Raw genomic sequence first — 56,230 nt, 5'->3', positions numbered from 1 at the left:
TATCCTCGTACAAGGTCTGGCCGAGCGCGATCTGCTCGACGCGCTCCTTCTGACGCAGGTGCCGGCGGATCGCGGCCAGCGCCTTGCCGGTGGTCGCGACATTCAGCCATTGCGGCTGCGGTGATTGGCCCTTCGAGCGCAGGATCTGAACCTGGTCGCCATTCTCGATCACCGTCGACAGCGGCACGACACGGCCATTCACCTTCGCACCGACCGCCTGGTCGCCGAGATCGGTGTGCACCGCATACGCGAAGTCGATCGAGGTCGCGCCCTTGGGCAGCTGGATCAGCTCGCCCTTCGGCGTGAACGCGAAGATGCGATCGGTGTACATCGCCATCCGCGTGTGTTCGAGCAGCTCTTCCGGGCTCTCGGCGGTATCGAGAATCTCGACGAGATCGCGGATCCAGCTGACCTGCCGGTCGCTGCCGTTGATCTGCTGCTTGTACGCCCAGTGCGCCGCCAGCCCGAACTCGGCCTGTGCGTGCATGTCGGCGGTACGGATCTGGATCTCGATCCGGGCGCTGTCGGCGTGGATCACCGACGTGTGCAGCGAGCGATAGCCGTTGCGCTTGGGCGTCGAAATGTAATCCTTGAACCGGCCCGGCACCATCGGCCAGCGCTGGTGGATGATCCCGAGCACGCGGTAGCAATCCTCCTCGGTCGGCACGATCGCGCGGAACGCCATGACGTCGGACAGCTGTTCGAAGCTGATGTGGCGCTCCGACATCTTTCGGAAGATCGAATAGGGGTGCTTCTCACGCCCCGAGATCTCCGCCTCGACCCCGGCGCGCGACAGCACCAGCTTCAGGCCCGACGCGATCTTGGCGATCCGGTCGCCGTCGCCCTGCTTGAGCTGTTCGAGGCGGCGGTTGATCGATTCGGAGGCTTCGGGCTCGAGCTGTTCGAACGCGAGCGACTGCATCTCGCGCATGAACTCGTACATGCCGATCCGCTCGGCGAGCGGCGCGTAGATGTCCATCGTCTCCTTGGCGATGCGACGGCGCTTCTCGGGCTTCGAGATGTGATGCAGCGTCCGCATGTTGTGAAGGCGGTCGGCGAGCTTCACCAGCAGCACGCGGATGTCGTCGGACATCGCGAGCAGGAATTTGCGCAGATTTTCGGCGGCGCGTTCGTTCTCGGTCTGCGCTTCGATCTTGCTGAGCTTGGTGACGCCGTCGACCAGCCGCGCGACCGAAGCGCCGAACAGCCGCTCGATCTCCTCGGGCGTGGCGACGGTATCCTCGATCGTGTCGTGGAGGATCGCGGTGGCGATCGTCTCGGCATCGAGATGGAGGTCGGTGAGGATCCCGGCCACCTCGATCGGGTGGCTGAAATACGGGTCGCCGGACGCGCGCTTCTGGCTCCCATGCGCCTGCATGGAGAAGACATAGGCGCGGTTCAGCATCGCCTCGTCGGCGTCGGGATCGTAGTCGAGGACGCGATCGACCAGTTCATATTGGCGCAGCACGGACCGTAGATGGGGCCGGGCGGGGACTTTTGGCAACAAAAAGCGTCGCATCACTGTGATCTAGTGGCTGCGTCAGTCGTTCGCGGGCGGGGGACATAACGCAGGATAAGCGGGGCGTTTCGCTTCGGCGGGTTATGCGGTACGCTCGCGGCGGATGAGGATGACGTGATGGGCAAGTTGCGCGAACCATTGCTGGAATGCAGCCTGCCTGCCGCGCTAGAGGCGATGGGCGAGCGCTGGTCGTTCCTGATCCTGCGCGCGTCGTTCAATGGCCTGCATCATTTCGAGGAGTTCCAGTCGGAACTGGGGATCGCGCGCAATATCCTCGCGAACCGGCTGGCGAGGCTGGTCGAGCATTGGATCCTCGAGCGGCAGCCCATCCCGGAGGATCGGCGGAAGATCGCCTATGGTCTGACCGACAAGGGTTTCGCGCTTTTGCCGACGATGATCGCGCTGCGGCAATGGGGCGAGCGGTGGGAGACGTGCGTGCCGGCGTTCCCGATCCTGGTCGACGCGCGCGATCGGCGGCCGTTGCAGCCTGTGTCGGTGCGGTCGCACGACGGGCGCGTGCTGGGGAAGGGCGACCTGATCTGGGCGCTTCCGGGCGAGGTTGCCGGGGACGGGGTAGAGGCCGAGGCGGCGGAGTAAGAGACGGCTAACTTGCCGACAGGGACCTCCCCGGCGGAGGCCGGGGGCCAGTTGGGGAACGGCGCTGATAAGCGTTGCGCGTCGTTACCGCGACCTTTCCAACTGGGCCCCGGCCTACGCCGGGGAGGTGCCATGTGGTTCAGGAGTTGGGCAACTCCGCCAGCACCGTGCGGATCACGTCCGGCAGCGAGACTGGGCGGCCGGTCTCAAGATCGACGTGCACGCTGACCATGGTGATGACGGTGTGCAATTCCCCCGTCTCCGCATGCGCGAGCTCGAACCGCTTCGTCAGGCTGGTCGTCCCAAGCTTCTCGATCCGCACGAACGCCTCCACCGTGTCCCCGAGACGGAAAGGCTTGAGATAATCTATCTCCGTCCGCCGCACGTTGAACTCGGTGGTCGGCCAGACGTCCGGCAGAGCCTCCGCGATCCCGGTCCATTCCCAGAACTCGGTCACCGCGACGTCGGCATATTCGAGATAGCGCGAGTTGAAGACGATGCGCTGGCCGTCGATCTCGGCATAGCGCACGCGGAACCTGGTCGAGAAGGCGAAGCCCGGCCGCATGTCAGAAGATCAGCTTCACGCCGACCAGCGCCAGCACGGTCGCGAGGACCGGGACCAGCACGCGGTCCGAGACACGCGTCGCGATCAGGCTGCCGACGATGATGCCGGGGATCGAGCCGATCAGCAGCGACACGAGCAGGTCGACGTCGACCGAGCCGAGGATCCAGTGGCCGATCCCGCCAAGCAAGGTCAGCGGCACGGCGTGGGCGATGTCGGAGCCGACCAGCCGGTTGATCGGCAGCGTCGGGTACAGGATCAGCAGTGCGGTCATACCCAGCGCGCCGGCGCCGACCGAGGTGAGGGATACGAGCACGCCGAGGACCGCGCCGAGCAGGATCGTCAGCATCGCCTGGCGTTCGCCGCCAACCGTGCCGATGCGAGGCGTCAGCCACGTCACGATCTTGCCGCGGAAGAAGGTCGCGACCGCCGACAGGATCAGCGTGACGCCGAGCACGGCGGTAATCGCGTGACCGGTGTCGGACGATTTCTCGCCGAGATGGTTGAGCACGAGCAGCGTCGCGATCGCCGCGGGGACGCTGCCGGTCGCGAGCCTGCGCACGACCTGCCAGTCGACCGTGCCGCGCCAGCCATGCACCGTCGTCCCGACCGTCTTGGTCGCCGAGGCGTAGAGCAGGTCGGTGCCGACCGCGGTGGCGGGGTGGAAGCCGAAGACGAGCACCAGAAGCGGTGTCATCAGCGACCCGCCACCGACACCCGTCAGCCCGACGATGAGGCCGACGAGCACGCCGGCCACCGAATATAACGGATTGATATCCACGCTGGCGAAGGTCAGCCAGCGCCACGCGCGGGCGTGTTGACGCCCATCGACTGGAGATATTTCTTCACGTTGCGCGCCGCCTGGCGGAGCCGCTGTTCGTTCTCGACCATCGCGATTCTCACATAGCCCTCGCCGTTTTCGCCGTAGCCCACCCCTGGAGCCACCGCGACGTGCGCGTGAGTCAGCAATTGTTTGGTGAACTCAAGGCTACCTAAGTGCGCGAGCGCGGGTGGCAATGGGGCCCAGGCGAACATGCTCGCGCGGGGGCTCGGTATGTCCCAGCCGGCGCGGCCGAAGCTCTCGACCAGCACGTCGCGACGCTTGTGGTAGAGTTGCCGGTTGCGCTCGACGATGTCCTGCGGGCCGTTGAGCGCGGCGCAGGCGGCGGCCTGGATCGGCGTGAACGCACCGTAATCGAGGTACGACTTCACGCGCGTCATCGCCGCGATCAGCGTCTTGTTGCCGACCCCGAAGCCCATCCGCCAACCGGCCATCGAATAGGTCTTGCTGAGCGAGGTGAATTCGATCGCGACGTCCTTCGCGCCCGGCACCTGAAGGATCGAGGGGGTCGGCTTGCCGTCGAAATACAGTTCCGAATAGGCGAGGTCGGAGATCACCCACAGCTTGTGCTTCTTCGCGAATTCGACGACGCGCTCGTAGAAGGCGAGATCGACGACTTCGGCGGTCGGGTTCGACGGATAGCCCATCACCAGCACCGACGGCGCGGGGACGGTGAACGCCATCGCGCGCTCGAGGCTCTCGAAATACGCCTCGTCGGGCGTCGTCGGCACCGCGCGGATCGTCGCGCCGGCGATGATGAAGCCGAAGGTGTGGATCGGATAGGACGGGTTGGGCGCGAGCACGACGTCGCCGGGCGCGGTGATCGCGGTGGCCAGACTCGCAAGGCCTTCCTTCGAGCCCATCGTGACGACGACCTCGGTCTCGGGATCGACGTCGACGCCGAACCGGCGGCCGTAATAATTCGCCTGGGCTTTCCGCAGGCCTGGGATGCCCTTCGACTGCGAATAGCCGTGCGCGCTGGGTTTGCGCGCGACTTCGACGAGTTTCTCGATGACGTGCTCGGGGGGCGGCAGGTCGGGATTGCCCATGCCGAGATCGATGATGTCCTCCCCGCCCGCGCGCGCCGCCGCCCGCATCGCGTTCACTTCGGCGATGACATAGGGGGGTAAGCGTTTGATGCGGTAGAAGTCTTCGGACATGATCAGCCTCTAGCTGGAGGAGCGGGTGCTGTACCGCAGGTGAGAGGGGGCGTCATCCGCCTCATTCGTCGAGGGGGCGAAAGCTGGGGTATTCTGATTTGGACGGAATGCACCTCCCCGGCGGAGGCCAGGGCCCAGGTGGAGAGGTTGCAGTAACGTGGCGCACCGTTCACCAGCAACGTCTCCCAACTGGACCCCGGCCTTCGCCGGGGAGGTGGTTGGACGTTGGGTGGTGATTGACGGGGCGGTATGGCGACGGGACCTTGCGCCAGCAACCACCCCGCTTCCGCTGAACCATTGCCTCGGCTAAGCTCCCGAAAAACCAGAGGATGCCATGGCCGATACTCCTCCCGACGCCTCCACGCCGACCCTGCCCGATCTCCAGCATTGGACGTGGGTGATGGGGCGTGCGCAGCAGATGATGATGGAGCAGGGGCTCGCCGCGATACAGGCCAAGCCCGAGGGAATCCCGGCGATCCCCGGCTTCAGCGACCCCGCGACACTGGAGCGCGCGCGAGATTTCTGGACCGAGAGCCTGACGCTGTGGCAGCGGTTTCTCGATCCGGCCAAGGCGCCCGAACCCGCGCCGGTGACCGACAATCGCTTCAAGGCGCCGCAGTGGCGCGAGCCGGTGTTCGACCTGATCCGGCAGAGTTATCAGCTGATCGGCGATCACATGCTGCGCGGCGTCGAGGCGGTCGACGGGCTCGACCCCAAGCAGAAGGAGCAGCTGCGATTCGCGACCAAGGGGTTCGTCGATGCGATGAGCCCGACCAATTTCGCGCTGACCAACCCGCAGGTGATCGAGAAGACGATCGAGACGCGCGGCGAGAATCTGCTGAAGGGCCTGCAGAACATGATGGCGGATCTTGCCCGAGGGCAGGTGACGCATACGCCCGACGGTGCGTTCGAACTCGGGCGCAACCTGGCGATGACGCCGGGAAAGGTGGTGAAACGCACGCCGCTCTACGAGCTGATCCAGTACAGTCCGACCACCGACAAGGTGCTGGCGACGCCGCTGGTGATTTTCCCGCCCTGGATCAACCGGTTCTACATCCTCGACCTGACGCCCGAGAAGAGCTTCATCCGCTGGGCGGTGGAGCAGGGCATCACCGTGTTCATGGTGTCGTGGAAATCGGCCGATGCGAGCATGAAGGACGTGGTCTGGGACGACTATGTCGGTGCGCAGGTCGAGGCGATCGACACGGTTCGTGCCGCGCTCGAGGTGCCGGCGATGCATACGATCGGATATTGCGTGGCGGGAACGACGCTGGCCGCGACGCTGGCGCTGCTGGCGGCGCGGGATGAGGCGACAAAGGTGGCTAGCGCAACGTTCTTCACCGCGCAGGTCGATTTCGCGCAGGCGGGCGAACTGCAGCATTTCATCGACGACGAGCAGTTGAAGATGGTCGCGTCGTTGTCGCCCGAGGGGTTCCTCGACGGGCGGTACATGGCGACGACGTTCAACCTGTTGCGCGGGCGCGACCTGATTTGGAACTACGTCACGCAGAATTACCTGCTGGGGCAGGATTACGTGCCGTTCGACCTGCTCCACTGGAACGGCGACACGACCAACCTGCCCGCGAAATGGCATCTGAGCTATTTGACCGACCTGTACCGCGACAACCTGTTGGTGACGGGCACGATGACGGTGGACGGTACGCCGATCGACCTTACCAAGGTCGCGACGCCGAGCTATGTCCAGGCGGGGCGCGAGGATCATATCGCGCCAGCTGAAAGTGTGTGGAAGCTGACCCAGCTGTTCGCGGGCCCCATGAAGTTCGTGCTGGCGGGGTCGGGGCACATCGCCGGAGTCGTGAACCCGCCCGCAGCAGGCAAGTATCAGTTTTGGACCAATCCCTCGGCGCATACGACGCTCGAGGACTTTGTTGCGGGGGCAACCGAGACCAAGGGAAGCTGGTGGCCGGACTGGGTCGAATGGGTCCGCGCGATCGATCCGAAAACTGTGTCTGCGAAAGGTGTTAGGCAACCGGGAGCGGGGATGCTCAAGGCGCTTGGCGATGCGCCCGGCGACTACGTCAAAACCCGATAGCGATGCCTTACGTTTACGTCATGGTGCAGTGCACAAATTCATTGTGCGCCGCCGCGAATCGTGTAGAAGGGCCGCGACATAACTCCGAAGAGAGGTGCGTGGATGGTGGATATCGTGAAACGGACGGCTAAGGCCGGTTCGAAGCCTGTCGCCACCGCGAAGGCTCCTCGGACCGTCGCCAAGCCGGCACAACCGGCACCCAGGCCGGTCGCCAAGACGCCGGCGATCGACACACCTCCCGCGGCTGCTTTTGTATCGCCGCAACCGGACTCTCCCGCCCCGATTATGGCCACCGCGCCAACGGGGATCCCAGCTAGCGACACAAAGGACGCCACGATGGACACGATCCAGAGCATCACCGAGAAGACCAAGGCCCTGTTCACCAATGGGTTCAGCGGCACCACTACCAGCGAATTCAGTGAGCAGGCCAAGGGCGCGATGGAAAAGTCGGCGAAGATGGTTGAGGACATGACCGCATTCGGCAAGGGCAACATCGAGGCGCTGGTCGAATCGTCGAAGATCGCCGCGAAGAACGTCGAGGCGCTCGGCAACGAAGCTGCCAAGTACGCCAAGACCTCGTTCGAGAGCGCGACCGAAGCCGCCAAGACGCTCGCCGCCGCCAAGTCGCCGACCGAGTTCATGAAGCTCCAAGGCGACTACGCGCGTACCGCGTTCGACACGATGATCGCCGAGGGCTCGCGCTCGACCGAGCGTCTGCTGAAGATGTTTGGCGAGTTCGCCCAGCCGATCTCGAACCGCGTTGCGGTCGCGACGGACAAGATGAAGATCTCGGCATAAGCCGATAGCGCGCCGCCCTCGGGCGATGCGATACGAAAGGGGCGGCCGTCACGCGACGGTCGCCCTTTTTGCGTTGCGGATTTCGCGCAAGGTTTGCGGGTGCCCCCCCTTGCTCTTGCCCCCCGGCATGCCATATTTCGACGGCATGCTTTTGACCCCTGAAATGACGACTCCCCGGCGGACGGGCGAGCAGATGGCCGACCGCCGCGACGATGGTGGCGAGGATGGCAATGGCGGCACCGGCGCCGGCATCGCGACCAAGACGCGCGCGAAGACCAAACAACCGACGCCGTACCGCGTGCTGATGCTCAACGACGACTACACGCCGATGGAGTTCGTCGTGCTCTGTCTCCAGCGTTTCTTCCGGATGGACATGGAAGCGGCGACGCGCGTGATGCTCCACGTTCATCAGAAGGGCGTCGGGGTCTGCGGCACGTTCAGCTATGAGGTGGCGGAGACGAAGGTGTCGCAGGTAATGGATTTCGCCAAGCAGAACCAGCATCCGTTGCAGTGCACGCTCGAGAAGGCGTGAGCTGACACTTTAAGCTAAACTTCGTGTTGATCCTCACCCGCAAGGGGGAGGTGGTACCGAAGATGACGGAGGGGGAAGCGAAAACCCCTGCTCCGTGTCCCCTTCCTCCATCTGGCAGGGCCAGCCACCTCCCTCTGACGGGCGGGGATTTCAGCAGAAGTTACCGCGCCGGTGGCAACCAGCGCAGGTCCAGCCCGTCGAACCGGTCGATGTAATTCGCCGCCTGCGCGAGTTGCACCTCGTTGAGCAGCGTAACTCGGCCCGTCTCGCGACGGATCAGCCCGTCTTCTTCCAACTGCCGCAGCATCCGGTTGACGTGGACCGCGGTGAGGCCGGTGGCGTCGCCGATCTCCTCCTGCGTCAGACCGAGCGTGAAGCTGTCGCCCATCGCGCGGTCGCGCATCCGCATCCGGTTGCGCATCTCGAGCAGCAACGCCGCGATCCGCGCCTTGGCCGAGGTGCGACCGAGTGCGGCGAGACGGTCGGTCAGCGCGACCTTCTCCATCTGGTTCATCACCATGATCAGCGCCGACAGCCGCGGGTGATCGGTGACGAGCCCGGTCATCGCCGAACGATCGAACGAACACACCGTGCAGTCGGTCAGCGCGACCACCGTCTCGGGGGAGTCGCGGTACACCAGCGCCGAGACCGCCAGCATGTCACCGGCATAGAGGAAGCGCAGAATCTGGCGGCTGCCGTCATCGAGCAGCACATAGCTCATCGCCATGCCGCGCTGCAGGATGAAGAGTTCGGCCTGCGGATCATTTTCGCGCACGAGGACGGCACCGCGACGCAAGTCTCGCGGGCGCTCCTCCAACCGCGCTAACGCAGCCTTCTCGTTCATCGACAGGTCGATGAGATCGCCGACGCGGTCGGCGAAGCAGCTGTCCGGCACTCTGTAATGGTCCCCAATGTTCGAGAACCACAGAGCAAAGCTAGGATTTCCGCGCATTAAAGTCGATCAAGCGGGGGTGTTAGCGCTACGGAAGCAGGGGGCGGTCCCAACGCGGGACTTGACCCCTGGGCAGCATCCGCCCGTCGCCCGATCGATGCGCGGCCCTTGCGCAGAACGCCAGCCGCGATAGACACCCGGGATGGACCGTATTCTCATTCGCGGCGGCAATCGCCTGTCCGGGCGCCTGCCCATCTCCGGCGCGAAGAACGCCGCGCTCACGCTGATGCCGTGCGCGCTGCTGACAGAAGAGCCGCTGACGCTCCGCAATCTGCCGCGGCTGGCGGATGTCGACGGGTTCGGACATCTTCTCAACCAGTTAGGCGCGTCGACCGCGATCCAGGGGACGCGGCCGGAGGACTTCGGCCGGGTGATGACGATCCGCGCGGGCAATCTGACCTCGACCGAAGCGCCATACGATATCGTGCGAAAGATGCGTGCGTCGATTCTGGTGCTCGGGCCGTTGCTCGGGCGGGGCGGCGAGGCGACGGTGTCGCTGCCGGGTGGCTGCGCGATCGGTAATCGGCCGATCGATCTTCATCTGCGCGCACTTGAGGCAATCGGTGCCGAACTTGAGATGGCCGCGGGCTATGTGAAGGCGATCGCGCCGGGGGGGCGCCTGCCGGGCGGACGCTTCCGCTTCCCGATCGTCTCGGTCGGCGCGACCGAGAACGTCGTGATGGCGGCGGTGCTCGCCAAGGGGACCTCGGTGATCGAGAACGCCGCGCGTGAGCCGGAGATCGTCGACCTCTGCAACTGCCTGGTCGCGATGGGCGCGTCGATCGACGGGATCGGCACCGAGACGCTGACGATCGAAGGCCGCGACCGGCTGCACGGCGCGACCTATGCGGTGATGCCCGACCGGATCGAGGCGGGCAGTTACGCGTGCGCGGCGGCGATTACCGGCGGCGAACTGGAACTGGTCAGCGTGTCGATCCCGGACATGGGCGCGACGATCGATGCGCTGGTCGAGGCGGGCGTGTCGGTGACGCCGACCAAGGACGGCGTGCGCGTCGCGTCGGACGGCAAACTGCAACCCCTGACCCTCTCGACCGCGCCGTACCCCGGTTTCGCCACCGACATGCAGGCCCAATTTATGGCAATGCTTTGCATGGCCGACGGCGCCAGCATGCTGACCGAAACGATCTTCGAAAATCGCTACATGCACGTGCCCGAACTGGCACGGATGGGTGCGGACATTCAGGTCCACGGCCGCACCGCGATGGTCCGCGGCGTCGACAAGCTGGTCGGCGCGCAGGTTATGGCGACCGACCTGCGGGCTTCGATGAGCTTGATCTTGGCGGGGTTGGCGGCGGACGGTGAGACGTCTGTGGGCCGGGTGTATCACCTCGACCGTGGGTATGAGCGGTTGGAGGAGAAGCTGAGCGCGGTTGGTGCGGATATCGAGCGCGCTAGCGACGGGTGAGGGCTTGGTGTCCTAGTTTGAGCCGGGGTAGCCCTCTCCCCTCTGGGGAGAGGGTTGGGTGAGGGGCAGCCAAGCAATGCTGCGCCTGGAACTCCCCTCACCCCCACCCTCTCCCCGGAGGGGAGAGGGAGTAGGTTGCCGAGCGCTTCGTTGGCTTCCTTGCTCGCCGCGGACGCTGTGGCGTTCGGTGTAAGCAGCGCTACTCGTTCCCCCGCGAAGGCGGGGGCCCAGGATCAAGCAAGACCGTCCTCGGTAATCCGGTAGACATCTAATCAGCGCCGCCGGCAAAGCCGCCGTCGGACGGGTTCGGCCTAGCCGACCCGCCGGCCGTGCCGGGCGCTTCCCGCTCGCTCCGCTTGCTGGCATCGGCGCGGACGTTGCCGCGCCTGCGCCCGTCAGTACATGTGCTGCCCGCCATTGATGCTCAGCGTAGACCCGGTAACGAACCCGCCCTCCTCCGAGCACAGAAACGCTACGCCGCGCGCGATCTCGGTAGCCTGGCCAAGGCGCCCGACCGGGATTTTCGCAACGATCTTCTCCAGCACGTCGGCCGGCACCGCCGCGACCATGTCCGTATCGATATACCCCGGCGCGATCGCATTGACCGTCACGCCCGCACGCGCGCCTTCCTGGGCCAAGGCTTTCGTGAACCCGTGAATGCCCGACTTGGCCGCAGCATAGTTCACCTGGCCGTACTGCCCGGCCTGCCCATTGATCGAGCCGATGTTGACGATCCGCCCCCATTTGCGCGTCCGCATGCCGGGGAAGACGGCCTTGGCCATGTTGAAACAACCGCCAAGATTGGTGTCCATCACCTCTTTCCAATCCTGGTAGGTCATCTTCAGGATGGTGCCGTCGCGGGTGATGCCGGCATTGTTCACGACGATATCGACATCGCCCAGATCGGCGGCGACCTGCGCACAGCCCGCTTGGCACGCGTCATAATCGGCGACGTCCCACTTGTAGGCCGCAATACCCGTGCGCTCGGTGAACTCCTTCGCGCGCGTGTCGTTGCCGGCATAGGTGGCCGCGACGGTCAGGCCCATGTCCTGCAATGCGAGACTGATCGCTTCGCCGATTCCGCGCGTACCACCGGTTACAATTGCGACGCGTGCCATCAGTCTCTCTCCTCAGTGTTTTGCCGAAGGCTAGCCAGCCCGCACCCATCCTTCAAGCTCGCGCGCCAAAATGCTGCGCAACATTTCCACGCCGACCGGGCTGTCGTTGAGGCATGGCAGATACGCGAAGTGCGTCCCGCCAGCCTCTTCGAAGCTCTCGCGCCCGCGGATCGACAGCTCCTCCAGCGTCTCCAGGCAATCGGCGGAGAAGCCCGGCGCGAAGATCGCCACCTTGGTCTTGCCTGCCTTGGCGAGCGCGACGAGCGTCTCGTCGGTCGCCGGCCCCAGCCACTTCTGCGGCCCGAACCGCGACTGGAACGCGATCGTCAGCTCGCGCCCCATCCGCTCGCCGAGCAACCGCGCGGTCTTCTGGCAGTGGCAGTGATACGGATCGCCCTGCTGCAACGTCCGCTTCGGCATGCCGTGGAAGCTGGCCACGATTGCGTCCGGCGTGAAGTCGAGCGCGGAGAGTCCCTCTTCGAGCGAGTCCTTCAGCGCGTCGATATAGAGCGTGTCGTCATAGTAAGGCGGCAGCGTGCGGATTGCCGGCTGCCAGCGCAGACCGGCGAGATGCTTGAACGCCTTGTCGTTCGCGGTCGCGGTCGTTGCTGCGCAATATTGCGGGTAGAGCGGCGCGAGCAGGATGCGTTCGCAGCCCGCCGCCTTCATCGCGGTCAGCCGGTCCGAGATCGACGGATTGCCGTAGCGCATCGCCCAGTCGACCAGCACGTCCGGCCCGAACGCATCCTTCAGCGCGGCGGCCTGCAACCGCGTGATCGCGGCGAGCGGCGAGCCATCCTCGCGCCAGACCTGCGAATAGGCGTGCGCGGACTTTTTCGGGCGGGTGTTGAGGATGATGCCGCGCAGGATCGGCTGCCACGCGATCTGCGGGATCTCGACGACGCGCGAATCGGACAGGAACTCGCCGAGATAGCGCTTCACCGATTTCGCATCGGGGCCATCGGGCGTGCCGAGGTTCATCAGCAACACGCCGATCTTTGGTTTCGGAATCGGGGGGTGATCGGGGGGCAGGGTCATGGCGCTGGTCTTAAAGGCAAATTGCGGATGCGGAAGCCCGTTGACGCATAGAGCGCGTTGGCGATCGCCGGTGCGACCGCGGGGACGCCGAGTTCGCCGACGCCGCCGGGGGCTTCCTCGCTGCGGATGACCTCGACGGTGATATCGGGCGTGTCGGCGAGGCGGGGCAGGGCGATCGTGTCGAACCCGCGCGCGTCGGCCAGGCCGCGGGTGAAACCGGTCGATGCGCCGAGCGCGGCGGCCATGCCGAAGATCAGCCCGCCCTCGATCTGCTGGCGGACGATATCGGGGTTGATCTGCGCGCCGCAATCGACTGCGGCGACGAGCCGGTCGACGACCGGACGTTGGTCCGCGCCGATATGCGCCTCTGCCATGACGGCGATGTAGCTGCCGCGGAACGCGTGGCACGCGATTCCCTGGCCGCTACCGGCGACGCCGCCGTCCCATCCGCCGAGCGCCGCCGCAGTCGACAGGCAGCGCGCGAGTCGCGGTTCGCCGCCGAGCATGGCGATCCGGAACGACATTGGTTCGGACTGAGCGGTGCGGGCAAGCTCGTCGAGAAAGCATTCGGTGAAGAACGCGGTGTAGCCATGGGCGCCGCCGCGGAGGTGGCCGGTGGGTATGCCGATCTCCGCCGGGTGATGCTCGATCGCGTAGGCAGGGATGCGATAGACGGGCGCCGCGCCCGCGACGGCGTAGCGATCGCCTTTGACGCCGATCAGCGCGGCTTCCGTCGCGAGCCCCGGCATCATCCGGCGTGCCATTGCGGCACCCGTGGAGGGCGCGGCTATGTTGGCGGACCAGCCCATGATCGCGCCGTTGGGGGCGAGCCGTGCGGCCATCTTCGCGATTGCGGGTGGGCGATAGCGATTGTGGAGAGACTCCTCGCCGCGCGACCAGACGAGGCTGACCGGGCGGCGGAGCTTTACCGCCAGCACCGCGGCCTGTTCGACGACGTCGTGTTCGAGCGCGCCGCCGAACGATCCGCCGACCAGCATCGGATGGACGACGACGGCATCCTCGCTGAGATCCGCCGCGCGCGCCGCTGCCGACCGCGCAAGTCCCGGCGCTTGGGTCGCCAGCCACAGTTCGAGCCGGCCGTTGGAGAAGGACGCGGTCGCGCTGCGTGTCTCGATCGCTGCGTGCAGGCCGAGACCCGCGCGATAGGTCGCGGTGACGAGCTTGGCGCCTTGGAACGTCGCGGCGACGTCGCCTGTCGATGCCATCTGCGTGCCGGAATGGGCGAACGCGGCGTCGAGGGCCGCGTCGATCGAGCTGGTATCGGGGAGCGGGGCGTCGTTCTCGAACCGCGGCGCGAGCGCGTCGAGCGCCTTTTGTGCGGCCCACCCTGTCGTCGCGATGGCCGCCACCCAGCGCGGGTTCTCGACCACCGACAGCACGCCGCGGATGCGGTCGGCGGCGGCGCGGTCGATCCTAGTCAGGCGACCGCCGACGGGGCCTTGGCGGATTGCGGCATGGACCATGTCGGCGAGGCGGACGTCGCCTGCGAAATTGGCCGAGCCGTCGACTTTCGAGGGGGTGTCGAGGCGGGGGACGGATTTGCCGACCAGCTTGCCTGCACCCTGGATGCCGAGCGGGAGGGGATCGGGTAGGGTGAACTTGGCGGCCTCTTCGGCGAGTTCAGCGAAGCGGATGCGCTTGGTTTGGTAGGTGCAGAAGCCGGCGTCGACGTTGACCTGGGTCCAGTCGGCGTCCCAGCGTTTGGCGGCCGCCATGCAGAGCAGCGCGCGGGCGCCTGCGCCGGCCTCGCGACAGGCTTGCTCGAACATCCGGATCGAGCTCGATCCTCCGGTCAACATCGGTAGTTGTGGGGTGCCGGCTGGGAGGCGGTCGAACAGGCCTTCGAGCAAGTCGTGCATGCCGATCGGGTTGGCATAGAGCGGGTTGAGCGGGGCGGGCTCGACGCCGATCGTGCGCCAGTCCGCGCCTAGTTCGTCTGCGACGATCTGGGGGAGGGACGTGTAGACGCCCTGGCCGTGCTCGACTTGCGGGACGGCGACGGTGACGTGCCCGTCGGTGCCGATCTTGAGCCACGCACCGAACGGGGTTTCGCCGGGGTTGGCGACGAGGTTTGGGGCGTATGTTCGTGGCCAGAGGCTCCAGGCGACGACGAGCCCGATCCCCGCGCCGCCGCCGACGAGTATGCTGCGCCTGTTGATCATGAGGTGGCTCTAATCCTTCTCCCCCACGGGGAGAAGGTGGCGCGAAGCGGCGGATGAGGGGGAGTGGGTCTCCGGGACTTTGCCGGGAGTCTCACTGCCCCTCTCCCTTCCGTCGCCAAGTGGCTCCTCCCTCCCTCTCCCCGTAGGGGCGAGGGAATTTAGGCTAGCGCTCGGTAAGTGGCTTTCAGCGAGACCTTGTCGATCTTCTCCGTTCCGAGCCTCGGCAGCGGCTCTTCCGAAATCCAGATCCGCTGCGGTATCTTGAACGCGGCGATGTGCTGGTGGAGGAACGCGGTTAGGTCGTCGGAGGTCAGCGTTTCGCCGTCCTGCGGCACTACCACTGCGCCGGGGACCTCGCCGAAGCGCTCGTCCGCCAGCCCGAACACGGCGGCCTCGGCGACGGCTGGATGCTCGTACAATGCGGCCTCGACCTCCTGGCACGAGATGTTCTCGCCGCCGCGGATGATGATGTCTTTCTTGCGATCGACGATGAACAGATAGCCGTCCTCGTCGAGGTAACCGATGTCGCCGGTGCGGAAATAGCCGTCCGACGTGAACGCGGCGGCGGTCGCGTCGGGGCGGTTCCAATATTCCTTGAAGTTGCAGATCGTGCGGATGCAGACCTCGCCGCGCTGGCCCTGGTCGACCGGGTGGCCAGCGTCGTCGAGGATCGCGAGATCGACCAAGGGCGCGCCGGGGCGGCCGGCGGAGTTGGGCTTGGCGAGATAGTTGCCGCGCCAGTTGCCAGTGCCGACCGCGTTGGTCTCGGTCAGACCGTAGCCGATCAGCGGTGCGCTACCGCCCATTTCCTCGTCGATGCGGCGGACGTGATCGACCGGGCGGGGTGCGCCCCCCGCGGCGAAATCGGTGACGGTCGACAGGTCGTACTTCGCGCGATCGGGGTGGTTGAGGATCTCGAAGCTCATCAAGGGCACACCGACGAAATAGGTGACGCCCTCCACCTCGATCAACCGCATCGCCTCGCCTGCATCCCATTTGGGCATCAGAACGAGTTTGCGCCCCATCGCGAAGCTCTGAAGGAAGACCGGCACTTCCCCGGTGATGTGGAACAGCGGGATCGTCAGCAGCGCGACCGGCTGGCCGACCGGCGGATTGCCTTGCGCGGTGGCGATCCCGACCATCATCATGACCTGGCCGAGATAGTTGAAGATGCCCTGGACGACCGCACGGTGTTCAGAGAGCGCGCCCTTCGACTGGCCGGTCGAGCCGCTCGTGAACAGGATCGTCGCATGATCCTCTGGCCCGAGCAGCGGGAGGTCGGCGGTGTGATCGTCTTTCGCGAACACGGCTCCGAGCGCAGCGTCGAGCGGTCGCGAATCGTCGATCTCGACGACTGGCGCGCGCAAAGCCGCAATCTGCGCGAGGCGCTTCACGCGGGGCGGATCGGCGAACACGAGTGCGCAATCGACTTCGCCGATCGCGGTCTCCAGTTCCTCCGACTGCCACCAGCCGTTGAGCAACGTCGCGACGCCGCCGGCCATGATGATGCCCATGTAGAGGACGATCCAAGACGGCGAGTTGCGCATCGCGATGCCGACTCGGTCGCCCTTGGCGAGACCGTAACCGCCGATGAGGGCGCGGGCGGTGCGCTCGGCGGCGGCGTAGACCTCGCCGAAGGTCAGCCGTTCGGCGCCGGATACGAGGAAGACGGCGTCGCGGTGCTCGTTGGCATAATGCGCGAAATAGTAGCTGAGCGCGGGCGGGGCGGCGGCGATCATCGGCAGCGTGACGCCGAACCGCTCGACCGATCCGAGCGCGAGCATCCCGTCGGGCGCGGTCAGCGCGGCCATCGTCGAATCCATAGCTGCATCGAGCTCGGTCCGCATATCGCTCTCCTACTTGGTCTTATCGTTATCGGTCTTTATGCAGGGGCGAACGCGTGGGGAAAAGCCTTTGATCCTGTCGACCATCACCGCCGCTGCGGGCGCCGTAGCGCCTGCCGTCGGCAGTCACATCCGCTTCGAGGACCTCGGGCTGCATCCCGACGTCTTCTCGATCGGATTCTTCACGCTGCGCTGGTACAGCCTTGCTTATATCGGCGGGATTTTGCTCGGCTGGTGGTATCTGCTGAAGCTGCTCGCGCAGCCCGGCGCACCGATGGCGCGGCGGCATGCCGACGACCTGGTGTTCTACGCGACGCTCGGGATCATCCTCGGCGGGCGGCTCGGCTATGTGATCTTCTACGCGCCCGAGATGTTCCTGCATCCGCTGCGGATCTTCCGGCTCTGGGATGGCGGGATGTCGTTCCACGGCGGCGTCATCGGCACGTCGATCGGGTTGATCCTGTTCGCGCGGAAGCACCAGCTTAACTGGCTGCGCGTGCACGATTATATCGCGTGCTGCGTGCCGTTCGGGCTGTTTTTCGGGCGGCTGGCGAACTTCGTCAACGGCGAGCTCTGGGGCAAGCCGACCGATGTCGCGTGGGGGATCATCTTCGAGCGCACCGTGCCGTTCGGGATGGTCGAGCCGGCGCGGCATCCGAGCCAGCTTTACGAGGCGGGGCTGGAGGGCGTGGTCCTGTTCGCGCTGCTGTGGTTCGCGTTCTGGAAGACCAAGGCGCGGTATGACCCGGGCAAGCTCGTCGGGTTGTTCGTGCTGGGGTACGGGATCGCGCGGTTTACCGTCGAATTCTTCCGCGAGCCGGATTCGCAGCTGCGGGCGTTTGCCGAGCATACCGGGCTGCACATGGGGCAGTGGCTGTGCGTGCCGATGATCGTCGGGGGCGCGTATCTGGTGGCGACGTCGGCCAAGCGGCGGGTGCGGGTCGAGTCGATCTCGGGGACGGCGAGCGTCGCTTAACTCCCCTCCCGCTTGCGGGAGGGGTTGGGGGAGGGCATGGCCGCAAATGTCATGGCCAACGATAATCCAGCCCCTCCCCTAACCCTTCCCGCAAGCGGAAGGGGAATAGACACCGCCCTCCCGGAACGCCTCGCCCGCGCGATTGCGCTCGCGGGTCCGATCCCCGTTGCGCAGTATATGGCGGCGGCGAACGCGCACTATTATGCGACGCGCGATCCGCTGGGGGCGGGCGGCGACTTCACCACCGCGCCCGAGATCAGCCAGATGTTCGGCGAGCTTATCGGGCTGTGGTGTGCCGATCTTTGGGACCGCGCGGGGCGGCCGGATGTGGCTTGGGTCGAACTCGGGCCGGGTCGCGGGACGCTGGCCGCCGATGCCGCGCGGGCGATGGCGAAGGCTGGGCTCCAACCGCCGGTGCATTTCGTTGAGACCAGCCCCGCGCTGCGTGCCGCGCAGGCCGAGCGCGTGCCTGCTGCCACTTGGCACGACGCGATCGATACGTTGCCGACCGATCGCCCGCTGATCGTCGTCGCCAACGAGTTTTTCGACGCGTTGCCGATCCGGCAGTTGGTGAAGCGCGAGCAGTGGCACGAACGCCTCGTTGCGGCACAGGACCTGCTGTTCCTGCCGATCGCCGGCAAGCCGCTCCCGGATGCCGTCATCCCCGAGCCATTCCGCGACGCGCCCGCAGGCTCGATCCTGGAAACCTCGCCCGCCGCCGTGACGATCATCCGCGGTCTCGCCAAGCGGATCGCCGCGCAGGGCGGTGCGCTGATCGCGGTCGACTATGGCTATGAGGGGCCGGCGCTCGGCGACACGTTGCAGGCGGTGCGCGGGCATGCGTTCGCCAATCCGTTCGAGGCGCCCGGCGAGCATGACCTGACCGCGCATGTCGACTTCACCACGCTCGCCGCCGCGGCACAGACCGAGGGCGCGGTGGCATGGGGGCCGGTGACGCAGCGCGACTTGCTCGGCGCGCTCGGGATCGATTCGCGGACGTCGGCGCTCGCCAAGGCGTCGCCAGCGCGGGCTGAGGCACTGGCGGCGGATCGGAGGCGGTTGATGGACGATATGGGTACGCTCTTCAAAGCGCTCGCGATCACCGCGCCGACTTGGCCGACACCGGCGGCGTTCGCATGATCGCCTATCGCGATGCCGTGCCCGCTGATGGCGCAGAACTCGCCGCGATGGCGAAGCGGTCGTTTACGGACACGTTCGGTACGCTGTATCGCCCTGAAGATCTTGCCGCCTTCCTCGACCAGACGTTCGGTGAGACGGGGTTGCCGGCGCAACTGTCCGATCCTGCCTTCACGGTGCGTGTCGCGGTGAACGAGGCGGGTGAGATCGTAGGGTTTGCGAAGATCGGACCGGTGGCGTTTCCAGGCGATTGGCCGGCGACGGCGATCGAGCTTCACCAGCTTTACGTGCGGGGCGACCAGCATGGTGCGGGGGTTGGCCCTGCGTTGATGGACTGGGCGATCGACGTCGCGCGTGCCGAGGGGCGGACGGAGATGATTCTGAGCGTGTATGTGGATAACCACCGGGCGCACCGGTTCTATCAGCGCTACGGCTTCGTCGAGATCGGGCGGTATGTGTTCATGGTCGGCGAGCAGCCTGATGATGACCGGATCATGCGGCTTGTGCTGTGAGGGTCGTTACCTTTGAGGAGCGCCACCCCGGCGGAGGCCGGGGCCCAGTTGGCAAGGTCTTGGTAACGGCGCGATGCCTGCTGTTAGCAACGTCACCCAACTGGGCCCCGGCCTCCGCCGGGGTGGGGATGTGTTTGATGTTAGGTGACCTAAAATGACCATCGACCTCATCCGTGCGAAGGCGCTTGGTGACATCCCGCACGGCTTTTTCGGCCGGCGTGGCGGCGTCTCGACCGGGGCGTATGCGAGCCTCAACGTCGGCATCGGGTCCGACGACGACCCCGCCAATATCGCTGAGAACCGCCGCCGCGCGACCGAAGCTGTCCTCCCCGGTGCGAAACTCGTCGGTCTGTATCAGGTCCATTCCGCCGACGCGGTCACCGTGATCGAGCCGTTCGACGACGCGATCCGTCCGCACGCCGACGCGCTGGTCACCAACCGCCCCGGCCTTGCGCTCGGCATCCTCACCGCGGACTGCGCGCCCGTATTATTAGCCGACGCGCACGCCGGCGTCGTTGCCGCAGCCCACGCTGGCTGGAAAGGTGCGCTCGGCGGCGTCACCGACTCCACGATCCTCGCGATGGAGGCGATCGGTGCGCACCGCGACCGGATCGTCGCCGCGGTCGGGCCGTGCATCGCGCGCGCCAGTTATGAGGTCGACGACGGCTTCATCCGCCGGTTCTGCGAGGCGGATCTGGAGAACGAGCGCTTCTTTGCGGATGGCCGTGTGGACCATTACCAGTTCGACCTGGAGGCTTATGTCGTCAGCCGGTTGGCGGTCGCTGGGATCGGTCGGATCGAGGCGCTTGGGCTCGACACTTACACCGATGACGATCGCTTTTTCAGCTATCGGCGCGCGACCCATCGCGGCGAGCCCTCCTATGGGCGTCAGATCAGCATCATTGGCCTATAGCGGGTCCCAAATCCCGCATCGCTCGTTTAGGCTTCGCACATCGGCTCGCAGCAGACGGGCCACGCAGGAGCATATTGATGTCCGATACCCCCGAAAACGCCGGCGCCGTCCCCGCCGAAACCGAAGCTGACCTGACCGGCGTAGCCGCACGCGTCGCACCGAAGCCGTCGATTGGCGAAATTGGTGGGCGGAAACTGAAGCCGTCGACCCTTATGATGGGCCACGGCTATGACCCGTCGCTATCGGAAGGCTCGCTGAAGCCGCCGATCTTCCTCACTTCGACCTTCGTGTTCCCCAATGCGGCGGCGGGCAAGCGTCACTTCGAAGGCGTTACCGGCAAGCGTCCGGGTGGTGCTGAGGGGCTTGTCTATTCGCGCTTCAATGGGCCGAACCAGGAAATCCTCGAGGATCGTCTCGGCGTCTGGGAAGAGGCGGAGGACGCGCTCGCCTTCTCGTCGGGCATGTCGGCGATCGCCACCCTGTTTCTCGCGATGGTCAAGCCGGGCGACACGATCGTCCATTCGGGGCCATTGTACGCGGCGACCGAGACGCTGATCGGCCGCGTGCTCGGCAAGTTCGGGGTGAAGTGGCTCGACTTCCCGGCGGGTGCGACGCGCGAGGAAATCGACGCGGTGATGACCGAGGCGGCGACCGGCAACGTCGCTTTGATCTATCTGGAAAGCCCGGCGAACCCGACCAACGCGCTGGTCGACGTCGAGGCGGTCGCGGCCAGCCGTGACGCGATCTTCAAGGGCGAGAAGCCACCGATCGCGATCGACAACACGTTCCTCGGGCCGCTGTGGTTCCAGCCGCTCAAGCATGGTGCGGATATCGTCGTCTATTCGCTGACCAAATATGTCGGCGGGCATTCGGATCTCGTCGCGGGCGGCGTGCTGGGGTCGAAGGAGCACATCAACACGATCCGGACGATGCGGAACACGATCGGGACGATCACCGATCCGAATACCGCGTGGATGTTGTTGCGATCGCTGGAGACCCTGGAACTGCGAATGAGCCGTGCGGGCGAGAATGCGGCCAAGGTCTGCGGTTTCCTGCGGCATCATCCGAAGGTGGAGCGGGTCGCGTATCTGGGCTTCCTCGAGGACGAGCCGGGTATGGAGCGGCAGGCGGACATCTATCGTCGCCATTGCACCGGCGGCGGTTCGACCTTCTCGCTGTATCTCAAGGGTGGCGAGCGCGAGAGCTTCGCGTTCCTCGATGCACTCAAGATCGCCAAGCTGGCGGTGTCGCTGGGGGGGACCGAGACGTTGGCTAGCCATCCTGCGGGCATGACGCATCTTTCGGTGCCGGATGCGCGGAAGCAGGCTCTGGGGATCACGGATAATCTCGTGCGAATCTCGATCGGTGTGGAGGATCCGGACGATCTGATCGCCGATTTCGAGCAGGCGCTGGATACGATCTAAGCCCAACCCTCCGTCATGCTGGGCTTGTTCCGGCATCCACCGTGCCGCACATCGATCGAGAATAGTTCGCGGCACGGTGGACCCCGGAACAAGTCCGGGGTGACGTTTCGATGCACACTGGCTAGCGTCCTGCCGATGCCAATCTTCACCCCGATCCCGCAGCACGAGTTCGTCGCTGCGATCCACATCCTCGCCGCCAAGCTGGTCGAGGATACTTGGAAGCCCGATTTTATCATCGGCATCGGCCGCGGCGGCCTCGTGCCGGCGGTGTTCCTCAGTCACGCGATCGGCTTGCCTACGCTGTCGGTCGACTATTCGAGTCAGGTGAAGGACTTCGCCGACGAACCGTTGGTCAAGCTCGCCAAGCGGACGCGCGACGGCGAGCGGCTGCTGTTCCTCGACGACATCAACGATTCGGGGCGGACGATCACGCATTTGCGGCACGCGCTGGCGGCGGCGGGTGCTGTCGCGGGATCGGTGCGGTTTGCGATGTTGATCGACAACGTCAGTTCGGCCGAGCGGATCGAATATAGCGCGCGGAGGATCGACCGCGCGGTGACGAAGGACTGGTTCGTGTTTCCGTGGGAAGCGGTCGCGCCGGCGGCGGCGATTGCCGAGGACGCGGCGGAAGTGCCTGAGCGGATTGCCTGACTAGCCACCCACCGTCCTGACGACCCACCGTCATCCTGACGAAAGTCAGGACCCAGAGTCGAGATCGACGGTGGTCAGTTAACCTGGGTCCTGACTTTCGTCAGGATGACGGAGCGGGGCAGTTGAATTACCGATGCGGAGAATGCTCGAGTGCAGACGAACAAAGGGCCGGCTCCCGTACGGGAAGCCGGCCCTCGCCCTCGATACGCTACGCGAGGGAACTGGGAAACTGGTGTGGCTCGAACGAGCGGGACGTCGGCAAAGCCGTCGTCGGTCGGGTCAGGCTAAGCGCCTGCCCGCCGTCCGTGCCGGCGATTGCTCGCTTTCGCTCGCACCGGCCCGGGCGTTGCCGGCCCTATCGGCGGCAGTACCCGGGGTTATCCGACTTATCGATCGCGTTGCCTGCCAGACCACCGCCGGCCGCGCCGAGCAGGGTCCCGATCGTCCGGTCACCGCGACCGGCGATGGTGTGGCCGAGCAGGCCGCCGGCGAGCGCGCCGATGATGGTGCCGCCTGTGTTGTCGCAACCGCGACGGCTCCGCGCGTTGTAATTGTAGCGGCGGTCGTTGCCGCGGTACTCCCGATAGTCGCTCCGGTCGTAACCGCGATCGTATCCGCGATAGCCGTCCTGATACCCATCGTAGCCACGCTCGTAGCGCGAGCCCCAGCGCTGCGCATCGGCGGCGGCGGGAACGAGGGCGGTCGCACCCAATGCGAGGGCACTGGCGGCGAGTGTAAAAGTCTTGAACATCGTGCGTCTCCCGTTGGGGATTTCGGCGGCGGCGGGGGCCGTGCTTCCATCCTCGATGAGACGCTTATGGGTGATTCGCATTGAGCTAAGCCTGAATGCCTCCGTTATCCGCTGTTCATGCTTCCGCGGATCGCCGGACACCCTATTAGGACGCGATGCGGCGCCTGATCACTATCCTGTTCGTATGCGCGAGCGTCTATACGATCGTCCCGACCTGGTCGGGTGAAGCGCGGCTCGACCTGCTCGGCAAGAGCGCGCAATTGACCGCGACGCGGGTCATGCTCGATCGCACCGACCCGCGACATGTGCGCGTTGGCGGGCTGACGTATCTTGGTGGCGTGGCCCTCGACAGCCGCGATCCGGCGTTCGGCGGCTTCTCGTCGCTCGATGTCGCGCACTCTGGCACGGACGACCGATTCACGCTGCTCAGCGACGGCGGCAATATCGTCCAGTTTCACATGGGGCAGGATTGGCGGCCGCATGCGATCGCCTTCGCCAACTTGCCCGCCGGGCCCGGCATCGGCTGGGAGAAGGGCGACCGTGACAGCGAATCGATGGCGATCGACCCGCGGACGGGGCAGGTCTGGGTCGGCTTCGAATACCGCAACGCGATCTGGCGATATTCGTCCGGGTTCGCGCGCTACGAGTCCCGCGTGAATCCTGAGGCGATGCGAAAATGGCCCGCCAATGGCGGTGCCGAGTCGATGGCCCGCATGCCGGATGGCCGGTTCGTGGTCATCAGCGAGGTGGCGCATGCTCGTCCCTCGGATTGGAGTCGGTCGGAAGACGAGCGGCTGCACACGCGCCAGGCGATGATCTTCGCGGGGGATCCGACTCAGATCGGGCCGCCGCAACGTTTCGCCTACGAACCCTATGGCCGCTACGATCCATCCGACGTCACCGCATTGCCGAACGGAGACCTGCTGGTGCTCGATCGCGGCTTCAGGCTGCCGTTCCGCTGGTCCAACCGGATATCGCGAGTCGTCTCACGGGAGGTGTCAGCAGGGCGAATCGCGCGCGGCCGTCTGATCGCGACGATCGACGCGCCGCTGATCCACGATAATTTCGAAGGGATCGACACGACGGTCGAGAACGGCGCGACGATCGTGTGGATCGTGTCGGACGACAACCAGATGTTTCTCCAGCGCACGCTGCTGCTGAAGTTCCGGCTGGATCGCTAGCCTTACAAACGCCGACGGCCCGCCCTGCTAGGTGCAGGGCGGGCCGCGGTGATCGCAGTACCACGTCGCTATTAGGCGACAACCGCCAGCCGTCGCTGTTAGGCGGCGACGGCCGATGCTGCGATCTTCTTGACGACTTCGCGCTTCAGGCGACGAACGCGGAGCGACAGCTTGTCGTCCGAGACCTTCACCAGCCAGTTGTCGAGGCCACCGTTGTGCTCGACGGTACGCAGGCCGTGCGTCGAGACGCGCAGCTTGACGCCCTTCTCGAGCGAATCGGAAAGCAGCGTGACGTTCTGCAGGTTCGGCAGGAACGTGCGCTTGGTCTTGTTGTTGGCGTGGGAGACGTTGTTCCCGACCATCCGGCCCTTGCCGGTCAGTTCGCAGATGCGCGACATGTGATTACCTATTCAAGTGTCGGGAGGAACCCCGGAAAGGCGCGCGGATAGCTGGCACGCCGGCTTTCGTCAACCGATTCACGTCGAACGTGCCTGCGGCTGTTCGCGATGGGCATTGTGCAACCCGCAGCGATCGACGACGTTGTTACGCTATCGAACTGTTCAATAAAAGGGGATGTCTTATGCGTACGCTCTTGTCACTGGTCGCGATTGTGGTGCTCGTCGTGGTCGGCCTGATGTATTTCGGGATCATCAATATCGACCAGACCCGCCAGGGCGTCGTCCAGGCACCGAAGTTCCAGGCGGACGTCGCCAAGGTCACGCTCGGCACCGAGAACAAGACGGTCGCCGTCCCAACGATCAACGTCGAGAAGCCGGGCAACAGCCAGGCACCGAACTGATCTTTACGGAACGCGGGCGGCGGGGCAGGGCCTGAGGCCATGTTCCCCGTTCCCGTCCCTATGCGCCGCGCGCTCGACGCGGCACGCGATGCGGCGCTGGCTGGGGAAGTCCCGGTCGGTGCCGTTGTCGTTAAGGACGGCGTGATTATCGGGACGGCGGCCAATGCGCCGCGAGCGTTGTGCGATCCGACTGCGCATGCCGAGATCCAGGCGATTCGCGCTGCGGCTCTGGTTTTGGGGAGTGACCGGCTCGAGGGGTGCGATCTCTGGGTGACGCTGGAGCCGTGCGCGATGTGTGCCGGGGCGATCGCGCATGCCCGGATCTCGCGGCTCTATTATGGGGCGGCGGATGCGAAGGGCGGCGCGGTCGAGCATGGACCGCGGTTTTTCGGGCAGCCGACGTGTCATCATCGGCCCGAGATTTATGCGGGGATTGCGGAAACAGAGGCGGCAATGATCCTGCGGGAGTTCTTTGCGAGCCGTCGGTAGGGGCAGCGCATTTCCGTGATCCTCCCCCTGGCGGGGGAGGATCAAATCGGTTCAGCCTTCGAGACTCTTGGACGCCTGCTCGAACACATCCTTCGACAGCCCCGGCGTCCGCACGATCCGCTCCAGTTCCGCGCGCATCAGCCCGGCGCGCGCCGAATCGAACCGGCGCCAGCGCCCCAGCGGCGGGAGAAGCTTCGCCGCGGTCTGTGGGTTTAGGCGGTCGAGCGCGATTAGCTGGTCGGCGAGGAACCGGTAGCCACTGCCGTCGGCATTGTTGAACGCCCGCTGGTTCGCGCCGAACGCGCCGATCAGCGAGCGGGCGCGGTTGGGGTTGGTCAGCGTGAAGTCGGCATGCTCGGCCAGCCCCGCGACGATCGCGCCGGTATCGTCGCGCGACGACTGCGCTTGCGCCTGGAACCACTTGTCGAGCACCAGCGGGTTGTCGCAATATTGGCTGTAGAAGATGTCGAGCGCGGTGGTGCGGATCTCGGACTCGCTGCTGACCAGCGTCGTCAGCGCGCCCATCCGGTCGGTCATGTTGTCTGCCGAATCGAACTGCGCGAAGGCAAGGTCCGCTGCATCATCCGCGCCGCTCGTTGCTATATAGCCTAGCGCGACCGACCGCAGGCGACGCAGCCCCTTGCCCTCCGGCGTATAGGCGTAGGACTGGCCCTCGCCACGTGCGTAAGCCTGTCGCCATTGCGCTTCCAGCCGCGTGCCGAGATCGCGGCGCAGCGCCTCGCGGGCGCGGAAGATCGCGTCGGGATCGACGACGGCCATCTGGTCGCCGATGAAGCTCTCCGACGGCAGTAATACGGCCTCCGCGACGAACGCCAGATCGAGATTGGTGTTGGCGAGCGTGTTCGCGACCGCGGCGATCACGGCCTCGTGATCCGCATGCCCGCCCGCCGAGGCGACCAGCGTGTCGAGCATCAACTGCTGCATCGCCTCGTAGCGCGCGAACGGATCGTCGTCGTGCGCGCTGAGGAAGGCGAGATCGGCGGCGGTGCGGTCGCTTTCGACCACCACCGGGGCGGAGAAGCCGCGGTTGATCGATAGCACCGGGCGCTCGGCGAGGCCTTCGAATTCGATCGTGTCGAGCGTGTCGTCGAACAGGACGAGGCGTTCGTCCGTCAGCGCTGCACCGGACTCGGCACCGAACAGCTTCACCCGCAGCGGCAGCACCATCGGCGACTTCACCGGCTGGCCGGGCGTCGCGGGCACCTGTTGCGCGAGCCGCAAGGTCGCGCGGTCGCCGTCATGCGACAGGCTCGCTGAGACACGCGGCGTGCCCGCCTGCGAATACCAGAGGCGGAACTGGGTAAGGTCGACCTTGCCGCCTTCCTCCATCGAGGTCACGAAATCCTCGCAGGTCGCCGCCGTGCCGTCGTAGCGATCGAAATACAGGTCTGTGCCTGCGCGGAACCCCTGCGGTCCAAGGATCGCGGCCATCATCCGGATCAGTTCGGCGCCCTTGTTGTAGATCGTCGCGGTGTAGAAGTTGGAGATCTCCTGGTAGGATTCGGGGCGCACGGGGTGCGCGAGCGGGCCGGAATCCTCGGGAAATTGCGACGCGCGCAGGCCGCGGACGTCCTCGATCCGCTTGACCGCGCGCGAACCCTGGTCGGCGGAGAAGCCCTGGTCGCGATAGACCGTGAAGCCTTCCTTGAGCGAAAGCTGGAACCAGTCGCGGCAGGTGATCCGGTTGCCCGACCAGTTGTGGAAATATTCGTGCGCGACGACCGCGGCGATCGCGTCGTAATCGTAATCGGTCGCGGTATCCGGGTCGGCCAAGATGTAGCGCGAATTGAAGATGTTGAGCCCCTTGTTCTCCATCGCCCCAAAATTGAAGTCGTCGACCGCGACGATGTTGAACATTTCGAGATCATACTCGCGGCCATAGGTCGTCTCGTCCCACGCCATCGCGAGTTCGAGCGCCTTCAACGCGTGGTCGGTCTTGGGCAGGTCGGCCTCGCGCACCCAGATGCCGAGCGAAACCTCGCGGCCCGACATCGTCGTGAAGCTGCTGCGGTTCACCGCGAGATCGCCGGCGACCAGTGCGAACAGGTACGACGGCTTGGGGAACGGATCGTGCCAGGTCGCCCAGTGGCGGTCGTCGTCGAGATCACGCTGCGCGACCGGATCGCCGTTCGCGAGCAGCACGGGGAAGTGCTTCCTGTCCGCGGTCATCCGCACTGAATAGACGCTGAGCACGTCGGGGCGGTCGGGGAAATAGGTGATGCGGCGGAAGCCTTCCGCCTCGCACTGGGTACAGAGATTGCCGCCCGAGGCATAGAGCCCCATCAACTGCGTGTTGCGATCGGGGGCGATCTCGACCTGAGTCTCGACGACATGCGAGGCGCCGGTGAGCGGGATGACGAGCTGTTCGCCGTCGATCCGCCAGTCGTTGATCGCGACGCCATCGACCGTGACCGAAAGCGGCTTCTGGCCCGCGCCGTCGAGCCGCAGCGGTGCGGCGTGATCGCCGTTGCGCGTCACCGACAATGTTGCCGTTACGCGGGTGGTGGCGGGATCGAGGTCGAAATCCAGTTTCGTCTCGGGGACCAGCCACTCGGGCGGGGTATAGTCCTCGCGGCGAATGACGAGCGGGTGGGCGAGACTGTTCTGGATATCGAGCATATGTTTGCGAATATAGGGCCGCGCCCGCCTATCGCCAGCCAAAGCTTGCGCGGGTGACGGTGGATGCTACGCCGCTGCAACACGTTCCCTTTGCAAGGATTTCCGGATGTATCGTCCTATCGACGCGCTCGCGGTGCTCGCGCTTTCTACCTCCGCCCTTGCTCAGACTGCGCCCCAAGCTGCCCCCGCGCCGGCTCCGGTGACCGCGCCGAATACGGCCGAGGTGAACGCGAAGCTCGCCGCGCCGCTGCCGGCGGACCAGGCGGCGATGAAGGCGCATGTGCTGTTCCTCGCGTCGGATGCGATGAAGGGTCGCGAGGCTGGCAGTCCCGAGTTCGATATCGCTGCGCAGTATGTCGCCGCGCAATTCTATGCCGCTGGCCTCCGTCCCGGTGGCGATCAGGGCGGGTATCTCCAGACCGTGCCGCTCGTGTCGTACAAGGCGGCGAGCAAGGGCGATTTCGTCTGGACCGGTCGCGGGCCTGCGCAGCCGCTCGTGTTCGGTGAGGATTACGTGCCCGCCGCGAATGGCGCGAAGGCGGAGACCAGCGTCTCGGCGCCCGTCGTGTTCGTCGGTTACGGTATCGACGCGCCGCAATATGGGCAGGACGACTACAAGGGCGTCGACGTGCGCGGCAAGATCGTCGCGTATTTCGGCGGCTCGCCGGCGCGGTTCGGCGGCGAGGAGCGCGCGTTCTTCGGGTCGGGCGGGACCAAGGCTGCGATCGCGCAGGCCAAGGGCGCAGTCGGCGTGATCACGCTGGAGAGCCCGCGCTCGGCCAAGGTGCGGACCTTCGCCAAACTGGCCGACTCCTATGCCACGCCGCGGATGACGTGGGCGAACCCCGACGGCACCGGCAAGGTCGAAGCGCCCGGCGCGCCGTCGCTCGGGACGGTCAGCATGGCCGGCGCGGCCAAGCTGTTCGTGGGTGCGAAGACGCCGTGGAGCGGGATCGTGAAGCAGGCGGACCGCGACAACGCCAAGTTCAAGGCGGTGCCGCTGGTCGGCACGCTGACCGTCGCCACCAAGACGAGCTTCGTGCCCGGAGCGAGCAGCAACGTGATCGGCGTGATCCCCGGCAGCGATCCGGTGGTCGGTAAGGAGGTCGTCGTGCTCTCCGCGCATCTCGATCACATCGGCATCACGAAACCGATCAAGGGCGACGCGCTCAACAACGGCGCGCTCGACAACGCGATCGGCATCGCCAGCCTGATCGAGGAGGCCAGGCGCTTCACCGTCAGCGGTCAGGCGCCCAAGCGCACCATCATGTTCCTGGCGGTCACGGGCGAGGAGAAGGGGTTGGTCGGCAGCGATTATTTCACCAACCACCCGACCGTGCCGCTGACCTCGATCGTCGCGGACGTGAACCTCGACATGCCGATTCTGACGTACAAGTTCGAGGACATGGTGGTGTTCGGTGCCGAGCGTTCGACGATCGGCCCGATCGTGCAGAAGGCGGTGGCGGCGATCGGTGTCGGCCTGTCGCCCGATCCGATGCCGGAGGAGGGCATCTTCGTCCGCTCGGATCACTTCCGCTTCGTCCAGAAGGGGATCCCGTCGGTCTTCCTGTGGCCGGGGCAGAAAGGGCCGGGCAAGGCTGCGGTCGCGTATTTCATGGCGAACAATTACCACAAGCCGTCGGACGATCTGACGCAGCCGATCCTGTGGGACCAGGGCGTGCGGTTCGTCGATGCGAACTACCGGATCGCGCGCGAGATCGCCGACGGCGCGCAGCGGCCGGTGTGGAATGCGGGCGACTATTTCGGGACGTTGTACAAGGGGCCGACGGCCGGCGCGGCGGTGGCGCCATGAGCCGGCTGCTGGTCTTTGGTCTCGGCTACACCGCGTCGCGGCTTGCCGAGCGGCTCGCGGCCGATGGCTGGCATGTCGTCGGTACTACGCGGGATGGGCGGGGTGGTACGCTCCGGTTCGACGACACGGACGCGGTGACGGCGGAGATCGCGGCGGCGACGCATATCCTGTCGTCGGTGCCGCCCGAGCATGAGGCGGACCCCGTGCTCGGGCGCTACGGTTCGCTGTTGCTGCGGACGCGCGCGTGGCTCGGCTATCTGTCGTCGACGGGGGTGTACGGCGATGCGCAGGGCGCGTGGGTGGACGAGACGGCACCGATCGGTGGCGGTCGTCGGAGCGCGCGGGCGGCGGCGGATGCGGACTGGCTGGCCATTGGTACGCGGACGTTCCGGTTGCCGGGGATCTATGGGCCCGGTCGCTCGCCGCTCGACCGGGTGCGGCAGGGCAAGGCGCACAGGATCGAGCAACCCGGCCAGGTGTTCAGCCGCGCGCATGTCGACGATATCGTCTCGGGCGTGATCGCCGGGTTCGATGCGCCGGCGGGGGCGTATAACCTGGCGGACGACGTGCCCGCGTCGCAGAACGATGTCGTGGCGTTCGCGGCGATGCTGCTCGGGATGCCCGCGCCGCCGTTCGTGACGCTCGAGGAGCTCTCGGCGATGGGGCGTGGCTTTTATAACGAAAACCGGCGGGTGGCGAACGGCAAAGCTAAGCGGGTACTCGGCTGGACGCCTGCCTGGCCCGATTACCGTGCCGGCCTGCGTGCGCTGAGCGCGATGACGAGGCCGATGCCCGACAGCACTGCGCCGGCGACGGCCAAGGTGGACCAGTGATAGCGCTCGAAGATCGTCGATAGCAGCATTGCAATGACCGGTACGATCACGCCCGAATAGGCCGCCTTGGCCGGGCCGATCGCGCGGATGACGTTGAAATACAGCGGGAAGGCGAGCGCCGACGCGAACACGCCGAGATAGAGGATGCCAGCGACGTAGCCGAAGCGCGGCTCGAACACCGGCGGACCAGCGGTGATCCAGGCGAACGCCGCATCGAGGCTCGCGCCGATCAGCATCGCCATCGCGAGCGTCGGCGCCATGGGATAGCGTTTGGCGAACGCACTACCCTGAATGACGTTGGCGACCGACGCGGCCATCACGCCGCACAGCGTCAGGACGATGCCGATCGTCGCCGAGCGCGGCCCGTGCGGATCGACCCGCGCCTCGTTGACGAACAGCAGCGCGACCCCCGCCATCGCGACCGCGCAGCCGACCATCAGCTGCCGTCCGAGGCGTTGCTTGAGGAAGATGCGGCCGAAGATCGCGTTGGGGACGAGCAGGAGGGCGAACACCACCGCGACGAGCCCGGAGGTGACGTAATGTTCGGCGCGGTAGACGAAGTTGAAGTTGAACGTGAACAGCGCGATGCCGATCACGGCCGCGAACGCGTAGCCGCGCGCGTCGAACCTGAAGCTCTCGCGCTTGATGCCTGCGTAGATCGTCATCGCGATGCCGGCGACGAGGAAGCGGTAGCTGATCGACCAGCTCGGCGGCACAACCGCGATCTGGTCGCGGATGACGAGCCAGGTCGAGCCCCAGATCAGCGTGACGATGCCGAACGGGATCAGCACCGCGGCCCGCGTAGACTGTGGTGGGTCGGTGGGGCCGGTCACAGCTCGCGGAGGGCGTCGGCGAGGAGGCCGACTGCGTCCGCGGGGCTGTCCCATGCGGTGACGAGGCGGATCTCGCCGGCGGCCCAGTCGTAGAAGTCGAAGCCTTTCCCGCGGAGGGCTGCGACTTCTTCCGGCGTGGCGCGGAGGAAGACTTCGTTGGCCTCGACCGGGTGGACGAGGCGGTTGCCGGCGGCGGTAGCGAGCTTGGCGGCGGCGTCGTTCGCTGCTTTCGCGTTGGCGAGCCAGAGGTCGTCGTCGAGCATCGCGAGGATCTGCGCGGCGAGATACCGCCCCTTCGACAGGAGCAGGCCTGCGCGTTTGCGGCGGTATTGCGTGACGGCGGCGAGGTCGGGCTTGAAGAAGACCAGCGCCTCCGCGCTCATCGCGCCGTTCTTGACGAAGCCGAAGCTCAGCGCGTCGACGCCGGCGCGCCACGTCATTTCGGCGGGCGAGCAGCCGACGCGCGCCATCGCGTTGGCGAAGCGTGCGCCGTCCATGTGGAAGCCTAGCCCGCGCGCCTTCGCCAGCGCGCCGATTTCGGCCACTTCGTGTGGCTGGTAGACGCGGCCATATTCGGTGGCGTTGGTGATCGAGATCGCGTGCGGCTGGACGCGGTGGACGTCGTCGGGGATCGCGTCGAGGACGGTGCGGATCGTGTCGGGGGTCAGCTTTGCGCCGTCGCCGTCGGCGAGGAACAGCTTGGCGCCGTGCGTGTAGAATTCGGGCGCGCCGCCCTCGTCGTTCTGGATGTGCGCGTCGCGGTGGCAGACGATGCCGCCGTGCGGGGGGCACAGCGCGGCGAGTGCGAGGCAGTTGGCAGCGGTGCCGGTGGGGACCCAGAGGACGGCGACGTCGGTCTCGAACAGCGCGGACAGGCGGCCGTCGAGCTGCTGGCTCCACGCGTCGCCGGCATAGGCGGTGTCGAGCGTGTCGGCGGCGGCGATCGCGGCCATGACCTGCGGGTGGATCCTGGCGGCGTTGTCGGAGAAGAAGCGCATCGGTGAGACATGCTGCGATGCGGTGGTGGCGTCAACGGGGGCTTCCGCCGCTCGGACGTTGGCGACCGCTTTCTTGTTCTCCCGCGAAGGCGGGAGCCCAGTCTGGGTCCCCGCCTTCGCGGGGAAACAAGCTGTTCTGCGGGTGGAGTCCTACTGCCCCTCGTCGGGCCCTTGTTCTTCCTCCGGCGGCCGGCGATCGTCGCGGGGGGGCGGGCCTTCCTGGCGGTCGCGGCGGGAGGGGCCGACCGAGATGGTGCCGTCCTCGCCCATCTTCAGGTTGAAGCCCATTCCTTCGATCTCCCCGCCCAACGGCAGAATGGAATTCTCCTGATCTTCTGCCGGCAACGCGTCAGGATCGACTTCCTCGACCGCGGGAGGAGGCGCGGCGATCGGGGCGATGCCCAGCGCGCTCTGCATGAAGTCGCGCCAGATCCGCGCGGGGATGCCGCCGCCCGACAGGCCGGGGTTCGACGAATTGTCGTCGTTGCCGACCCACACGCCGACCACCAGATCGCGCGCGAAGCCGACGAACAGCGCGTCCTTGTTGTCGGACGTCGTGCCGGTCTTGCCGAACGCGTCGACCGTCAGGTTCGCGCCGCGCCCGGTGCCGGTGCGGATCGAGGCCGCCAGCAGGTCGAGCATCTCGTCGTGGATCTTGCTCGGCATCTCGGTCGCGCCGCCGGTCAGCGACTGGTACCAGCCCTTCTCGCGGACGTCGGCGAGCCCGCGCGGCTGGACCGGATATTGTTCGCGCGCGATCGCGGTATAGGCGGCGGTGAGTTCGAGCAGCGACACGGTCGAGGTGCCGAGGCCTATCGTCGCCTCGCTAGGGATCGGCGTCGAGATGCCGAGATCGCGCGCCGCCTTGATCACCGCCTTGACGCCGACCTGTTGCGTCAGCCGGGCCGCGGCGACGTTGGACGAGCGCGCGAACGCCTGGCGCAGCGTGATCGTCCCCTGATAGCGGCCGTCGCTGTTCTTCGGGGTCCAGTCGCCGATCGTGACGGGGCGGTCCTCGATCGTCGAATCGGGCGTCATCCCCTGGCGCATCGCGGCGAGGTAGACGAACAGCTTGAAGGTCGAGCCGGGCTGGCGACGTGCCTGCGTCGCGCGGTTGAACGGGCTCTTCGCGTAGTTCTTGCCGCCGATCATCGCGACGACGCGACCATCGGGGCGCATCGCCACCAGCGCGACCTGCGCCTGGCGCAGACCTGCGCGCGCGACGGTGCGTTCGGCGGCGCGTTGCAGGCGTGGATCGAGGGTGGTTTGTACGGTGGTCTCCGTTTTGACCTCGCCCGCCTGGTCGCGCGCTTCGGGGAGGATCCAGTCGGCGAAATAGGTGCCGTTGGGGAGCTGCGACGGGCGGCTGCCGAGTACGCGCTGCGGCTGGACCGCGTCGCCCTCCGCCTTGGTGAGGAAGCCAGCGTCGACCATCGCACCGACGACCACGGCCTCCCGCTTGCGCGCGCCTTCGAGGTTCGAGGTGGGGGCGAGACGCGACGGTGCCTTGACCAGGCCGGCGAGCATCGCCGCCTGGCCGACGTTGAGCTTGTCCGGCGTGCGGCCGAAATAATGCTTCGCCGCCGCGCTGATCCCGTAGGTGTTGTCGCCGAAATAGACGTTCGAAAGATAGCGCGAGAGGATCTCGTTCTTCGACAGCCATGCCTCGAGCCAGAACGCGATCATCGCCTCGCGGATTTTGCGCGTCGCGGTGCGGTCCGAATCGAGGAACGCGTTCTTCGCGAGCTGTTGCGTGATCGTCGAGCCGCCCTGGCGCACGCCGCCCGAGCCCATGTTCGCCCACGCCGCACGCGCGATGCCGCGCGGGTCGACGCCCCAGTGCGAATAGAAGCGTCGGTCCTCGATCGCGAGGAACGCCTGCGTGACGTGCGGCGGGAGCTTCGAGGCGTCGACCGACTTGCCGATGATCGCGCCGCGTCGCGCGATCGGCGTGCCGTCGTCCGCGGTCAGCGTGATCGAGGGCGGCGTCGGCGGTTGCAGCGACTTCGACAGCGGCGCGGTGATCGCAAGCCAGATGATCGCGATCACGAGCAGGACGATGCCGATCCCCGCTCCGCGCAGGACCCAGCGACCGATCGGACGCTTACGCCGCGGCACGCGGGCGGTGGCGTAGGGCGCCGCATCGCGGTCGTCATACAGCTCGGACTCGTCGCCATCGCGGTCGCGCTCGTATTTCTGCCGCAGGCGTTCGCGTTCGGTGATCAGTCGCTCGCGCTCATAGGCATAGGGCTCGCGGTCGCCGCGCGAACTGGAACGGTCGGGGTCGAAGGGATCGGGGCGCATCGGATCGTTCCAGGTCGGCCAAGCGGCGGACTTTAGTGTGTTATCGTTCTATGACAGCTCGGGCAAGCCTATGCGCATGCCTAACGTGTACCGGGGCTTAGCGACAGCGTCCGTGGTGTTCGCAGCGCGAGAACCGGTCGAAGCCCTGTTGTCATCGCGCGGCGAAACGGGGAAGAGCGTGTCGATGACGTTCGAACAGGATGAAACCGTGACCGTTTCCGATACTCTCCCCTTGGTCGTCGGCATCGGCGGCACGATCGGCGGCGTCTCGTCGACCGAGCGTGCACTCCGCATCGCGCTCGATGCGGTCGAGAAGCAGGGCTTTCGCACGCAGATGTTCGGGGGCGCCGACATGGCGCGGCTACCGCTCTATGATCCGAAGGCGACGACGCGCACCGCAGACGAACGCGCGTTCGTCGAGGCCGTACGCGGTGCATCGGCGGTGATCATCGCGAGCCCGGGCTATCACGGCAGCATCTCGGGCGTGGTGAAGAACGCGCTCGACCTGCTCGAGGAAACCGCGCGCGACGAGCGGCCGTATCTGGCGGACATGCCGGTCGGGTTGATCGCCACGGCGTATGGCTGGCAGGCGACCGGCAGCACGATCGCGGCGCTGCGCTCGATCGTCCATGCGTTGCGCGGGTGGCCGACGCCGTTCGCGGCCGCGATCAACACGCAGGTGACGAAGTTCGACGACGAGGGTGGCGCGAACGATCCCGCGGTGATCGAGCAATTGTGCTTGGTCGGGCGTCAGGTGGCGCGGTTCGCGCCGTTGTCCGAGCCGGCGAACTAACAGGTTCGGGCTATCGTCTGTTCGCCCTGAGCGCAGTCGAAGGGCATGCCCCAAGCGAGGGTGCTTCGACTTCGCTCAGCACGAACGGGGTAGGGGAGTTCTGAGGCTTGGTACCCGCTACCGCACCGCCGCGCGGAGGGTGGCGCGGACGCCGGTGTGGGTCGGGTCGTATTCGACGATCGACTGCAGGCTCTGCGCCATCGCGCGGATCAGCTTCGTGCCGAGCCCGGTGCCGCGCGGCGTCGCGTCCTCGGGGATGCCGCAGCCATCGTCCTCGACCGCGAGCAGGAAGACGTCGTCGTCGATCCGGCGGAGCGCGACGCGGACTTCGCCGCCGCTGTTGGGGTAGGCGTATTTGCACGCGTTGGTGACGAGTTCGGTGACGATCACGCCGAGCGACACCGCGCGGTCGGTGGGCAGGCGGATCGGTTCGGCGGCGAGGCTCAAGGCGCGGGGGAGCGCCTCGGTCGACCAGGTCTCGGCCAGTTCGTCGACCAGCGCGCCGAGATATTCCTGCATGTCGACGCTCTCGACGTCGTTGCTGGTGTAGAGCCGGCGGTGGACCTGCGCGATCGCCTGGATGCGGCGCTGCGTATCCTCCAGCGCCTCACGCGCGGAAGGGTCGGTCAGCGCGGTCGCCTGGAGCCGGACCATCGCCGAGACGAGTTGCAGCGAGTTGGCGACGCGGTGGTTGACCTCGCCCAGCAGCGCCTCTAGCCGCGCGTTGCTGGCCCGGAGGTCGGCTTCGGCGGACGCCTTTTCCTGTTCGAGCAGGGCGCGGGCGCGGACCTGTTCGAACGAGGCGGCGAGAAGGTCGAAGAAGTCGTCGCCGACGGTCTTCACGACGTAATCGGCGGCACCGGCCTTCAGCGCGGCGACCGCGATGCGGCCTTCCTCGGAGCCGGTGACGTACACGACGGGGGGCGGATCGGGCAGGCGGCGGAGCGCTTCCAATGTTTCGAGGCCGTCCATCCCAGGCATGTAATGGTCGACCGCGATCAGGTCGAAGCGCTGGGCAGCAGCCTTCACGACGCCTTCAGCCCCGGTCTCGGCCACGGTCATCCGGTAGCCGCGGCGTTCGAGCGCACGCGCCGCCAGCCGCCGGATCCCGGCGTCGTCGTCGATGTAGAGGACGCGCGTTTCGCTCACTCGGCTTCGGGCACCTGGATCACCGACAGGAACAGCCCGAGCTGGCGGATCGCCTGGGCGAAACTCTCATAGTTGACGGGCTTGGTGATGTAGACGTTGCAGCCGAGATCGTAGCAGCGCTCGATCTCGACCTTGTCGTCGGTGGTGGTGAGCACGACGACGGGCGTGCGCTTGAGCGGGCTGCCCTCCGCCTTGATCCGGGCGAGGATGTCGGTGCCGCTCATGTCGGGCAGGTTGAGATCGAGCAGGATCATCGCGGGGCCGCTTTTTGCGGGGCCATCGGCGGCGTTGAACAGGAAGTCGAGCGCGCTGGTGCCGTCGGTGAAGTGACGGATATCGTTCAGGATGCCGGCGCGGCGGATGTTCTTCTCGATGAGGCGGGCATGACCCTCGTCATCCTCGATCATCACGATACCGACGGTCTTGTGATCGTTCATGCTGCGTCCTGGATGGTCATGTGTGTCGGCAGGTTGAGCCGGAAGGTCGCGCCGTCGCCGAGCGTCGACTGCACGTCGATCGTGCCGCCCAGACGATAGGCGAGTGCGCGGACATGCGCGAGTCCGATGCCTTCGCCCGGCTGGTCCTGCGCGCCCGAGCGGCGGAACAGGTCGAACACGCGCTGATGATCGCGTGGATCGATGCCGCGGCCGTTGTCGACCACCGACAGGATCACGCGGCCGCGTTCGGTATGGCCCTTGACCGTGATCTCGCCGGGGCGGCCGGGTTTCAGATACTTGGTCGCGTTCTCGATCAGGTTCGACAGGATCTGTTCGAGCGCGAGGCGATCGGTGACGATCGTGGGCATCGGCCGCTCGACGCGGACCACGGCGCCGCGATCGTCGACGATGTGCTGCATCGCGCCGACGATCGTGTCGACCAGCTGCGCGGGGTCGATATGCTCGGGCGCGATCGTCCGGCGGCCTTCGCGCGCGAGTTTCAGGATGGCGTTGATCAGCCGGTCCATCTTCTGCGTCGACGTGCGGATGAAGCCGATCGCCTCGGGCAGGTCTTCGCGCGCCGCCAGCCGTGCGTCTTCCGTCAGGATGTGCGGTGCCTCGGCTTCGGCGCGATCGACCAGCTCGGCGAGCGGCCCCGCGGCGGTCGCGAGTTCGGCGGTGAAGCCCATCACGTTGACCAGCGGCGAGCGCAGATCGTGGCTGACGATATAGGCGAAGCGCTGGATTTCCTCGTTCGCGCGGCTGAGGTCGGCGGTGCGTTCCGTGACCTGCTCTTCCAACGTCTCGTTGAGGGTGCGCAGGCTGTCGCGCGAGGTGGCGAGGTCGGCGGTGTAGCGGCGGATCAGCAGGACCGCGAGGATCGCGACGATCAGCAGCAGCGCTGCGGCGAGCCCGGCGACCGAGAGGAACAGTGCGCTGGTGCGTTGCTGGCGTTCGGTGCGGATCGCGAGCAGGCGGACTTCGTCGGCGGCCATCGCCTGGAGGCGGTAGCGGATGCCGCGCATCAACGGCACGCTGGCATCGACCGCGAACCGACGCTGCGCCTCGGCGATCCGGCCCGAGGCGACCAGGGTCATCGACTGCGTCCGGAGCGCGCGCAACTGGACGAAGCGCGGCTCGATCAGCGCGAGGCGCGCGATCTGGTTGGGGTTGTCGCGGGTTAAATGGCGCAGCTTGCGGATCGACGGGACCAGGTTGCCTGCGGTTCGCGCGTAGGCGGCCGCGAACAACGGCTTGCCGGCGAGGATGTAGCCGCGCCGCGCGGTCTCGGACTGCTCCATCTGGATCTGGAGCGTCGCGACCGCCTGGCGGACGTCCTGCGTGTGGAGGATCTCGGCGGTATAGGTGCGGTTGCGGATGGTGATCCAGCCGATCGCGATCGCCGCGGCGGCCAGCGCGATGAAGCCGAGCGTCATGAACGCGACCAGCCACCGTGCGACCCGCCCCTCCGACGACGGTAATTTCAAGCGTACGCGGACCATAGGGGGAGGGGTGTAGGCGGGGGGAGGTCGTTACGCCAGCGATACTGACGCGTCCGCAGAGACGACCATATTGATCTAGAGCAGCAGGTCCTGCGCACTCGCCTTGCCGACGCGACCGCCGCCGCTGCGCCGGTCCATCTCGTGGTTGGCGGTGAAGCGGATATCGGGATCGCGGTCGGTCATGAACGCCATCAGCGTCTCGTGATCGAGCTCGGACCATTCCTTGCCGCGGTCGGGGCCGTAGCGGACGCGCGGGATCAGGCCGGGGTCGCGCGACCATTCGACGAGCTGAGCGAAGCTCGCCTCGTTGAGCATGTCGCGCAGGTGGAACGCGGTGACGTAGGCGTCGGGGAACGCACGGTGAGCGGGGAGTCCGCGCTCGTGCTCCATGCCGTGGGGCCTGCGCCAGTAGCGCAGTACCTGGTTGGAGAAGCTCGGCGAGTCGGGCCAGAGGCGGAGCGCGCATTTCCACGTGCAGATCCACTCGGCGTCGCGGGTGAGCGCGGGCGTGCAGAATTTCTGCTCGAAATCGGCGCGGTGCGCGGCGAGCGCGAGCCGGCGCGGCCACGGGTCGAGCACCTGGCGCGCACAGTCATGCCAGTACGGCGCGTCGGCGACATGCTCGTCGAGGATGTGGTGGATCGCCTGAGTCACCGGCGGGATCAGCCGGCCAGGATTGACGAGCAGGCTGCCGCCTTCGCCGTAGATCTCCCAGCGGCCGTCCTCGCCGAGCGCGACGTCCTGCCAGCCGATCTCGCAGACGCCGTGCGCGGGCGGGGCCGAGCCGGTGGTCTCGAGGTCGACGACCCGGATCATCTGGGGTTGCGGCCTAGGCTTGGAATATGCGGGCTTGGGGTAGGGGGGCGCCATGCCCGCCATGTGGGGACAAAAGCGCGCTTAATCCAGCGCGTATGAGTCGTCCACGTCGAGTTCGCGGACGCCGCGGCGCTGGCGGGCGCGGTCGACCAGTTTCCGCAGGCCTTCGCGACGGTCCCGCGCCATCGGGATGTCGCGGAGCGTGAACTCGCCGCCGCTGGTCGTGCGATCGCTCGAGGTGAGGATGATCGTGCCGATGTCGGTCATCTGGTTGAGGAGGGAGTAGCCGAGGCGGACGTCCTTGATCCGGTAGAGCTCGATCTCGTCGATCGTCTTGAACAGGATGCCGCGCTTGATGATCAGGCGCTGGTCGGTGATCTCGTAGCTGGCGCTGCGGTTCTTGAGCCAGCGGACGCCGATGATGACGAAGCCCACGCCGGCGAGACAGGTGAGGAGGGTGCCCCAACCGGCAAAGCTGCCGAGTAGCCAGCGGCGCGTGCTGGAGCGAAATTCGTCGACTGGGCGCTCCACTTGGGGACTCCTTGGGGTGGTGGTCGGTACGGTAGGCGAGGGGGATGGTGAGTCAATCATGTGTGGCTGTCGTCCGGATACAGCCGCCGCTCGCCACGTCGTCGTCATCCCCACGAACGCGGGGATCCATATCCTCCGGACGGTTGCGATCCCTTGGAAGGCTAGCCAGTCTGGGTTCCCGCCTCCGCGGGAATGACGGGGGAGGGGGCGGCACTGCACGGCTCGCCGCGAGGTGCTCGTCTAATTTTGGGAGCGCCCTCTCCATCAGCACCTCCCCGGCGGAGGCCGGGGTCTAGTTGGGGGACGTTGCGAACGGAGCGGAGCGCTTCGTTGTATCCACCTTTCCAGCTGGGCCCCGGCCTTCGCCGGGGTGGTGCAATTCTCGCGGTTAGCGTCGCGTTACACCGCTTGCCGACAGATGCGCATCTACCTCGGTTAGCAGCGCATCGAGCGCTGCCTGGTCCTTTGCCTCAGCGCGCACGGTCAGCATCGCCTGCGTGTTCGAGGCTCTCAGCAACCACCACCCGTCGGCGGTCGTCACCCTGGCACCATCGGTCAAGTCCATCTCCGCACCCTCGGATTTCAACCGCGCGATCACCGCGTTCACCACCGCGAACTTCCGCGCATCCTCGACCGGAAAGCGCAGGTCCGGCGTCGCCACCAACGCCGGCATCGCATCGCGCAATTCAGTCAGCGACCGGCCCGACAGATGCACCGCGCGGATCAGCCGCACCGCAGCATAGTGCGCGTCGTCGAAGCCGTAATATTCGCCCGCGAAGAACAGGTGGCCGCTCAACTCGCCGCCGATCGGTGCGCCGGTGCGGGTCATCGCGGTCTTCATCAGGCTGTGGCCTGTGGCGGCCATCACCGGCTCGCCGCCCAGTTCGGCGATACGGTCGAACAACGCCTGCGAGGACTTCACATCCGCGACGATCGGCGCGCCGGGGTGCTCGCGAAGCGCAGGTTCGACCAATATGGACAGGATCTGGTCGCCCCAGATCACCCGTCCCGAGCCGTCGACCGCGCCGATCCGGTCGCCATCCCCGTCGAAGGCCAGTCCGAAATCGAGGTTCTTCTCCGTGACCAGGCGTTTCAGATCGGCGAGGTTCGACTCTTCGGTAGGATCGGGATGATGATTGGGAAAATTGCCGTCGACGTCGGCGAAGATCACATGATGCTCACCCGGCAGCAATTGCACGAGCTTCTCGATCACCGGGCCGGCGGCGCCGTTCCCCGTGTCCCAGCCGATCCGGTACGCGCCGCCCGCATAGCCGGCCATCAGCCGGCCGACATACGCGTCGAGGACGTCTGCGGTCGTAACCTCGCCCGCGCCTTCGCTCCACGCGCCCGACGCGGCGAGCGCGGCGAGGTCCTGGATGTCGTCGCCGAAAAATGGCGCGTGGGCGTGCACCATCTTGAAGCCGTTATACTCGGGGGGATTATGGCTGCCGGTTACCTGGATGCCGCCATCCACTTCTAGCGTGGCTTCGGCGTAATAGAGCATCGGCGAGGTGCTGAGCCCGATGCGGACCACGTCGACGCCGCCGGCGATGAGGCCGGACACGAGCGCGGCTTCGAGTTCGGGCGAGGAGTTGCGGCCGTCATAACCGACCGCGACGCGTGTTCCGCCAGCGGCGCGGATGCGGGTGGCGAAGCCTCGGCCAATCGCAACGGCGTCGGCGGTGCCGAGCGCTTTGCCGACGATCCCGCGGATGTCGTATTCGCGGAGCGAAGTCGGGTCGAACTGGTGGGTCATTGGCCTGTCTTTCCGTTCGTGCAGAGTTTGTCCTTCGACTTCGCTCAGGACGAACGGCGGTTTGAGGTTAGCGGGCGCGCTTCAGGAGGAGGTCGCGCGCGGCGTTCACTCGGCGGGTCAGGTCGGTCGAGCCGCCGCGGTCGGGGTGGACCGAGGCGATCAGGCGGCGGTGGGCGCTGCGGATCGCGTCGGCGTTCGCGCTGCTGTCTATGCCGAGGATCGAGCGGGCCTCCGCTTCATCCGTTACGACGCGCTGCTTCGGCTTGGGGCGGAGATAATGCCACGCCGCCCAAATAAACAGCGCGGCGACGATCCACTTCACGCAGCGACGTCCGGCGCTTGCTCGACAACTTCGGGCAATTGTAACGCGGCCATCATCTCGCGCAATTCCTGGCGTGCCGCGACATGCGCGAGGCCCATGCTACCGAACGCCTTCGCATCGATCATCGTCAGCCCTGCGGGGAACATCTCGCGGTAGATCACGCGCTCGCCGAGTCCCGGGATGATCCGGAAACCGACGCGCTTGGCCAGTTGCGCCAGTGCATCCGACACGCGGCGCATGTTGCGCGCCTCGATATGCTGGAGGCGGTTGCGCAACACGACCCAGTCGATCGTGGTGCCATCGGCGCGCGCGCGCTGTTTCCGCGCATCCCAGATCAGTTCGGAATAGAAACTCGGGCGGGTCACCTGATAGGTCTCGGGATCGACCTGGCCGATCAGGTCGAAGTCGACGAAGCTGTCGTTCATCGGCGTTACCAAGGTGTTCGCCAGAGCGGCGGCGGTGCGCGCGAACGGATCGTCGCGGCCCGGCGTGTCGACCACCAGGAAGTCCGAGCCTTCGCAGAGCGAGTGCCACAGGTCCTCGAACTGATCCTCGCTCTGGTCGGACAGCGTGGCGTGGCGCGGCATCGGCAGCACCGAGCCGTTGCGCCTCATCGTCTCGGCACGGTTGTCGAGATAACGTCCGACGGTGCGCTGGCGGTGATCCAGATCGAGACACGCGACGCGCGCACCCTTCGCGGCAAGCGCGATCGCGACGTGCACCGCAGTCGTCGACTTGCCGGTGCCGCCCTTCTCGTTGGCGAACACGATGACGTGCGTCGAAGCTTGGGGTGAGTCGGGGCCCGTGGCCAACGCGCGTTTCCTTATTGATCGTAACAGTCACCCTTCATAGAAGCCGCGACCGCACTTATCGAGTAGGAGTTTCACGTGGACACCGTCCGGGACCTTAATGCGTTGCGCGAAAGCGTCGCCGCCTTCCGTGCGGCGGGGCAGCGCGTCGCGCTCGTCCCGACGATGGGCGCGCTCCACGCCGGCCATGTCGCGCTGATCGAGGCGGCGAAGCGGCCGGGGACGAAGGTGGTCGCGTCGATCTTCGTCAATCCGACGCAGTTCGGCCCGAACGAGGATCTGTCGCGCTATCCGCGGCGCGAAATGGCCGATATCCGGATGCTCAACGAAGCCGGGTGCGACCTGCTCTGGTTGCCGTCGGTCGAGACGATGTATCCCGACGGGTTCGCGACGTCGGTGCGGGTGTCGGGTGTCAGCGATGGGTTCGACGGCGCCTCGCGTCCAGGCCATTTCGACGGTGTCGCGACGGTCGTGTCGAAGCTGTTCAACCAGGTCGGGCCCGATGCGGCGTATTTCGGCGAGAAGGATTACCAGCAGTTGGCGGTCGTCCGGCGGTTCGTGGCGGATCTCGACTTTGCGATCGATATCGTCGGGGTGCCGACGCAGCGCGACGACGATGGCCTGGCGATGTCGTCGCGCAACATCTATCTCGACGACGAGCAGCGGAAGCAGGCGGTGGCCTTGCCGCGAGCCCTCGGCGTCGCGGCGCGGGCGATCGCGAAGGGCGAGGACGTCGAGTCGGTGCTCGACGATGCGCGGACGACGTTGGTCGGGGCGGGGTTCACGATCGATTACGTCGCGCTGGCGGATGCCGAGACGCTGGCGGAGAACCCTGCGGCGGAGCGTCCGCGGCGGTTGCTGGCGGCGGCGCGGATGGGCGCCACGCGCTTGATTGATAACATCGCGATCGACCGTCCGGGCGACTTGTAAAAAGCAGACGTTAACCCATTAACCATTTCGTAGCCCGAATCACGGCAGTCTGTCCTCACGAACATTGGGGGCAAGACCATGGGCAGCAGTTTCAAGACCGCGAATATTACGATCGAACGCCGTCTGGCGGATGCCGCGCGCGGCGACGACCGGGCGTGTTACGAACTCGGGATGGTGTATTCGACGGGGACGTCGGGCGTCGTCCTCGACCTGATCGAGGCGCACAAATGGTTCAACCTGGCGGCGGTGTCGGGGAACGTCGCCGCACAGGAATGCCGCGCGGAGATCGCCGAGGACATGACCGCGCGGGAGATCTCGGTGGCGCAGCGTGCTGCGCGGGATTGGATGCAATTGACGCAGCGCCGGGCTGCTTAAGTTGAAAACTCCCCTTCCCCTTCCCCTTCCCCTTCCCCTTGCGGGAGGGGTTGGGGGAGGGGCTTACCGCGAACGTCGCGTTCGTGGGGTATTTCGGTCCCTCCCCTAGCCCCTCCCGCAAGCGGGAGGGGAATTAGGCCTCTGCTTTCTTCTTTGGGGCGGCTTTCTTGGCGGGGGCCTTTTTAGCCGCGGCCTTCTTGGCTGGAGCCTTCGCCTCCGCCGCGTCCTTGGCCGGTGCCTTCTTCGCCGCCGGCTTCTTGGCGGGCGCTTTCTTCTTCTTCGTCGCGGGTGCCGCGGCGGCCCGCGCGTCGATCAGCGACGCGGCTTCCTCAAGCGTCAGCTGGTCCTTCTCGATCGACTTAGGCAACGTCGCGTTGGTCGTGCCGTCGGTGACGTACGCGCCGTAGCGGCCTTCCATCAGCTTGATCTCCGCCTCGGTGCGCGGATGGTTGCCGAGAACCTTGAGCGGCGCCTGAGCCCCACGCGCGGTGCGTCCGCCGCCGGCTGCGGCTTCCGCAAGCTTTACGACCGCGGCGTTCATGCCCGTCTCGAACACGTCCGCGGTCGTCTGGAGCCGCGCGTATTTGCCCGCGTGCTTCAGATACGGGCCGAACTTGCCGATTGTCGAGATGATCGGTTCGCCAGTCTCGGGATGGTTGCCGACCGTCCGCGGGAGCGACAGCAGCTTGACCGCCCATTCCAGGTTCAGCTCGCCGATGTCCTTCGGGATCGACGCCATCTTGCGGTCTTCGCCTTCGCCGATCTGCAGATACGGGCCGAAGCGTCCCGACTTGCGCTCGATCGGCTGGCCCGTGTCGGGGTGCGTGCCGAGCGTCGACGGGCCGGCATCCGCCTCGGCGTCGCCACCGGGCTGCGCGAAGCGGCGCGTGTATTTGCACTCGGGATAGTTCGAGCAGGCGATGAACGCGCCGAACTTGCCGCCGCGCAGCGCCAGCTGGCCTTCGCCGCAATTGGGGCAGAGACGGGGATCGCCGCCGTCCGCCTTGGCCGGGAAGAGATACGGCGCGAGGAAGGTGTCGAGTTCGGCGGTGATCGCCGACGGTTGCTGCTCCATAACCTCGTTGGTGCGCGGCTTAAAATCGCGCCAGAACGCGTCGAGCACCGACTGCCACTGCGCGCGACCGCCGGAGACGTCGTCGAGTTCCTCCTCGAGCTCGGCGGTGTAGTCGTAGCCGACATATTTCTCGAAGAAGCGTTCGAGGAACGCCGTCACGAGGCGCCCGCTCTCCTCGGCGAAGAAGCGGTTCTTCTCGATCCGGACATAGGCGCGGTCCTTCAGCGTCTTGATGATCGACGCGTAGGTGGACGGGCGGCCGATGCCGAGTTCCTCCATCCGCTTGACCAGCGAGGCTTCGGAGAAGCGCGGTGGCGGCTGGGTGAAGTGCTGCTCCGCGTCGACCTTCTTCTTGGCGGGCGCATCGCCTTCGCGCATCCGCGGCAGGCGACGCGCGTCCTCGTCGGCGGAATCGTCGGACCCTTCCTCGTACAAGGCGAGATAGCCTGGGAACAGCACGACCTGTCCGGTGGCGCGGAGGATGTTGCGGCCGGTGCCGTCGGCCATCTCGACCGTCGTGCGCTCCATCCGCGCCGACGCCATCTGGCTCGCCAGCGCGCGCTTGAAGATCAGGTCGTAAAGGCGCGCGTGATCACCGCCGCCGGCCTTGTCCTTGCCGAAGTCGGTCGGGCGGATCGCCTCATGCGCTTCCTGTGCGTTCTTCGCCTTCGACTGATACTGCCGCGGCTTGTCGGGGACATAGCTCGCGTCGAAGCGGTTCGCGACCGCCAGACGCGCGGCGCTGATCGCGCTCGAGTCCATCTGCACGCCGTCGGTACGCATGTAGGTGATCGCGCCGTCCTCGTAGAGCCCTTGCGCGATCCGCATCGTGTGATCCGCCGAGAAGCCGAGTTTCCGCGAGGCTTCCTGCTGGAGCGTCGACGTGGTGAACGGCGGTGGCGGGTTGCGACCGGCGGGCTTGGTCTCGACCGACTGGACCGAGAAATTGCCGTCGAGCACCGCCTGCTTGGCGCGCAGGGCATCGCCTTCGTTGCCGATCGACAGGCGGTCGAGCTTGTTGTCCTCGAACTGCGTCAGGCGCGACGTGAAGGCGGTGCCGTCATGCTCCATCTCGGCCGTGACCGACCAATATTCCTGTGGCTTGAAGACATCGATCTCGCGCTCGCGCTGGACGATCAGGCGCAGCGACACCGACTGGACGCGGCCGGCGGACTTGGCGCCGGGCAGCTTGCGCCACAGCACCGGCGACAGCGTGAAGCCGACCAGGTAGTCGAGCGCACGGCGGGCGCGGTAGGCGTCGATCAGGTCGTCGTCGAGCTCGCGCGGGTTCTTCATCGCCTCGGTGACGGTGGCCTTGGTGATCGCGTTGAAGGTGACGCGTTCGACCTCCTTGGGCAGCGCCTTCCGTGCGCGCAGCACTTCGCGGACATGCCACGAAATCGCCTCGCCCTCGCGATCCGGATCGGTCGCGAGGATCAGGCGGTCGGCGACCTTGGCGAGATCGGTGATCGCCTTCAGCTGCTTCGACTTGTCCGCGTAATTCTCCCACGTCATCGCGAACGCATCATCGGGATCGACCGAGCCGTCCTTGGGCGGCAGGTCGCGGACATGGCCGTAGCTGGCCAGGACGCGGTAATCGCTGCCCAGATACTTCTCGATGGTTTTGGCCTTGGCAGGCGATTCGACGATGACAAGCTGCATGGGGAAACCGGGGTCCTTACGTGTACGCGTACGAGGGTGACGGCGTCGGGGTAGCCGCGTCAACCCGCAGTGGGTTCAGAGTGACGTGCAAGAGGTGCGGTCGCGAGGACGGGATTTCCAGAGGGCGGGTACCGCGACGACGGCCTGAGCACCGCGTGTACCGAAAAATCACGCTGTCTCGCGACCGCAATGATCGCGGTGTACTTCCAGTCATGGCTCGCATCGTTCTCGCCACCATCGGCTCGCTGGGCGATCTGCATCCGTTCATTGCGATCGGCAGGTCACTGGTGGCGCGTGGCGAACGGGTGGTGCTGGCCGTGCCCGAGGATCATTTAGACAAGGTAAGGGCCGCCGGACTCGAGGGGGCATCGATCCTGCCGAGCTTTGCGGCGATCTGCACGCGGCTGGGCCTGGACGATACCGAGGCCGCCGCGAAGGTTCTCGCCGACCCGGATTTCGTGATCGACGAAATCCTGATGCCATCGTTGCGCGCCAGCACCGCCGCTCTGGATGCTGTGGCCGATGGGGCCGATGCACTGGCCAGCTCGACCTTCGCATTCTCGGCCGCGATCGTCGCCGAGAAGCGACGGCTGCCGCTGGCGACCATCATCCTTCAACCGATGACGCTGTTTTCCGCGTGGCAGCCGCCGGTCGCCCGACAGTTCGAACTGATGCGCCATCATCCGCAGACCCGCGTGGGCCATGGCTGGAACAGCGCGCTTCTGTCGCTGGCGCGAACCGTCCTGCGCCGACGGTATGCCAAGCGAATCGATGCGGTGCGCGCCGAACACGGGCTCGGCCCCGGAAAGGGGGCGCCAATGCTCGATTATGGCCCGGCGACGGCAGCGATCCTGTGTTGTTGGTCCTCGGCATTGGGCATGCTCCCACCCGATGTAGCGAGCACGGCATCACTGACCGGCTTTCCCTTCTTCGATAGCGAGTCCGGCGCGGACGAGGCGCGTGCGCCCGAACTGGAGGCGTTCCTGGACGAATGCCGGCGGGCGGATGACGCCCCCCTGATCTTCACGCTGGGATCGTTCGCGGTCGTATCGGCAGGTCGCTTTTACGAAGACGCAGCCGCCGTCAGTCGGAAGCTTGGCAAGCGCGCGCTTCTGCTGACGGGGCGACCGGGGCCTCCGCGTCGCGACGGTGACTGCCTGTCCATGCACTACGCGCCGCATTCGACGGTCTTCCCCGAGGCCTCGGTGGTGGTTCATCATGGCGGGATAGGAACGACGGGCCAGGCACTCCGAGCAGGCCGCCCGCAGATCGTCGTTCCGCACTTCGGCGATCAGTTCGACAACGCTGCACGGCTTGAGTCGGCGGGCATCGCCCTCACGATCAAGCGCCAACGGTTTGGCGACGCGCATACCGCCAGCGTCATCGCGCACGTCCTATCCAATGCGGCGATGGCGCAGGCGGCGCAGGCGGCAGCGGATGTCGTCGCAGGCGAAGATGGCGCGGCGACCGCGGCGGACCGGATCGCACGCCTCTGTTCGTGATGCATGCCGACGGAGGTTGGCCACTTCGCCGGATTTGCGAACGTTAGGCGAGGCTTACGCGCCCGCCCGCATGGCGTTCGAGCCGGCCGCCAAGTTCGAGTTCGAGCAGGACCGTTTGGACCACAGCCGGAGTCAGGCGCGACTGGCGGAGGAGTTCGTCGATCGCGACCGGGACGGGGCCGAGCAGGTCGGTGATCCGGCGGCGGTCGGTGTCGCTTGCGTCCTCCGGTGACGAGGCGGCGTAGGTTTCGATCGGGGAGCGGACCGAGCGCGGGTCGAACGGGCGGATCTGTTCGAGGATGTCGGCGGCGGACTGTACCAGCGTGGCGCCTTCGCGGATCAGGAGGTTGCAGCCTTGCGCGCGGGGGTCGAGCGGGCTGCCGGGGACGGCCATGACTTCGCGGCCGGATTCGTTGGCGAGCCGCGCGGTGATGAGCGAGCCGGATTTTGGGACGGCCTCGACCACCACTGTGCCGATCGCGAGGCCGGCGATGATGCGGTTGCGCGAGGGGAAATTGCGCGCCTTGGGCTCGGTGCCGGGGGGCTGTTCGGCGAGCAGCAGGCCTTCGGTGGCGATGCGCTCCTGCAACGCGGTGTTGTCGGGCGGGTAGGCAATGTCGATACCGCTGGCGATGACGCCGATCGTGGCGCCGCTCGAGCCTGCACCCAGTGCGCCGATATGCGCGGCGGTGTCGATGCCGCGGGCGAGGCCGGAGACGATCGTCGTGCCTTCCTCGGCGAGTTGCAGCGCGAGCTGGCGGGCGAAGCGGCAGGCGGCAGCCGACGCGTTGCGCGCGCCGACCATCGCGATGCAGGGGCGGCTGGCGTGCGCGATATCGCCGCGGAGGATGAGCGCTGGGGGCGCGGTCTCGATCTCGGCGAGCAGGCGGGGATAGTCCGGGTTGTCGAGGAAGAGGTAGCGTGCGCCGAGCCTGGCGGTGGCGGTCATTTCGCGTTCGGCGAGCGCTGCGTCTGCGATTTTCGGCGCGCGTCCGCCGCCACGCTGGGCGAGCATCGGGAGTGCTTCGATCGCGGCGTCGGCGCTGCCGAAGCGGGCGATGAGCTGGCGATAGGTGACCGGTCCGATCCCGGTCGTGCGGATGAGCCGAAGTCTTGAGACCGTCGGGTCAGTCACTCTTTTGCCGGTTGGAGCCAATGCGCGGCTCGGTGCCCGAGAACAGGCGTTCGATGTTCTCGCGGTGCTTCCACAGGACGATCAGCGCGAGCGCGAGGAGCAGCAGGACGAGGTCGAAGCGACCGAACAGCGCGGCTGCGAACGGCGCGCTGAGCGCGGCGGCCATGCCCGCGACCGAGGAGATGCGCAGGCCCGCGAGAAGTCCCAGCCAGACGACCGCGTAGACCAGCCCGAGCGGCCAGTGCAGCGCGACGACGATGCCCATGAGCGTCGCGACGCCCTTGCCGCCCTTGAACTTCAGCCAGATGGGGTAGCAATGGCCGATGAAGGCTCCGGCCGCTGCGAGCAGCGCGTTGCCGGGGAACAGGTGTGCGACCAGAAGCACGGCAACCGCGCCCTTGGCCATGTCGAGCAGCAGCGTGGCGGCGGCGAGACCTTTGCGGCCGGTGCGCAGAACGTTGGTCGCGCCGATGTTGCCCGAGCCGATCGTGCGCAGATCGCCCGCGCCGCCCAGCCGCGTGAGGATGACGCCGAACGGGATCGAGCCGAGCAGATAGCTCAGCACGAGCGATAGCGTGGGCGCGACCCAGAGAATTTCCGTCTGCAACTATGTCCCCCGTTCTGGAGGGGCTTATAAACGACGCGGGGCTGACGGCAAATGGCCTGAGGTTGTAGCAATCGCCGGCCCAGCGATCGACGCGCTCCCCTCCCTGGAAGGGAGGGGCTGGGGGTGGGTTGGCCGGCTTGTGGTGCAACGTCGCCGGCTACGGAAACCAACCCACCCCCGACCCCTCCCTTCCAGGGAGGGGGGCAGGTCCCTCTGGTTTACGGGGGGTGATCCGTTCTAAGAGCCCGCGCATGGACACGCGCCCCATCTTGTTCTTCGATTCCGGTGTCGGCGGGTTGTCGATCGTCGGTCCGGCGCGCGCGGCGCTACCCGATGCACCGTTCGTCTATGCCGCCGACTCGGCCGGGTTTCCGTATGGGACCAAGAGCGAGGCGGAGATCGCGGCGCGGGTGCCGGTGTTGCTGGGGCGGTTGGCTGAGCGATATCGACCGCGGTTGATCGTGATCGCGTGCAACACCGCCTCGACGATCGCGCTGCCGGTGGTGCGCGCCGCGCTCGATCTGCCGGTGGTCGGGACGGTGCCGGCGATCAAGCCCGCCGCGCTGCTTTCGAAGACGCGGACGATCGGCGTGCTGGGGACCGAGGCGACCGTGCGGCAGGCGTATGTCGATGATCTGGCGGCGAAGTTTGCGGGCGATTGCACGGTGCTGCGCTACGGCTCGGCGGCTCTGGTCGAGATGGCCGAAGCGAAATTGCACGGCCGAGTCGTCGCGCCGGAACGCTATGCAGCGGTGCTAGATGGCTTGTTTTCGCAGCCCGGCGGCGACGCGATCGACGTGATCGTCAATGCCTGCACGCATTTTCCACTGGTGGAAGCGGAGCTTGCGGTCGCTGCTCCCGGCGTGCGCTTCGTCGATGGCGGACCTGGGATCGCGCGACGGATCGTGCATCTCATGCAGGGCGAATCATGGTCGGGAGCGGGGGAGGGTGTTGCCGTCTTCACCCGGTTGGGCGACCAGGAGCGCGCGCTCGGACCCGCCTTGGCGGCGCACGGGTTTGGCAGGATCGAGCAGCTTTAAGCGCTGACCTGGGACAATGTGCCACCTTGCGTCGCGGCCGCATCGTGGCAATGTGCTGCCAGGATGAGGAAAGCGATCACCGTAAGAGCGGTATTGCGCTGGAAACGAGTGAAAGCGAGGCGTAGTGCCCAAGCCTATGATTACCAACGGCATCACGGCAACGGATTCCACCTTGGGTCCGCGAGTCGATTATTCGCGCGTGTTCACGCAGGCGATCGACCGGTTGCATGCCGAAGGGCGCTACCGCGTGTTCATCGACATTCTCCGCAACAAGGGTGCGTTTCCGAACGCGCGCTGCTTCGCCGGGCATAACGGGCCGAAGCCGATCACGGTGTGGTGCTCGAACGATTACCTCGCGATGGGCCAGCATCCTAAGGTGATCGCGGCGATGGAAGAGGCGTTGCACGACGTCGGTGCGGGCTCGGGCGGCACGCGCAACATCGGCGGCAACACGCATTACCATGTCGACCTGGAAGGCGAACTTGCCGACCTGCACGGCAAGGAAGCGGCTCTGCTGTTCACGAGCGGGTACGTCTCGAACGAGGCGACGTTGGCGACGTTGGCCAAGGTGCTGCCGGGCTGCATCATCTTTTCCGACGAACTGAACCACGCGTCGATGATCGCGGGCATCCGCAATTCGGGCTGCGAGAAGCGCGTGTTCCGCCACAACGATCTCGCGCATCTCGAAGAGCTCCTCGCGGCCGAAGATCCGGGGGCACCGAAGCTGATCGCCTTCGAGAGCGTGTATTCGATGGAAGGCGACATCGCGCCGATCTCCGCGGTGTGCGACCTAGCCGACCGGTACAACGCGCTGACCTATTGCGACGAAGTCCATGCGGTCGGGATGTACGGCGCGCGTGGGGGCGGCATTTCGGAGCGGGACGAGGTCGCGCACCGGATCACGATTCTCGAGGGGACGCTGGGCAAGGCGTTCGGCGTGATGGGGGGCTATATCGCCGCCGATCGTACGATCGTCGATGTGATCCGCTCGTACGCGCCGGGGTTCATCTTCACGACCTCGCTGTCGCCGGTACTGGTCGCTGGCGTGCTCGCGAGCGTGCGGCATCTGAAAAGCTCGAGCGTCGAGCGCGAGGGGCAGCAGGCTTCCGCGGCGATGCTTAAGGCGATGCTGAAGGACGCTGGGCTGCCGGTGATGATCGGTGATACGCATATCGTGCCGCTGATGGTCGGCGATCCGGTCAAGGCGAAGAAGATCAGCGACGTGCTGCTCGCCGAATACGGCGTGTACGTGCAGCCGATCAATTACCCGACCGTGCCGCGCGGTACCGAGCGGCTGCGGTTCACGCCGGGTCCTGCGCATACCGAGGCGATGATGCGCGAACTGACCGATGCGCTGGTGGAGATCTGGAGCCGGCTGGACTTGCGCAAGGCGGCCTGAAGTCGGTCCCGCCGAGGCGGGGCCACATTGGTCAATCGATCGTGATCGTGCCGTCAGTGCTCGGCACTTCGAGTGTTTCGCCGAAACCTACCGAACGGAATCGCGTGTAATCGCCTTCCAAAGGTTTGGCGTAGACATGGACGACGGAGCGGTTTCCATCGACCACCCAGTAATGCGGGATGCCGCCGCTGGCGTAAGCGAAACGCTTCATCGTGGTGTCGCGAGCCACCGACGTTTCTGCGACCTCGATCACGAGCAGAAGGTCGTCGGCGATCAGCAGGCGATTGCCTTCCACGGGTTCGCGCAACACGGCCAAGTCGCAGCCCAGCACGGTGTCGTTCCCGAGGTCCACGCCTACCTCGCCCATGATCCGGGCTTCGGGTAACAATCGCGACAATCGAATAGCGATCTTGGCTTGGCGCGCGGCATGCGCCGTTTGGGGTGGGTTCATCCGTTCGAGTTCCCCATCGACCAGTTCGACTTTGATGTCGTCGAACGCGCCGGACTCACCCATGCGCAGGAACTCGGCGGTCGTGAAACGCGCCCTAGTCTGCTGATCGGTGCGGAGAATAACGGCGGATTTATTCATGGCCGAGTCGTACCACGAATCCGAGGCTCCTACGAGTCGCCCGGCAAACCGTTAAAGCGCGGCGGCCAGCATGGTCAGGACGCCGAGGCCGAGCGACAGGGGTATGCGCAGGGCCATCCAGCCGGGTGGTGCGATGCCGGCGCGTACGAGAGCGCGGTCGACGAGCAGCGCGGCGATCAGGCTGATGCCGAGCACGACCAGCGACGGGCCGGGCCAGCGCAGGCCGACCATCCAGGGCCAGGCGGTGACCAGCGCGATCAGCGAGGGGGCGACGCTCGCGAACCAGAGCCAGCGCGGCGGCGAGTCGGTGCGCGCGGCGAGGCCCCACCAGAGACCCCCGAGGAAGCTCAGGATGATCGCGGCATAGGCGTAGGCGATCGCCAGCGCGGAGAACCGGCTTTGCGGATCGCCGCTCAGGAGCAACGCGACCGCCGCGAGTTGCGGGAGGAGGCCGCTTAGTCCGAGCAGGCGCGCGATCGGCGGGATGCCGCCGGCCGCGGCGGGTCGCTTGGTCATCAGACGCGCGCGACCACGCCGGTGGCGACGACCGGGCCGGTCGGCAGGCCGGTCGGCGAGCCGCCGAGCGGTTCGACTGAGATGGCGAGCGTCGCGCCGGGGGCTATGCGACCGCGATCGACGCCCTTGGGCGCGAGCGAGGTCGGACGGCCGGAGAGCAGGCCGAGCGAATGCGGCACGCCGTCGCCACCGATCACCCAGAGTTGCGCGACGCGCGCGTTCGGAACGCCGGGACCTGCGGCGACGCGGAGCGCGCCGTTTGCGGGATCGTACACTGCTGCAACCGGCGACTTCGCATCGCCGAGCATCGCCACAAGCACGCTGGTCGGGCGCGCGGCCGGTATTGAGGGGGCGATCGGTTGCGAGACGGGCACGGTCGGCTCTGGGCGGACCATGACGAACAGCAAAAGCGATGCGGCGATCGCGCTGGTGACGGCGGCGAGCGCCGGCCAAGCGAAGCGGCTCGTTTGCGCGGGGGCCGGGGTTCCATCGAGGCTTGCTTCGATCCGGGCTGCGAGATGTGGCGGCGCGGCGCGTTCGGGCCAGAGGTCGAACAGGACCGCCAGGCGCGACCGCCACCATTCGACTTGCGCGGCAAAACCGGGCTCGGCGAGCACGCGGCGCAGGGCTGCCCCGCGCTCCTCGCCTTCGAGAAGGCCGAGTGCGAGTTCGGCGGCGGCAACGTCCTCGGGCACGCTGGTGTCGGTGGTCGGATCAACCATCGAGGCAATCCTTCAGGCGGGCGAGACCGCGGCGGACCCAGCTCTTCATCGTGCCCAGCGGCACGGCGCGTTTGATCGCGAGTTCGGCGTAGGTAATGCCGTCGAAGAACGCGGTGCGGATCGCATCGCGCTGCTGCGGTTCGAGACCGTCGAGGCACTCGATCAGTTCGCGCGACGATTCGCTCGCCAGCATCCCTGCCTCTGCGCCCTCGCTGGGATCGGCGATGTCGGGTGCGTCGTCGAGCGGGCTCGTGCGGCGGACGCCCTGCGCGCGCTGCCAGTCGATGGCGCGGTTGCGCGCGATCGTCGCCAACCAGGTTATCGGGCTCGCGCGACCGGGTTCCCAGGCACCGGCGCGTTTCCAGATCGTGAGATAGACCTCGTGCAGCACATCCTCCGCGGCTTGGGCGTTGCCGCAGATACGGTGGGTGATGCCGAAAAGCTTCGCGCTGGTCAGCGAATAGAGTTCGCGAAACGCTTCGCGGTCCTCTTGCCCGGTGCGCAAGAGCACCTCGGACAGGTGCGCGCGGGCGGCGTCGGCGTTCGCCTGGGCGGCGGTGGCATGTGCGATAGTCACGTGCGGGAACCTAGCGGCTTAGCCCGTCGCGGCAATAGCCTTCGCCGGGCTTCACGGTGAGGCAGTCGGTTTTGCCGAACAGATATTTGAGCCCGGTCGCGTCGCCGTTGGTCGGGCGCAGGGTTTCTCGGATGCCTTTGCGATCGAACGATATCGTGTTGCCGGTCACGGTACCATCGAACTTGCCCTTGTCGTCGAGGTCCCACTGCATCGTCAGTGCATAGTGACCGGGGGTGGCGGTGGGGGCGACGTCGAGGACCATGCCTTCGACGCCGATCCAGCGGCCGGTGTAGTCGGGCGCTTTGGGCTTGGGGGCGGCGACCTTGCGCTCGACCGATCCGGCGGAGGTCATGTTGCCGTCGCTGCTGGTATCGGGGGCAGGGCCTGAGCAGGCGGTCAGCGCGGCGGCGGTTAGGAGGGTGAGGGCTTTCATGGACGTCTCCTATGGCGCGGGCGAGCGAGCCAGCATTGCGCTCCGTCATCCTGACGAAAGTCAGCACCCAAAGTAACGCAGAACGGCGCTTTGTAACCCTGGGTCCTGACTTTCGTCAGGATGACGGGGTGAAATGGGATGCCGTCGTCCCTCACGACCCGCGAACAGGTATGGCAAATTCCGGCTCGGGTGGGTATGGGGCTGGGCACCCGATCTCCCGTCACAGGATTACGCCAGGTGCGCATCGCCATCGCGTCCGATCACGCCGCCGTTTCGTTGAAAGCGGTGCTCGCTACGTGGCTGCGCGAGGCGGGGCATGACGTGCTCGATCTCGGGCCCGAAGGCACCGCCAGCGTCGATTATCCTGACTATGGGTTCAAGCTGGCGTCGGCGATCGCCGATGGTCGCGCCGAGCGCGGTATCGCGCTGTGCGGCTCCGGGATCGGCATCTCGATTGCTGCCAATCGCAATCCCGCCTGCCGCTGCGCGCTTGTGTCCGAACCGCTGTCGGCGAGCCTTGCGCGCATCCACAACGATGCCAACGCCATCGCGATGGGCGCGCGCCTGATCGGCGAGGAAATGGCGAAGGCGTGCGTCGAAGCTTTCCTGTCCGCCAATTTCGCCGGCGGCCGTCATCAACTCCGTGTCGACAAACTTTCCACAAAGGTCCCCGCAT

55 protein-coding genes (3 of these 55 running past the window's edge) are annotated in these 56,230 nt (G+C 66.5%); 24 read left to right on the top strand and 31 right to left on the bottom strand.

What is annotated here, in order from left to right:
* Positions 1–1,468, bottom strand: the 5' portion of a protein-coding gene (locus ASF09_RS09570; protein ID WP_060525999.1) for a RelA/SpoT family protein. Its footprint begins 638 nt before the window's first position; 1,468 of the gene's 2,106 nt are visible here — the first part of the coding sequence; the start codon lies at positions 1,466–1,468; its stop codon lies beyond the left edge, outside the window.
* 168 nt (positions 1,469–1,636) lie between these two features.
* Here ASF09_RS09570 and ASF09_RS09565 point away from each other — a divergent pair, with 168 nt between their 5' ends.
* Positions 1,637–2,116 carry a winged helix-turn-helix transcriptional regulator gene (locus ASF09_RS09565; RefSeq protein ID WP_060525998.1) on the top strand — a complete coding sequence of 160 codons (480 nt, stop codon included), beginning with the start codon at positions 1,637–1,639 and terminating at the stop codon, positions 2,114–2,116.
* A gap of 139 nt (positions 2,117–2,255) precedes the next feature.
* Here ASF09_RS09565 and ASF09_RS09560 read toward each other — a convergent pair whose 3' ends face one another.
* Genes ASF09_RS09560 through ASF09_RS09550 form a run of 3 tightly spaced genes read right to left on the bottom strand, consistent with a single transcriptional unit; the run spans position 2,256 to position 4,679 of the window.
* A complete protein-coding gene (locus ASF09_RS09560; protein ID WP_060525997.1) occupies positions 2,256–2,681 on the bottom strand; it encodes an acyl-CoA thioesterase in 426 nt (141 codons plus the stop codon).
* 1 nt (position 2,682) lies between these two features.
* Positions 2,683–3,459 (bottom strand): sulfite exporter TauE/SafE family protein, encoded by a 777-nt coding sequence (locus ASF09_RS09555; protein ID WP_060525996.1) that lies wholly within the window; start codon positions 3,457–3,459, stop codon positions 2,683–2,685.
* Between the two features lie 11 nt (positions 3,460–3,470).
* Complete coding sequence (locus tag ASF09_RS09550; protein WP_060525995.1) at positions 3,471–4,679, bottom strand: LL-diaminopimelate aminotransferase; 1,209 nt, start codon at positions 4,677–4,679, stop codon at positions 3,471–3,473.
* A gap of 334 nt (positions 4,680–5,013) precedes the next feature.
* Between ASF09_RS09550 and ASF09_RS09545 the strand changes: the two genes are divergently transcribed.
* The 3 genes from ASF09_RS09545 (at position 5,014) to clpS (ending at position 8,062) form a co-directional block, all read left to right on the top strand.
* Positions 5,014–6,732 carry a PHA/PHB synthase family protein gene (locus tag ASF09_RS09545; protein ID WP_060525994.1) on the top strand — a complete coding sequence of 573 codons (1,719 nt, stop codon included), beginning with the start codon at positions 5,014–5,016 and terminating at the stop codon, positions 6,730–6,732.
* A 336-nt stretch (positions 6,733–7,068) separates the two neighbouring features.
* Positions 7,069–7,530 (top strand): phasin family protein, encoded by a 462-nt coding sequence (locus ASF09_RS09535; protein ID WP_060525992.1) that lies wholly within the window; start codon positions 7,069–7,071, stop codon positions 7,528–7,530.
* A 193-nt stretch (positions 7,531–7,723) separates the two neighbouring features.
* The gene (gene clpS / locus ASF09_RS09530) at positions 7,724–8,062 is read left to right on the top strand and encodes an ATP-dependent Clp protease adapter ClpS (protein ID WP_060526306.1); all 339 of its coding nucleotides are present in this window, start codon (positions 7,724–7,726) and stop codon (positions 8,060–8,062) included.
* Positions 8,063–8,222: 160 nt separating this feature from the next.
* Here the strand turns inward: clpS and ASF09_RS09525 are convergent, their stop codons facing one another.
* Positions 8,223–8,906, bottom strand: coding sequence for a Crp/Fnr family transcriptional regulator (locus ASF09_RS09525; RefSeq protein WP_060526305.1), 684 nt, complete (start codon positions 8,904–8,906; stop codon positions 8,223–8,225).
* A 250-nt stretch (positions 8,907–9,156) separates the two neighbouring features.
* Between ASF09_RS09525 and murA the strand changes: the two genes are divergently transcribed.
* Complete coding sequence (gene murA, locus ASF09_RS09520) at positions 9,157–10,440, top strand: UDP-N-acetylglucosamine 1-carboxyvinyltransferase (RefSeq protein ID WP_060525991.1); 1,284 nt, start codon at positions 9,157–9,159, stop codon at positions 10,438–10,440.
* 395 nt (positions 10,441–10,835) lie between these two features.
* Here murA and phbB read toward each other — a convergent pair whose 3' ends face one another.
* The 4 genes from phbB to ASF09_RS09500 form a co-directional block, all read right to left on the bottom strand.
* The gene (gene phbB / locus ASF09_RS09515; protein ID WP_056053415.1) at positions 10,836–11,558 is read right to left on the bottom strand and encodes an acetoacetyl-CoA reductase; all 723 of its coding nucleotides are present in this window, start codon (positions 11,556–11,558) and stop codon (positions 10,836–10,838) included.
* A 30-nt stretch (positions 11,559–11,588) separates the two neighbouring features.
* Entirely contained in the window at positions 11,589–12,596 is a 1,008-nt protein-coding gene (gene hemH / locus ASF09_RS09510) for a ferrochelatase (RefSeq protein ID WP_060525990.1), read from the bottom strand.
* Positions 12,593–14,779: a xanthine dehydrogenase family protein molybdopterin-binding subunit gene (locus tag ASF09_RS09505; protein WP_060525989.1), complete on the bottom strand. Its 2,187-nt coding sequence runs from the start codon at positions 14,777–14,779 to the stop codon at positions 12,593–12,595. The genes hemH and ASF09_RS09505 overlap by 4 nt, the downstream gene beginning before the upstream one ends.
* A 158-nt stretch (positions 14,780–14,937) precedes the next feature.
* Complete coding sequence (locus ASF09_RS09500) at positions 14,938–16,626, bottom strand: class I adenylate-forming enzyme family protein (protein WP_200912555.1); 1,689 nt, start codon at positions 16,624–16,626, stop codon at positions 14,938–14,940.
* 37 nt (positions 16,627–16,663) lie between these two features.
* Between ASF09_RS09500 and lgt the strand changes: the two genes are divergently transcribed.
* The 6 genes from lgt to ASF09_RS09470 all read left to right on the top strand — a co-directional run bounded on the left by lgt (position 16,664) and on the right by ASF09_RS09470 (position 22,236).
* Entirely contained in the window at positions 16,664–17,599 is a 936-nt protein-coding gene (lgt, locus tag ASF09_RS09495; RefSeq protein WP_082444253.1) for a prolipoprotein diacylglyceryl transferase, read from the top strand.
* Between the two features lie 51 nt (positions 17,600–17,650).
* The gene (locus ASF09_RS09490) at positions 17,651–18,739 is read left to right on the top strand and encodes a class I SAM-dependent methyltransferase (protein ID WP_060525987.1); all 1,089 of its coding nucleotides are present in this window, start codon (positions 17,651–17,653) and stop codon (positions 18,737–18,739) included.
* Positions 18,712–19,248, top strand: a complete 537-nt coding sequence (locus ASF09_RS09485; RefSeq protein WP_327196567.1) for a GNAT family N-acetyltransferase — start codon at positions 18,712–18,714, stop codon at positions 19,246–19,248. Before ASF09_RS09490 ends, ASF09_RS09485 begins: the two co-directional genes overlap by 28 nt.
* 154 nt (positions 19,249–19,402) lie before the next feature.
* Positions 19,403–20,161 (top strand): peptidoglycan editing factor PgeF, encoded by a 759-nt coding sequence (gene pgeF / locus ASF09_RS09480; RefSeq protein ID WP_060525986.1) that lies wholly within the window; start codon positions 19,403–19,405, stop codon positions 20,159–20,161.
* A gap of 77 nt (positions 20,162–20,238) precedes the next feature.
* Complete coding sequence (locus ASF09_RS09475) at positions 20,239–21,585, top strand: cystathionine gamma-synthase family protein (RefSeq protein ID WP_060525985.1); 1,347 nt, start codon at positions 20,239–20,241, stop codon at positions 21,583–21,585.
* A 135-nt stretch (positions 21,586–21,720) separates the two neighbouring features.
* Positions 21,721–22,236 (top strand): phosphoribosyltransferase, encoded by a 516-nt coding sequence (locus ASF09_RS09470; RefSeq protein WP_060525984.1) that lies wholly within the window; start codon positions 21,721–21,723, stop codon positions 22,234–22,236.
* Between the two features lie 355 nt (positions 22,237–22,591).
* On the opposite strand, the gene ASF09_RS09465 is transcribed toward ASF09_RS09470, so the two are convergent.
* Positions 22,592–22,987 carry a glycine zipper 2TM domain-containing protein gene (locus ASF09_RS09465; protein ID WP_060525983.1) on the bottom strand — a complete coding sequence of 132 codons (396 nt, stop codon included), beginning with the start codon at positions 22,985–22,987 and terminating at the stop codon, positions 22,592–22,594.
* 155 nt (positions 22,988–23,142) lie between these two features.
* Here ASF09_RS09465 and ASF09_RS09460 point away from each other — a divergent pair, with 155 nt between their 5' ends.
* Positions 23,143–24,168: an esterase-like activity of phytase family protein gene (locus ASF09_RS09460; RefSeq protein ID WP_235529775.1), complete on the top strand. Its 1,026-nt coding sequence runs from the start codon at positions 23,143–23,145 to the stop codon at positions 24,166–24,168.
* Positions 24,169–24,266: 98 nt separating this feature from the next.
* Here ASF09_RS09460 and rpmB read toward each other — a convergent pair whose 3' ends face one another.
* Positions 24,267–24,566 (bottom strand): 50S ribosomal protein L28, encoded by a 300-nt coding sequence (rpmB, locus tag ASF09_RS09455; protein WP_056053386.1) that lies wholly within the window; start codon positions 24,564–24,566, stop codon positions 24,267–24,269.
* 182 nt (positions 24,567–24,748) lie between these two features.
* Between rpmB and ASF09_RS09450 the strand changes: the two genes are divergently transcribed.
* Entirely contained in the window at positions 24,749–24,967 is a 219-nt protein-coding gene (locus ASF09_RS09450; protein ID WP_056487387.1) for a hypothetical protein, read from the top strand.
* A 60-nt stretch (positions 24,968–25,027) separates the two neighbouring features.
* A complete protein-coding gene (locus ASF09_RS09445) occupies positions 25,028–25,456 on the top strand; it encodes a nucleoside deaminase (RefSeq protein WP_060525982.1) in 429 nt (142 codons plus the stop codon).
* A 51-nt stretch (positions 25,457–25,507) separates the two neighbouring features.
* Here the strand turns inward: ASF09_RS09445 and pepN are convergent, their stop codons facing one another.
* Entirely contained in the window at positions 25,508–28,096 is a 2,589-nt protein-coding gene (gene pepN, locus ASF09_RS09440; protein WP_060525981.1) for an aminopeptidase N, read from the bottom strand.
* Positions 28,097–28,202: 106 nt separating this feature from the next.
* Here pepN and ASF09_RS09435 point away from each other — a divergent pair, with 106 nt between their 5' ends.
* Positions 28,203–29,909: a M28 family metallopeptidase gene (locus ASF09_RS09435; RefSeq protein ID WP_060525980.1), complete on the top strand. Its 1,707-nt coding sequence runs from the start codon at positions 28,203–28,205 to the stop codon at positions 29,907–29,909.
* Positions 29,906–30,742: a hypothetical protein gene (locus tag ASF09_RS09430; RefSeq protein ID WP_060525979.1), complete on the top strand. Its 837-nt coding sequence runs from the start codon at positions 29,906–29,908 to the stop codon at positions 30,740–30,742. The genes ASF09_RS09435 and ASF09_RS09430 overlap by 4 nt, the downstream gene beginning before the upstream one ends.
* Here ASF09_RS09430 and ASF09_RS09425 read toward each other — a convergent pair.
* From ASF09_RS09425 to ASF09_RS09415, 3 genes are all read right to left on the bottom strand, one after another.
* Positions 30,655–31,533 carry a DMT family transporter gene (locus tag ASF09_RS09425; RefSeq protein ID WP_235529774.1) on the bottom strand — a complete coding sequence of 293 codons (879 nt, stop codon included), beginning with the start codon at positions 31,531–31,533 and terminating at the stop codon, positions 30,655–30,657. The two genes, ASF09_RS09430 and ASF09_RS09425, sit on opposite strands and share 88 nt — an antisense overlap.
* Before the next feature lie 38 nt (positions 31,534–31,571).
* Positions 31,572–32,573 (bottom strand): threonine aldolase family protein, encoded by a 1,002-nt coding sequence (locus ASF09_RS09420; RefSeq protein ID WP_060525977.1) that lies wholly within the window; start codon positions 32,571–32,573, stop codon positions 31,572–31,574.
* A 150-nt stretch (positions 32,574–32,723) separates the two neighbouring features.
* Positions 32,724–34,877 (bottom strand): transglycosylase domain-containing protein, encoded by a 2,154-nt coding sequence (locus tag ASF09_RS09415; protein ID WP_060525976.1) that lies wholly within the window; start codon positions 34,875–34,877, stop codon positions 32,724–32,726.
* Between the two features lie 184 nt (positions 34,878–35,061).
* Between ASF09_RS09415 and ASF09_RS09410 the strand changes: the two genes are divergently transcribed.
* A complete protein-coding gene (locus ASF09_RS09410) occupies positions 35,062–35,670 on the top strand; it encodes an NADPH-dependent FMN reductase (RefSeq protein ID WP_060526301.1) in 609 nt (202 codons plus the stop codon).
* A gap of 117 nt (positions 35,671–35,787) precedes the next feature.
* Here ASF09_RS09410 and ASF09_RS09405 read toward each other — a convergent pair whose 3' ends face one another.
* The 8 genes from ASF09_RS09405 to ASF09_RS09370 all read right to left on the bottom strand — a co-directional run bounded on the left by ASF09_RS09405 (position 35,788) and on the right by ASF09_RS09370 (position 42,995).
* Positions 35,788–36,819 carry a sensor histidine kinase gene (locus tag ASF09_RS09405; protein WP_060525975.1) on the bottom strand — a complete coding sequence of 344 codons (1,032 nt, stop codon included), beginning with the start codon at positions 36,817–36,819 and terminating at the stop codon, positions 35,788–35,790.
* Positions 36,816–37,256, bottom strand: a complete 441-nt coding sequence (locus ASF09_RS09400; RefSeq protein WP_060525974.1) for a response regulator — start codon at positions 37,254–37,256, stop codon at positions 36,816–36,818. The genes ASF09_RS09405 and ASF09_RS09400 overlap by 4 nt, the downstream gene beginning before the upstream one ends.
* Entirely contained in the window at positions 37,253–38,758 is a 1,506-nt protein-coding gene (locus ASF09_RS09395) for a sensor histidine kinase (RefSeq protein ID WP_060525973.1), read from the bottom strand. Before ASF09_RS09395 ends, ASF09_RS09400 begins: the two co-directional genes overlap by 4 nt.
* A gap of 75 nt (positions 38,759–38,833) precedes the next feature.
* Positions 38,834–39,574 carry an exonuclease domain-containing protein gene (locus ASF09_RS09390; RefSeq protein WP_235529772.1) on the bottom strand — a complete coding sequence of 247 codons (741 nt, stop codon included), beginning with the start codon at positions 39,572–39,574 and terminating at the stop codon, positions 38,834–38,836.
* Between the two features lie 81 nt (positions 39,575–39,655).
* On the bottom strand, positions 39,656–40,105 hold the full coding sequence (locus ASF09_RS09385; protein ID WP_060525972.1) for a PH domain-containing protein: 450 nt from the start codon (positions 40,103–40,105) through the stop codon (positions 39,656–39,658).
* 388 nt (positions 40,106–40,493) lie between these two features.
* On the bottom strand, positions 40,494–41,861 hold the full coding sequence (gene pgmG / locus ASF09_RS09380; protein ID WP_060525971.1) for a phosphoglucomutase/phosphomannomutase PgmG: 1,368 nt from the start codon (positions 41,859–41,861) through the stop codon (positions 40,494–40,496).
* A 67-nt stretch (positions 41,862–41,928) separates the two neighbouring features.
* A complete protein-coding gene (locus ASF09_RS09375; protein WP_056053349.1) occupies positions 41,929–42,183 on the bottom strand; it encodes a DnaJ domain-containing protein in 255 nt (84 codons plus the stop codon).
* Positions 42,180–42,995 carry a division plane positioning ATPase MipZ gene (locus ASF09_RS09370; protein ID WP_060525970.1) on the bottom strand — a complete coding sequence of 272 codons (816 nt, stop codon included), beginning with the start codon at positions 42,993–42,995 and terminating at the stop codon, positions 42,180–42,182. The genes ASF09_RS09375 and ASF09_RS09370 overlap by 4 nt, the downstream gene beginning before the upstream one ends.
* A gap of 75 nt (positions 42,996–43,070) precedes the next feature.
* On the opposite strand from ASF09_RS09370, the gene panC reads away from it, so the two are divergent.
* Both panC and ASF09_RS09360 read left to right on the top strand, forming a co-directional pair.
* A complete protein-coding gene (panC, locus tag ASF09_RS09365) occupies positions 43,071–43,922 on the top strand; it encodes a pantoate--beta-alanine ligase (protein WP_060525969.1) in 852 nt (283 codons plus the stop codon).
* 78 nt (positions 43,923–44,000) lie between these two features.
* On the top strand, positions 44,001–44,297 hold the full coding sequence (locus ASF09_RS09360; RefSeq protein WP_060525968.1) for a sel1 repeat family protein: 297 nt from the start codon (positions 44,001–44,003) through the stop codon (positions 44,295–44,297).
* 133 nt (positions 44,298–44,430) lie between these two features.
* Here the strand turns inward: ASF09_RS09360 and topA are convergent, their stop codons facing one another.
* A complete protein-coding gene (gene topA / locus ASF09_RS09355; RefSeq protein WP_060525967.1) occupies positions 44,431–47,034 on the bottom strand; it encodes a type I DNA topoisomerase in 2,604 nt (867 codons plus the stop codon).
* A gap of 212 nt (positions 47,035–47,246) precedes the next feature.
* Here topA and ASF09_RS09350 point away from each other — a divergent pair, with 212 nt between their 5' ends.
* Positions 47,247–48,536, top strand: a complete 1,290-nt coding sequence (locus ASF09_RS09350) for a glycosyltransferase (protein ID WP_060525966.1) — start codon at positions 47,247–47,249, stop codon at positions 48,534–48,536.
* A gap of 43 nt (positions 48,537–48,579) precedes the next feature.
* Here the strand turns inward: ASF09_RS09350 and dprA are convergent, their stop codons facing one another.
* A complete protein-coding gene (dprA, locus tag ASF09_RS09345) occupies positions 48,580–49,671 on the bottom strand; it encodes a DNA-processing protein DprA (protein ID WP_060525965.1) in 1,092 nt (363 codons plus the stop codon).
* Positions 49,664–50,278, bottom strand: coding sequence for a glycerol-3-phosphate 1-O-acyltransferase PlsY (gene plsY, locus ASF09_RS09340; protein ID WP_060525964.1), 615 nt, complete (start codon positions 50,276–50,278; stop codon positions 49,664–49,666). The genes dprA and plsY overlap by 8 nt, the downstream gene beginning before the upstream one ends.
* A 251-nt stretch (positions 50,279–50,529) precedes the next feature.
* Between plsY and murI the strand changes: the two genes are divergently transcribed.
* Together murI and hemA are read left to right on the top strand one after the other, a co-directional pair.
* Positions 50,530–51,318 (top strand): glutamate racemase, encoded by a 789-nt coding sequence (murI, locus tag ASF09_RS09335; protein ID WP_060525963.1) that lies wholly within the window; start codon positions 50,530–50,532, stop codon positions 51,316–51,318.
* A gap of 136 nt (positions 51,319–51,454) precedes the next feature.
* Positions 51,455–52,717 carry a 5-aminolevulinate synthase gene (gene hemA / locus ASF09_RS09330; protein WP_060525962.1) on the top strand — a complete coding sequence of 421 codons (1,263 nt, stop codon included), beginning with the start codon at positions 51,455–51,457 and terminating at the stop codon, positions 52,715–52,717.
* Positions 52,718–52,748: 31 nt separating this feature from the next.
* Here hemA and ASF09_RS09325 read toward each other — a convergent pair whose 3' ends face one another.
* From ASF09_RS09325 to ASF09_RS09305, 5 genes are read right to left on the bottom strand one after another with little or no spacing between them, the layout of a single operon-like run.
* Positions 52,749–53,306: a Uma2 family endonuclease gene (locus ASF09_RS09325; RefSeq protein ID WP_060525961.1), complete on the bottom strand. Its 558-nt coding sequence runs from the start codon at positions 53,304–53,306 to the stop codon at positions 52,749–52,751.
* A gap of 51 nt (positions 53,307–53,357) precedes the next feature.
* Positions 53,358–53,822, bottom strand: coding sequence for a DUF3429 domain-containing protein (locus tag ASF09_RS09320; RefSeq protein WP_060525960.1), 465 nt, complete (start codon positions 53,820–53,822; stop codon positions 53,358–53,360).
* Positions 53,822–54,544, bottom strand: coding sequence for an anti-sigma factor (locus ASF09_RS09315; protein ID WP_060525959.1), 723 nt, complete (start codon positions 54,542–54,544; stop codon positions 53,822–53,824). The genes ASF09_RS09320 and ASF09_RS09315 overlap by 1 nt, the downstream gene beginning before the upstream one ends.
* Positions 54,537–55,121, bottom strand: a complete 585-nt coding sequence (locus ASF09_RS09310; RefSeq protein ID WP_060525958.1) for a sigma-70 family RNA polymerase sigma factor — start codon at positions 55,119–55,121, stop codon at positions 54,537–54,539. The genes ASF09_RS09315 and ASF09_RS09310 overlap by 8 nt, the downstream gene beginning before the upstream one ends.
* Before the next feature lie 10 nt (positions 55,122–55,131).
* Positions 55,132–55,554 carry a hypothetical protein gene (locus ASF09_RS09305; protein WP_156359302.1) on the bottom strand — a complete coding sequence of 141 codons (423 nt, stop codon included), beginning with the start codon at positions 55,552–55,554 and terminating at the stop codon, positions 55,132–55,134.
* 237 nt (positions 55,555–55,791) lie between these two features.
* Here ASF09_RS09305 and rpiB point away from each other — a divergent pair, with 237 nt between their 5' ends.
* A protein-coding gene (gene rpiB / locus ASF09_RS09300) for a ribose 5-phosphate isomerase B (protein ID WP_060525956.1) crosses the window boundary here: on the top strand, positions 55,792–56,230 show its 5' portion. 2 nt of this gene lie beyond the right edge of the window; the window shows 439 of its 441 coding nt (coding positions 1–439); it begins with the start codon at positions 55,792–55,794; its stop codon straddles the right edge of the window (only 1 of its three bases is visible, at position 56,230).
* Positions 56,229–56,230 carry a 2-nt sliver of a serine hydroxymethyltransferase gene (locus ASF09_RS09295; RefSeq protein ID WP_060525955.1) on the top strand. It continues 1,309 nt past the right edge of the window, so only 2 of the gene's 1,311 nt are visible here; its start codon straddles the right edge of the window (only 2 of its three bases are visible, at positions 56,229–56,230); the stop codon falls past the right edge of the window. Before rpiB ends, ASF09_RS09295 begins: the two co-directional genes overlap by 4 nt.

Source organism: Sphingomonas sp. Leaf242 (assembly GCF_001422045.1).
Classification (GTDB): Bacteria; Pseudomonadota; Alphaproteobacteria; order Sphingomonadales; family Sphingomonadaceae; genus Sphingomonas.
The sequence above is the reverse complement of the archived record's forward strand: the minus strand, read 5'-3'. Positions and strand labels throughout refer to the sequence as shown.

Coding starts and splice junctions, on each gene's coding strand:
- ASF09_RS09565 (WP_060525998.1), top strand. CDS start 1,637: ATGGGCAAGTTGCGCGAACCATTGCTGGAATGCAGCCTGCCTGCCGCG.
- ASF09_RS09560 (WP_060525997.1), bottom strand. CDS start 2,681: ATGCGGCCGGGCTTCGCCTTCTCGACCAGGTTCCGCGTGCGCTATGCC.
- ASF09_RS09550 (WP_060525995.1), bottom strand. CDS start 4,679: ATGTCCGAAGACTTCTACCGCATCAAACGCTTACCCCCCTATGTCATC.
- ASF09_RS09545 (WP_060525994.1), top strand. CDS start 5,014: ATGGCCGATACTCCTCCCGACGCCTCCACGCCGACCCTGCCCGATCTC.
- ASF09_RS09535 (WP_060525992.1), top strand. CDS start 7,069: ATGGACACGATCCAGAGCATCACCGAGAAGACCAAGGCCCTGTTCACC.
- clpS (WP_060526306.1), top strand. CDS start 7,724: ATGGCCGACCGCCGCGACGATGGTGGCGAGGATGGCAATGGCGGCACC.
- ASF09_RS09525 (WP_060526305.1), bottom strand. CDS start 8,906: ATGAACGAGAAGGCTGCGTTAGCGCGGTTGGAGGAGCGCCCGCGAGAC.
- murA (WP_060525991.1), top strand. CDS start 9,157: ATGGACCGTATTCTCATTCGCGGCGGCAATCGCCTGTCCGGGCGCCTG.
- phbB (WP_056053415.1), bottom strand. CDS start 11,558: ATGGCACGCGTCGCAATTGTAACCGGTGGTACGCGCGGAATCGGCGAA.
- hemH (WP_060525990.1), bottom strand. CDS start 12,596: ATGACCCTGCCCCCCGATCACCCCCCGATTCCGAAACCAAAGATCGGC.
- ASF09_RS09505 (WP_060525989.1), bottom strand. CDS start 14,779: ATGATCAACAGGCGCAGCATACTCGTCGGCGGCGGCGCGGGGATCGGG.
- ASF09_RS09500 (WP_200912555.1), bottom strand. CDS start 16,626: ATGCGGACCGAGCTCGATGCAGCTATGGATTCGACGATGGCCGCGCTG.
- lgt (WP_082444253.1), top strand. CDS start 16,664: ATGCAGGGGCGAACGCGTGGGGAAAAGCCTTTGATCCTGTCGACCATC.
- ASF09_RS09490 (WP_060525987.1), top strand. CDS start 17,651: ATGGCCAACGATAATCCAGCCCCTCCCCTAACCCTTCCCGCAAGCGGA.
- pgeF (WP_060525986.1), top strand. CDS start 19,403: ATGACCATCGACCTCATCCGTGCGAAGGCGCTTGGTGACATCCCGCAC.
- ASF09_RS09475 (WP_060525985.1), top strand. CDS start 20,239: ATGTCCGATACCCCCGAAAACGCCGGCGCCGTCCCCGCCGAAACCGAA.
- ASF09_RS09470 (WP_060525984.1), top strand. CDS start 21,721: ATGCCAATCTTCACCCCGATCCCGCAGCACGAGTTCGTCGCTGCGATC.
- ASF09_RS09465 (WP_060525983.1), bottom strand. CDS start 22,987: ATGTTCAAGACTTTTACACTCGCCGCCAGTGCCCTCGCATTGGGTGCG.
- ASF09_RS09460 (WP_235529775.1), top strand. CDS start 23,143: ATGCGGCGCCTGATCACTATCCTGTTCGTATGCGCGAGCGTCTATACG.
- rpmB (WP_056053386.1), bottom strand. CDS start 24,566: ATGTCGCGCATCTGCGAACTGACCGGCAAGGGCCGGATGGTCGGGAAC.
- ASF09_RS09450 (WP_056487387.1), top strand. CDS start 24,749: ATGCGTACGCTCTTGTCACTGGTCGCGATTGTGGTGCTCGTCGTGGTC.
- ASF09_RS09445 (WP_060525982.1), top strand. CDS start 25,028: ATGCGCCGCGCGCTCGACGCGGCACGCGATGCGGCGCTGGCTGGGGAA.
- pepN (WP_060525981.1), bottom strand. CDS start 28,096: ATGCTCGATATCCAGAACAGTCTCGCCCACCCGCTCGTCATTCGCCGC.
- ASF09_RS09435 (WP_060525980.1), top strand. CDS start 28,203: ATGTATCGTCCTATCGACGCGCTCGCGGTGCTCGCGCTTTCTACCTCC.
- ASF09_RS09430 (WP_060525979.1), top strand. CDS start 29,906: ATGAGCCGGCTGCTGGTCTTTGGTCTCGGCTACACCGCGTCGCGGCTT.
- ASF09_RS09420 (WP_060525977.1), bottom strand. CDS start 32,573: ATGCGCTTCTTCTCCGACAACGCCGCCAGGATCCACCCGCAGGTCATG.
- ASF09_RS09415 (WP_060525976.1), bottom strand. CDS start 34,877: ATGCGCCCCGATCCCTTCGACCCCGACCGTTCCAGTTCGCGCGGCGAC.
- ASF09_RS09410 (WP_060526301.1), top strand. CDS start 35,062: ATGACGTTCGAACAGGATGAAACCGTGACCGTTTCCGATACTCTCCCC.
- ASF09_RS09400 (WP_060525974.1), bottom strand. CDS start 37,256: ATGAACGATCACAAGACCGTCGGTATCGTGATGATCGAGGATGACGAG.
- ASF09_RS09395 (WP_060525973.1), bottom strand. CDS start 38,758: ATGGTCCGCGTACGCTTGAAATTACCGTCGTCGGAGGGGCGGGTCGCA.
- ASF09_RS09390 (WP_235529772.1), bottom strand. CDS start 39,574: ATGATCCGGGTCGTCGACCTCGAGACCACCGGCTCGGCCCCGCCCGCG.
- pgmG (WP_060525971.1), bottom strand. CDS start 41,861: ATGACCCACCAGTTCGACCCGACTTCGCTCCGCGAATACGACATCCGC.
- ASF09_RS09360 (WP_060525968.1), top strand. CDS start 44,001: ATGGGCAGCAGTTTCAAGACCGCGAATATTACGATCGAACGCCGTCTG.
- topA (WP_060525967.1), bottom strand. CDS start 47,034: ATGCAGCTTGTCATCGTCGAATCGCCTGCCAAGGCCAAAACCATCGAG.
- ASF09_RS09350 (WP_060525966.1), top strand. CDS start 47,247: ATGGCTCGCATCGTTCTCGCCACCATCGGCTCGCTGGGCGATCTGCAT.
- murI (WP_060525963.1), top strand. CDS start 50,530: ATGGACACGCGCCCCATCTTGTTCTTCGATTCCGGTGTCGGCGGGTTG.
- hemA (WP_060525962.1), top strand. CDS start 51,455: ATGATTACCAACGGCATCACGGCAACGGATTCCACCTTGGGTCCGCGA.
- ASF09_RS09325 (WP_060525961.1), bottom strand. CDS start 53,306: ATGAATAAATCCGCCGTTATTCTCCGCACCGATCAGCAGACTAGGGCG.
- ASF09_RS09320 (WP_060525960.1), bottom strand. CDS start 53,822: ATGACCAAGCGACCCGCCGCGGCCGGCGGCATCCCGCCGATCGCGCGC.
- ASF09_RS09315 (WP_060525959.1), bottom strand. CDS start 54,544: ATGGTTGATCCGACCACCGACACCAGCGTGCCCGAGGACGTTGCCGCC.
- ASF09_RS09305 (WP_156359302.1), bottom strand. CDS start 55,554: ATGAAAGCCCTCACCCTCCTAACCGCCGCCGCGCTGACCGCCTGCTCA.